Source organism: Natrinema hispanicum, from assembly GCF_004217335.1.
GTDB classification, from domain to species: Archaea; Halobacteriota; Halobacteria; order Halobacteriales; family Natrialbaceae; genus Natrinema; species Natrinema hispanicum.
Genome location: NZ_SHMP01000003.1, coordinates 1,170,764 through 1,224,822, shown reverse-complemented (window position 1 = coordinate 1,224,822; position 54,059 = coordinate 1,170,764). Strand labels below are relative to the sequence as shown.

The following is a 54,059-nucleotide window of genomic DNA, read 5'->3' as shown; positions in this document are numbered from 1 at the left end:
CGACATCGACAAAAAGCGAAGAACGTAGCACACAACCCCGCCATCGGCGTCAGCATGACCGATCCCGACGACCCCTACCGACGCCTCTCGGTGATCGGCGAGGTCGAGGAACGGACGACTGACGGCGCTCGAGCACACATCGACGACCTCGCCCAGCGATACATGGACGTCGACGAGTACCCGAACCCGATCGAATCCGAGCGGGTGATCTTACGGATTCGTCCGGATCGGGTCATGTGAGCGGCCATCCGATCGGCCCTGTTGCCGCCGGTCGGCATCGACTGTGTCTATCCACCGAGAACCGTGTCTCTGATCTGTTTGCTTCGCTCGTCGTCGTGAACTGCGGGAGTAGTATGGGCCGGCGCAGATGTCGAACGACGCCCGAGAACCTGCGCTCCGCGCAGAACCTCGGTCTAATTCGAATCTGCTTGGTTCCATTCCCCCGCATCGCAGACCGTTCGCTGTCGCTCACGGTGTTGCGATGCGGGAAAAGTGGGCCGGCGCAGATTCGAACTGCGGTTACGGCCACCCGAAGGCCGAAGGATACCAAGCTACCCCACCGGCCCGCATTCGAACGGAATGGGGCGGATCCTTTAACGCTTCCGAATGCACACTCGTCGAACCGCCGGCCCGGTGGTCGTCTTTTCGCACAACCCGCTCAAAACCGCTCGTAGCCGTCCGTATCGAGATAGTGGTGGGCGACCGTAATCGCCTGATCGGCGTGGAGCAACTGCGGTCCGAGTCGAAGCCGCTGATCGGCATACTCCTCGAGCACATCGGCTTCGTCCGCGGTGAAATCACGATGATCCGAGAGCACGAACACCGCGTCCGAAAGCCGCTCCGCGCCGACGTCGACGACCGCCTCGCCATCCTCGTGGAGCTGGACGATCGGGCCATCGTCGGCGAGTTCCTCGAGCGTTCCCTCGAACCCGCGTCGGTAGAGTTCGACTCCTGGGCTGGGTTCTGCAGGAAGCGCACCGATGGCTTCGTCGCGGTGCTCGAGGGCGTTCCGAACCAACGCGGCGGTGCTTCGCTCGTCGGGGTTGAGCCGCTGGAGGTCGCTGCCGTCGAAGGTGATGGTGAGTTCGTCCTGGGCGATCAGGTGGACGCGGACATCCTCACGGATGCCGTGGGAGGTGACGAACGCGGCGGTGATCGACCGACAGAGCGCGTCGAGGCGGCCGGCTCCGCCCGCGAGATCGTCGAGTGAGAAGTCAGGCGTCGTCGGCACGTCGTGACCGATGAGTACGAACTGGCGCATATCAAAGCGTTGCTGGCCGTCGGGATAGCCCCCACGATCCGACGATCGAGCAGCGGGCGCGGCCGCCGGCGATCAGGACTCGACGCCGAGTCGGCGCTCGAGCGAGGCCGAGACAAGGCCGAGCCCCGGCATCCCGTCGCGGTACCAGGCGAGGGCGGCGACCGCAAAGAGGCCGAACTGCACCCACTCGTAGGGCCCCATCGTGTAGTAGTGAAGGATCGCATCGAAGATGCCGGCGACGGGATCCTCTGGTGGTTGCTCGAGTACCGGCCAGAGGTGGTAGGCGGCGTATGCAAATTCTCCCGAAAGGACCGCTGGCGGGATGTCCGCCAAGAGGTGCGACCCGTAGCCGACGAGAAAGCCGACGCCGACCGCGCGACCCTCGAGTCGGTCCGCCACGAGCAAGACCGCAGGCACGAGGCAGGCGACGACGAAAAGCGAGTGGGCCAGCGTCCGACCGCCGGGCAGGACGCCGAAATTCCACGCGAGTGGCTTGTCGATCAGATCCGGCGTCTGCGAGCCGACGGCGAGTGCGATCGCCGGCCAGGCACGCGGCGGGCGGCCGAACCGGCGGTGTGTGACGACGGTAAAGAACAGGTAGGCGACGGCGAGGTGTCCCCAGGGCCACATCGAACGGCCGTTCACCGGACGCGGCCATAGCTGCTTCGACTCGTCCTGCCGGTTGGAGGCGAGATACCCACACGCGGGTCGCGGTCGTGCCGAGATTGGCAGCCACCCGACGGTATCAGGGTCCCGTTGAGGCTGCATAGGCATGGCCAACCGTTACCCCGGTCTCCGGTATGCAGTGACTATATGGCGAAATCAGAGTCGTCGCAGTCCGGCGGTACGCAGCAGTTGCTCGCGATTCTCACGGGTCAGTCCTGTCCTGACTGTCCCGACGGCGAACTCGAGCGAGCCAGGTACAAGGACAACCAAGCGGTCGTCTGTGACTGCTGTGGAACGCCGCGAGCGCAGGTCTGGTCGGCCTCGCTCGAGTGAATGGTCCCGTCGAACCGTCTCGAAGGCGAGTGTGGCGGACAAACTGAGAGAGCGATCGCAACCGATTCGTGAGGCGGTCAGCGCGATCGCGATCCCGCATAGTCGTGGCCGACGACGAGAGCGAGTGCGTGTACCGCCAGCAGGGCGATGAGCAGCGAGAGTCGCCCGATCGAATCGATTCCGGCCAGAATAACGGGCACGTAGGCGATCGGCAGCAGGGTGCCGAGCCAGAAGCCGACAGCGGTAACGGAGTGATTCAGGTACATTGTTAGTGCATCGACTCGAGGTCGACGAAGGCACCTTCGTGCGCCGAGATCCAGGCGGTCAGCAGCTCCGTCTCGTTGGCTTCGAGCGGGAAGATTGCACACTCGTCCGGCGCGCCGTCGTTTTCGACCACGACGTGATCGAGTTCGAACGTCGGTTCCGTGCTATCGGTGTCGGAGGTGTCGGCGTCGGTCATGCGACATCAGGTGGGTACTCGCACCGAATGTGATCGCCACAACCATGTACATTGTTATCAAGCCACTACTATAACGGTCCCGATGGTAGCGTTCGGTTCCAGCTCGGTCGATCGCGTGAGAAAGAACGTAACGAGTCCTAATGTGTATGATCGTGCTATAGTCCGAAACGAACGCACAGTAGCGACAGTAACGACTCGTTTCGGTGGGGCACGACCAGCGGAGCGCAATCGGCCGAACGCGACGCATGCAGCGTCGCCAGCCGCCTACACCGATGGCCAGGAATCGAGCGTTAGGTCCCGCGTACGCAGCCGCCCGTTTCGCAGGAGTCGAACCTCGACCGTGTCACCGGGACTGGTCTCGAGCGCGAGATACGTCGAGAGGGCGTGTCGGTCGGGAATCGGCGTGCCGTCGAGTTCGCGGATGACGTCGCCGCCGACTGGGATCCGTTCGCCGCGTCGCTGAACGGCCCGCGTGGCCGGTTGGAGGACGCCATCGGCAGCCGAGCCGTCGATGACGCCGGTGACCATGACGCCGGCCGCCTCCGAAATGTCGTTTTCCTCGGCGACGAGTCGATCGACGGTTCGCAGGCCGATTCCCAGATACGAGTGCTCGTACTCGCCGTTCTCGATGAGCGCCGGCACGACGCGTTTAGTGAGCGCTGCAGAGATGGCGAAGCCGATATTGTCGCCACCGGCAGCGTTGATGACGCCGACGACTTCCCCCTCGAGGTCGACGAGTGGACCACCGCTGTTCCCGGGGTTGACGGCAGCGTCAGTCTGGATGACGTTCGGATACGAGAACCGCTGTTGGGGATGGTCGAGTGTTCGGTTGACGCCGCTTACGATCCCTGTCGACATCGACCCGTTGAGCCCGTATGGGTTCCCGACGGCGACGACCTGCTGGCCGACAACCGGGCGCTCGTCGGCCATCGAAAGCGGCGCGACCCCATCCGGCACGTGATCGACCTCGAGGACGGCCAGATCGCTCTGGACATCGCGACCGACGAGCGTGGTGCTCGTCCAGTCGCCGTTCGTATATTGGAGGTCGGCCGCCTCGCCGTTGGCGATGACGTGGTCGTTGGTGACGACGTGGCGGTCGTCGTAGAGAAAGCCCGATCCCTGCCCGCGTCCCTCGGCACCGGTGGTCGGGTTTTCGACGCCGAAGACGCGAACCTGCGTGACCGATTCGATGACCGCGTTATAGATATCGGTGAACGCCGAGCCGTCGGCGAGATCGCCCCGATCGATGGTGGCTGAGGAGTCTCCCTCGATCGAATTCTCGGCGCGGGGCTCGGCACAGCCGGCGATGGCACCGGCGAGTCCGGCACCCGCAGCTCCAAGAAAGGATCGACGATCCAGTCGGTGATCGCTCATGCGTGGAGGGTAGGACCCGATCCATTTGAATCACCTGGCTGTGACTTGCACGAGCAAGCACGGGCACACCGGCAGCGCGAGTCGAGACGGGCGGTACCTGCTGAAATCGAGTCTCACGCCGTCGCTTCGAAGGGAAAACGTGTTACCCGCGCCGCCCCACTCCCGAAACATGATCACGGACGACGCCCGCGAGTTGCTTTCGACGGGCTCCATCTGCGATTCCTGTCTCGGCCGGCCTTTCGCCGACCGGAGTTTCGGACTGACAAACGCCGAGCGCGGCCGAGCGTTGCGCACGACGGTCGCGCTGGCCGACGACGAGGACTTCGAGCCCACCGATCCCGCGGATTGCTGGGTCTGTGAGGGGTACTGTGGCACCTTCGATGCCATTGCCGAGACGATCGTCGACGAACTCGCGGGCGTCGATTTCGCGACCTACCAGGTCGGCACCCGCGTCCCGCCGCTGGTCGAAGAAAACGAGCGCTTGCTTCGAGAAGACGCCGGCCTCGAGCCAGACGTCGGGGAATCGATGAAGCGCGAAATGAACCGTGAGGTCGGCCGGCGCGTCGGCGCGATGACCGACACTGACGTCGATTTCGACCGGCCTGACGTACTCGCCGTCGTCGACCTCGAGGGGTTCGACCCGCTCGAAGCGCTCGAATCGGACACCGTCACGAGCCACGCGGTCGACGTCCAGATCAATCCCGCGTTCGTCTACGGCCGCTACCGGAAACTCGAGCGCGACATCCCACAGACCGAGTGGCCCTGCCGAGAGTGTGGCGGCAGCGGCGTCCAGCTGGGCGACGACGGCGAGGAGCCCTGTGACTACTGTGGCGGCTCGGGCTACATGTACGACACCAGCGTCGAACAAGTCGTCCGCCCCCACGTCGTCGCGGCGATGGACGGCGATGAGGGCACCTTCCACGGCGCGGGCCGCGAGGACGTCGACGCCCGCATGCTCGAGGACGGGCGGCCCTTCGTCCTCGAGGTGAAACGACCCAGTGTCCGTGACCCCGACGTCGAAGCGCTCGAGCGCGAGATCAACGACGCTGCCGAGGGGGCAGTCGAGGTCGAGGGCCTGCGACTCGCAACCTACGAGATGGTCGAACGCGTCAAGGAACACGACGCGAGCAAACACTACCGGGCCGACGTGGCGTTCGGAGGGCCAGTCGAAGAAGACGCGTTCGACGCCGCACTCACAGAACTCGAGGGGACGACCGTCGACCAGTATACGCCCGAACGGGTCGACCACCGGCGGGCGGGACTGACCCGCGAGCGGACGGTCTACGAAATCGACGGCGACCTGCACTCGCCGACCGAGGCCGAAGTGCGCCTCCACGGGGAAGGCGGACTGTACGTCAAAGAACTCATCAGCAGCGACAACGGCCGCACCGAACCGAGTCTGGCGGGCTTGCTCGAGACTGACGCCGAAGTAACGGCGCTCGACGTCACCGGCGTCGAAGGAGAAGACGAGCCGTTCGAACTCGAGGAGTACTTCAGAGACGAGCCGCGAGCGGCGTCCGACGACGAGCTCGCGGAGACGGCCGACTGATCGACGAGTCATACTGTCGGACAGAAGTCAATACGAAGTCGGTCGCGGATTCGCGGCCGTCTCCACCGGTGACGGCCGCAGCAGAGCGACCGATCTTCACGTCGTTCTGTCCGGCAGTATCATACGGTCTGCTGTCACGAGTTTCCGGTGCGCCCGCAGTGCGGTCGCGGGTGCACCGGAACCCACCGACAGGGGTCCGTATCACAACGACTTTTGTCTCCGCAGTCGACCCTCGTGGTATGCCATTCGGCGTCGACGAGGCTGGCAAGGGCCCTGCGCTCGGATCGATGTTCGCGGCGGCCGTCTATCTCGAGGACCCGGACGGCCTCCCCGACGGCATCAGGGACTCGAAGCGACTCACGCCCGAGCGTCGCGAGGAACTGGCGACGACCTTACGGGACGACGATCGGATCGCGATCGGCGTCGCCGAGATCACGCCGGCGCGGATCGACGACCCCCAAACCGACATGAACTCGCTTGCGGTCACGGCCCACGCAAACGCGATCGAGGACGCCGTCGCGGATCTCGAGCGATCCGGAGATGCAAGCGAGCCAGTTTCGGGACTCTGTGACGCCTGTGACACCGACGCCGAGCGCTTCGCCCGCCGGGTCAGTGATGCCTGCTCGCTCGAGCGACTCACCGTCGACGCCCGCCACGGGGCCGACGACGACTCGCCGCTGGTCGGCGCGGCCAGCATTATCGCCAAGGTCGAACGTGACGCTCACGTCGCTGCGCTGGCCGACGAGTACGGGCCGGTCGGCAGCGGCTATCCGGGCGACTCGACCACCCGTGAGTTTCTCGCGTCCTACACTGACGCACACGGCGAACTCCCACCGTTCGCGCGTGAGTCGTGGTCGACCTGTGAGGACGCGCTCGCCGAGGCCGAACAGACGGGACTCGAGCAGTTTTAACTCGTTGCGTTCTCGGCACTCGTCGGGCTGCCTGGGCTGGTCGCCGGTTCCCTGCTCGCAGCCGTGTTCTCGTGCTTCCGATGGTCATCGACAACTGCCACAGCAAGTGGTTCGGGTAGTGGAACACGTGACCGGCCCGTTTCGGTGACTCGTTGCCGACCAACGCCGCCCCGAATCGGTCAGGTCGCGGTCCAGACGGCGTAGACGTAGCTGCCGACGCCGAGCACTACGAGGACCGACGAGAGCAGATCGACGGCAGCCGACCCCGTGAGAACACTCCCGAACGCGAGGATGCCACCGGCGACGAGGCTCCCCGCAGCCAGCGTTTGCGCCGAGCGCCAGTCCGCAGCGCCATCGTACAGCATCGCCCCGACGGCGATCGCGATGACGCCGAAGCCGACTTCGGCGACGGCGGCCGCCAGCGGATCGTTCGCGATCGTCGCATAGATCAGCACGACGAAATACCCGAGAATCAGGGCACTGATCGCTCGAGAGCGGGCCGTCGACCCGGCGGTCACATCCATACCCTATTCACCCGTTCGCCGGCCTTAGTGTTCGAGGGTCTCGGCCCACTCGAGGCCGAGTCCCTCGTGGACGACGAACTCGAGGGCGTTGATGAGGTAGTGAGCGACGACGACGACAAGCAGGCTCCCGGTGACGATGAAGATAGCCGCGAGGACGAACCCGAGGAGGCCAGTGACGACGACGCCGACCGAACCCTGCATGCCATGGCCGAGGGCGAACGCGATCGAAGAGCCAACCGCGAGCAGCCACGGTGAGAGGCCGAAGCCGGCGGCAGGGACACCGATCAGCGCCGCGCGGAAGAGAAACTCCTCGAAGACGGCGATGATCGGCAAGACGGCCAGTAACAACACGAGCCAGCCGCCGATCGAGTCGGGAGCGAGCATCTCCCGAAGCGTCTCGTCGTGGTCGAAACCGAAGCGAGTCGCCGTCGCCGCGGCGAGTTCGTTCGCGATGTAGACGCCGATCCCCGCGGCTGTCCCCACTACGAGTCCCGTCTCGAGATACGCCGCCGAAACCGCGATACCAAGCGCTTCAGCCGGGATCGCGGTGTAGACTGCCGCGCCGACCAACAGCAATGCAAACGTCCCCTGTGAGAAGGCCACGTTCGCGAGGAGTGCCCCAGTCGACAGCGACGCCGGATCGACCGCTCGGTCGGCGTGATCGGGCTGAGCGGGAGTCGACGCGGCTCCATCGCGTGGTCGGCTCTCGGTATTCGTGGTGGATCGATCGTCGTCGATCGGCTCCGGCACGTTCGGGGACGGGTGCGGTGCTGACGACTCAGCGGGCACTCGAGCGGTCCAGTCGGAATCGTGGTCCGCTGTATCGAATCGGTCATCGACGCCGTCGCTGGCGTTGCCAGTATCGTCGTGAAACGCGGATTGGGTCAGATGCGATAAAACGAGCAGCAAGACGAGGACGACGCCCGTCAGTCCGACGAACGTCGCCCACTGCGGCATTTACTGCGGGCTCGGGTTCGACCCGCTGGCGGAGCCGACGGCACTCTGGTCGAACGCAGCGTCAGTGATCGACTTGAGGCGGTCGACCAGCGAGTCCTTCTTTGGTTCGCCCATCAGGGCGACATCCAGGACTTCGCTGATGTTCGAACAGGGGACGATATCGACCATCTCTTCGTACTCCTCTTCGATCATCACGTCCTGTTCGTTGGCTTTCGGGATGATGACCGTATCACAGCCGGCTTTCGCGGCGGCTTCGATCTTGTGGGTGACCCCACCGACCGGGAGCACGTCGCCCCGCACCGACAGCGAGCCAGTCATCGCGATCGACTGATCGACCGGGATGTTCTCCAAGGCGCTGATGACGGCGGTTGCCACCGTGATGGAGGCCGAATCGCCGTCGACGCCCTGCTGGCCGGCCTGGACGAACTGGATGTGGATGTCCTTCTCCGAGAGGTCGACGTCGGAGAACTTCTTGATGATCGCGGAGACGTTCTGGACCGACTCCTCGGCCATCTCCTGGAGTTTGCCGGTGGCGATCACCTGCCCGCCGCCCTGGGCGGGGGCGATCTCGGCCATCACGGGGAGCATGATACCGGAGTCCTCGCCCATGACAGCAAGGCCGTTGACACGGCCCTGAACGCCGTCTTCGGTGACCTGCAGTTCGTAGTCCTTGCGGCGCTCGATGTAGTCGTCGGCGAGCTGTTGCTCGATCGACCGGGAGCGCTGTTTGGCCTGCAGGACGTCCTCACGGGTCGTGTAGTCGCGGTCCTCGGCGCGGGCGATGTCGCCGGCGACGCGGACCAGTCCGCCGAGGCTACGGAAGTGCAGCGTCAAGTGATTCTTCCGGCCCGAGCGACGCTTGGCCTCGAGGATGAGTTCCTCGACGGCGTCGTCGGTGAAGTGGGGCAGGCGGCCGTCGCGTTCGACCTCCTGGGCGACGAAGCGGGCGTACTTGCGTCGCATCTCGGCGGTGTCCTCGATGGTGTCGTCCATGTAGACCTCGTACCCGTACCCCTTGATCCGGTTGCGGAGCGCGGGGTGCATGTTCTCCATTGCATCGAGGTTCCCTGCAGCGACCATGATGAAGTCACAGGGGACGGGTTCGGTCTGGACCATCGCACCCGAGGAGCGCTCGGACTGGCCCGTGATAGCGAACTCGCCTTCCTGGATGGCCGTCATCAGCTTCTGCTGAGTCCGGATGTCGAGCGTGTTGATCTCGTCGACGAACAGCACGCCCTTGTTCGATTTGTGGATCGCGCCGGGTTCGACGCGGTCGTGGCTTGGCGTCTCCATGCCACCGGACTGGAAGGGGTCGTGGCGGACGTCGCCCAGCAGCGCACCGGCGTGGGCACCGGTCGCGTCCTCGAAGGGAGCGACGCGCTGATCGCCGTTGTTGACGATCATGTTGGGCACCATTGCATCGGACCCGCGGGACGTATACCGGAAGATCAGCCAGATGATCCCTGCCGCGAGGATGCCAAGCAGCGGACTGGTGGTGCTTAAGATCGCATAGCCGATGACGACTGCGATGATGATCCACATGAGGATCGACCGCATCTGGTTGCGCTTGCGGGCTTCCTCCTTGTGGGCATCGATGATCTGTTCGCCCTTCCCGGCGGGGACAGTTCGGACCTTCGGCTCGTTCCCGTCATCAGGGTTGTGATAGACTAAAACGTCCTGAAGGTCCTCTTTCGGCAGCAGTTGGCTCATCGCCTTCGCCAGCATCGACTTGCCGGTCCCCGGCGAGCCGATCATCATGACGTGTCGGCGCTGTTTTGCCGCCTTGATGATGATATCTCGTGCCTCGTCCTGACCAATGACCTGATCGACGAGTCGATCGGGGACTTCGATGTCCTCCGTCGAGTCGATCTTGAGGCCGCCGAGAAGGTCGTCCTCGGCGATCTCCTCGTCGACTTCGACGCCGGGATCGACCTCGACCGTACTGCCGAGGTCTTCGACGGTTTCGATTTCGTCGTCGACGTCGGTACGACGGTCGCCGTCCTCCTCGAGCGGCGACCGCTCTCCCTGACGCTCGGATTGGTCCTGGTCGGGACCAGTCGAAGCGTCTTCAGGAGGGTCGTCAACGTTCGTATCGTTACTCATAGAACTCTGTTCGGTATCTGTGTCGAAGGGATTGGCACTGATATACTTTCTCCATACGGAGGATGGTGTCAGTTGTTGATACCGGGAGGCACAGCGGTCGACGGGGCAAATCAAGCGAAGTCGTCGACGTGTTTAGACAGGTGTAAACTGCTGCGAATATATCGTTTCAGGACCGGTCTGTAGCCGAATGCATCATGCGTGGCAAACACACGTGTGAAAATATGCCTAACATGCTATACTGTGTCACAAGGCGTGATTCGGGGTGACTCGCCACGCTTAAGCGTGCTGCTCGAGCAGTATCCGGCATGACTCGGGGGTTCTACATCGGCCGCTTCCAGCCGTTTCACAACGGTCACTTGAGTATGGTCGAACAGATCGCTGACGACGTCGACGAACTCGTGCTCGGGATCGGGAGCGCCGACGACTCCCATACGACCAGAAACCCGTTTACTGCCGGCGAGCGGATCATGATGATTACGAAGTCATTGGTCGGCTACGACCTCGTGACCTACGCCGTTCCGATCGAAGACCTAGAGCGAAACTCGGTGTGGGTCAGCCACGTCCAGAGCATGAGCCCGGATTTCGACGTCGCCTACTCGAATAACCCGCTGGTCATCCAGCTCTTTCGGGAAGCCGGGATCGAGATCCGCCAGTCACCGATGTTCAATCGCGAGGTCCTCGAGGGATCGGAGGTTCGCGAGCGGATGATCTCCGGCGGCGACTGGGAGTCGCTCGTTCCCGAAGCCGTCGTCGACGTCGTCGAGGAAATGAACGGCATCGAGCGCATTCAGATGGTCAGCGAATCGGACTCGAACACAAACGACAGCTGACGACCGACGTGATACCGCCGGGTGGACTCCGCTCCGGTATACTCACGGCCCGTCGTGCGGCCGTGACGCGAGACAGTTCCAACCGGCATTATGGGCCGGCAGTTCGTAGCGGCAACTATGATCACGCTCGCTTCGGACTTCGGCACGCCGTATCCGGCAGTGATGAAAGGCGTCCTGCGACAGCGAACGGACGCTAGGTTGGTCGACGTCGCCCATGACTTCCCCCGACAGGACGTCCGGACGGCCGCCTTCTGGCTTCGCGAAGTACTCCCCTATTTTCCGCCTGCAACGCATCTCGTGGTCATCGACCCCGGTGTCGGGACCGACCGCGACGCGATCGTCGTCCGTGCTGGCGAGCACACGCTCGTCGGCCCGGACAACGGCGTGTTGCTGCCTGCTGCGCGGCGGCTCGCAGGCGATGCAGGCCGACTCGAGTCCTCCCTGATCGACGAGGACGGTCTCGACCCCGTCGAGCCGACGACTGACCAGTCTGAACCCAACAGCCACAGCCAGCACCCGCCACAGGGCCGAAGCAAGACGTTCCACGGGCGGGACGTCTTCGCACCGGCTGCCGCCGCGGTCCACGACGCCGACATCGCGGATCTCGAGTCACTCGCGTGGCTCGAGCCGACGACAGCCGATGTCGATCTCGAACTCCCGACGGCGACACTCGATGCCGAGCGAGCGATCGGCGAAGTGCTGGCCGTCGACGGCTTCGGGAACGTCATCACGAACGTACCGGGGCCGGCGCTCGAGGACCGAGAACGGGTCCGAGCCAACGGCGAGTCCGTCCCCGTCGGCGAGACGTTCGCGGCCGTCCCCGTCGGCGATCGACTGGCGACCGTCGGCAGCCACGGCTACGTGGAACTCGACGTCAATCAGGGCCGTGGTGACGAGGCATTCGACCTCGAGCCCGGTGATCGGGTCGTCCTCGAGCCCGTACCGGGTGACGACAGCTGACGTGAGTTGCCGCGGACGAGTTACGGCCCCCTTCTCTCAGTTGCCTGTCGGGGCAGCGTGTCGGCGTGCGGGGCCGATCACCAGCCTCCCCGTTGGTGTGGATCGTGACAGTACACTCCGAGAAGGTAACGGAAATCGAGCCGTCGCCAGTCAGTCCCGATCGAATACGACCAACGAAATAAAACAGGAGTCGCGACAGCGACGTTACTCGGCGGCGATGACGTCGTCGATGCGGACGATCATCGTCGCGGCTTCGGTGGCGCTCTCGACGGCCTCGCGCTTGACGTCGGCGGGATCGACGACGCCGTACTCGAAGGGATCGTCGATCGTAACCTCGTCACCATCGGTGATCAGGCCGGCCCGACCCTCGGACTCGTGGGCGGAACGGAGGTCCACGAGCGCGTCGATTGGGTCGCGGCCGGTGTTGGCGGCCAGCGTCCGTGGGACGACATCGAGTGCGTCGGCGAAGGCCGTCACGGCGAGTTGCTTGCGGCCCTCGATACCGGCGGCTTCCTGGCGGATCTTGTCCGCGATGGCGATCTCGGTCGCACCCGCACCGGGGACGACTTCGCCGGACTCGAGCGCCGTCGCGACGACGTCGAGTGCGTCGCCGATAGCACGCTCGAGTTCGTCGACGACGTGTTCGGTACCGCCGCGGACGAAGACAGTGACCGTCTCTGCGGCCACACCGCCTTCGACGAACGCGAGGTCGTCACCGCCGAAGGTTTCGGTGTGGATCCGGTCAGCGGAGCCGAAGTCCGATTCCTCGAGGTCGTCGAGTGCGCCGACACGGCGTGCGCCGGTCGCGGAGGCGACCTGCCGGGCGTCGCTGTCGCCGAGACTCTCGAAGACGAGAATCCCCTCGTTGGCGAGCGCAGTGGCGACGCGGTCGTTGACGTCCTCGGTTGTGAAGACGACGTCAGCCCCGCTGTCGGCGATGGTTTCAGCGTAGCCCTCGAGTTCGCCTTCCTCGGCGTCGATGGCGGCATTGAGCTGGTCGATCGAGTCGATGGCATACTCCGCGTCGACGTCGCCGGTCCGGACGTCGAGTTCGACGTCCAGAACGGCGATCGACGCGTCCTCGACCGTGCTCGGCATGCCGTCGTGGGCGGGTTCCTCGTCGACGATGATTCCGGGGACGAGTTCGGTGGCGTTCGAGGAGGCACCGATCTGGGTATGGACGGTGACGTCGTCGCGTGCGACGCCCGCGTCGGTGTCGACGTGGCTGATCGCCTCGACGACCGTCTCGGCCAGGGAGGCGGCGGTGAGTCCGCCGGTACCCTTGCCAGTCATGCTCGACTCGGCGACCTGCTTGAGCACCTCGTCGTCGACGTCGGCCTCGCCGACCTCTTCGGCGATCGCCTCGAGGGCGATCTCGGCGGCCTCGTGATAGCCCTCGACGATTGTCGTCGCGTGGACGTCCTGCTCGATCAAGTCCTCGGCCTCGCCGAGCAGGTTGCCGGCGAGGACGGCCGCGGTCGTCGTGCCGTCACCGACTTCCTCTTCCTGGGAGTCGGCGACTTCGACGATCATCTGGGCCGCGGGATGTTCGATGTCCATCTCGTTCAAAATGGTCGCGCCGTCGTTGGTGATGACGACGTCCCCGCCGGAGTCGACGAGCATCTTGTCCATGCCACGGGGCCCGAGTGTGGTGCGTACCGACTCGGCAACGGCCTTGCCGGCCATGATGTTCGACGATTGGGCGTCGCGGCCCTGGGTTCGCTGACTGTCCTCGCTCATAATGAACATAGGCTGTCCGCCCATGCGTCGCTGTTGTGCCATCGTTGATCCTCACTAACCATGTCGTCAGCACTTCTATATAATTCTTTCCCTCGAACCACCGCTCCGTCTTGCGATTCTCCGTGTCCCTGAGCCACACAACCGGACGACACCGGCCGGTAGCACAATATATGTCGACTCGGAACAGTCTGGTGGGAATGCTGGAGTTGGAACACGGGTTTCGCGTGGTGGACCTTTCGACGCGATTGCCGTCACCTGGTGGCGGGGGAGCCCCACAGGGACACACGATTACGGCAGATCGACTCGAGCGGGAGCTGCACCAAGCCGGAATCACGAAAGCGGTCGTCTTCCCGCCGTCGGCACCGGAGACGAGCTACGTCGCGCCGAACAACAGCGTCGCCAGACGCAGCGTCGACCGGCCGCTCACCGCCTTCGCGCGCATCAATGGCACCCAGACGCCGGGACAGAAAACGACCTCCCGACTCCGCAACGCCGTCAGCCGCCGCGATGACCACCACACGACTCCAAGCGATATCGAGAAATACGCCTACGACGACCGCTTCCACGGCTTCGTCCTCGATCCAACCGTCGACGACTATCCCGACGACGACGTCCTCACGGCGCTCGAGGACGTCGACCTCCCCGTGATCGTTCGCGGCGGCACTAATTCACCGCCAGAAACGCTTGCCGAAACCCTCCTCGAGCGCTCGTTTCCCGTTATCGTCGGCCACTTCGGCGGCCACCCGCTGAATCGGTCACTGATGACCGAGATGATCGACCTCTTGACGGAATACGACGACTGCTACCTCGAGACCAGTTTCGTCCGCTATCGCGACCACCTCGAGCGCGCGCTGCTCGAGCATCCGGATCGCGTCTTCTTCGGCAGCGGTGCGCCCGCCTGTCATCCCAACGTCGCGGTCATGGAGATCCTCACGCTCGACGTCTCCGAAGACCTGCTGCACCGGGCGTTCTCGAAAAACGCCTGTCGCGTGATCGACGCGCTCGGGCCGAGCGTGGAGCCGTAACAGTAGTTGGGAATACAGTTTCGTATTCAGAGTGGCTCGTGAAACTCGCGTTCAGTACAGGTGTTACAGTAACCGAGAGTGCTTGTTTCTTCAAATAATCTTTAAAATACCCCACCGAATATGAGAAGAATACGGTATTCGCTTGCCCAAGAAATTCTGTGCATGTTCTGTCAAGATAGTTTCAGTAGTAAATCGTGAAATGTATAAATTATCATACTTGACCTATAAGTGAATGTCGCCTCCAAAACCGTTCTTGTCTCCATCAGGAGAGCTCAATACGGATCAGATCCTCGATGAAGCACTCCCCCTTGCAAAACTTATCGGGGCTGTTGTTGTAGCCGCTTTTCTCCCAATCTTGGCCCTTCGATTAACTGAATTTGTTGTAGACTTCTCCGTATTGAGGTTCATATTCATGCTCGCAGCACAATTTATCCTTGCAGTTGGTAGTGGGATTGTGCTTCTGTACATCATTATCCGTGCGAACCAACTTCTCGACAATATAAATTAAAATAATATACTATATCCTGGAAAGTGCGAAGAACATGTACTGAATATCTGATCTGTATGTAGTACGCCCCCACACATACTATTACTCTGATAGGAACCGCTATCGGTCAATACGCACGTGTAGTGACCGAACTGCCCGGTTCAGTTTCAGGCAGGATTCGGCATAAAGGAATTGTGCTACTATCTACTGGTAAGTCACAGCCTTGCGATCGCAGCGGGCTAGGACTGCTCGACGACCAGTATCCGCAGGTCGTTTAGATTCGTTCCCGTCTGCCCCGTCCGAATCAGCGCGTGTCGCGCCTCGAGGAACGGGGAGACATCGTTTTCGGCGAGTGCCGCGCGTGCGCTCTCTGGATCTTCGACGGTGGTCCCGTCGACGAGCGCGCCGGCCGCGTCGGTCACGCCGTCGATGCCGTCGGTGTCGATCGCGGCGACCGTGATTTTGTTGCGGTCATCGTCCCGGCCGCTACCTGCACGTTCGTCCGCCAGCTCGAGCGCTGCGCTCGTCGCGAACTCCTGATTCGGGCCGCCCGTCCCGTCACCGCGGATCGTCACCGTCGTTTCGCCACCCGAGAGGAGGACAGCCGGCGGTGAAACGGGGGTCCCCGTAGCGCGGACCTCTTCGGCGATCGCAACGTGAGTCGTGGCCGCCTCGCGGGCCTCCCCGCGAATCCGCGCGGAGAGGACGAGCGGTTCGTAGCCGCGCTCGGCTGCCGCCTCGCGGGCCGCCTCGAGGACGGTCATCCCGTCGGCAACGATGTGATTCGAGACATGCTCGAAGACAGCATCACCGGGATCCGGCGTCTCGGCGATCTCGCCGGCCACACCGCGCTCGAGGTGGTCGACAACAGTCTCGGGCGCGTCGATTCCGGAGCGCTCGAGCACCGCAAGCGCGTCGTCGAACGTCGTCTCGTCGGGCGCGAGAGGCCCGCTCGCGATGACGCTTGGATCGTTCCCGACGACGTCACTGAAAAGCAGCGAGACGACCGTCGCTGGGGCAACGCGGCGGGCCAGCCGGCCGCCTTTCAGCGCCGAGAGGTGCTTGCGGACCGCGTTGATCTCGCCGATATCGGCCCCGCTTGCGAGCAGCGCGTCGGTGGTCGCTTGCAGGTCCGCAAGCGAGATCTCACCGGCGGGTGCGGGCATGAGCGCGCTGCCGCCGCCGGTGATCGCCATCACGACGAGTGTCTCGTCGGTTGCCGCGTCCGCCGCCTCGAGCAGGGCACGCGTCCCCGCGACGCCGCGCTCGCTCGGCACGGGATGATCGCCCTCGCGAACCTCGACACGATCCGTGTCGACTGGATCGTCCGTAACGACCACACCGCCGTCGATCCGATCGCCCAGTATCCCCTCGAGCGCCGCAGCGACGTGGGCCGCAGCGTTGCCCCCACCGAGGACGACGAGGTCGTCGTACGCCTCGAGGTCGGACGTCGCGTCGGCGACACGGAGGGTTTCGTCCTCGAGTGCGACGGCATCACGGATGACCGTCCGCGGATGGCCGGCCTCGACGCCTGCCTCGAGACAGTCGAGAGCGACGTCGCGGGCCGCGGTCGACGCGAGGGCATCCCGATCCTCGATCACGCCGGATCACCCATGCCCGTCACCGATGGTTTCAGATCAGTGGAACCACGTTTCATAGGCCACCTGTCGATCGGCAGCCGCTAAAGTCCAGTGTCGTGAGCCGGCGCTGTAAACGATACTGCAAGCGGTGTGGATGACGGTTCGAGTGACGGGCCACCCGCCGACAGTCCGCCCATGCTCGAGAACGATCGAGGCCGAGCCCACCCCGGTCGAAAACCCGACGCTCGAGGGGCTGCAAACTGACCGCGAGGAAATCGTCGGCGACCTGCAGGAGCCGATTCTGGGCGATCTCGTCGAGACGGAACTGGGACGGGGTCGAACGTCTCGAGCTCACAAACTCGAGACGCTGCTGGCACTGGCCGATCGGATCGGCCTGCCCGACGAGATCACCCCCTCCCCCCTCGAGCAGACCAGACAAGAGGCAGAGAACGGCCTCGAGCGGGCACAGGAGGAGACAGCGATCTAATCGCGAGCGCACACGGCGGCGCAGACCCGCGGTTCGTCGACCCTACTCCGTCCCGTTCGTGATCGTCGTGTGGGCTCCGATGAGCGCCCCGGCGAGGTCGAGATCCTCGATCCGAGTGCCCTCATCGATGATCGATCGGCGGATATCGCCGTTCTTGACCGTCGCGTCCGGGAAGATGACGGTGTGCTCGAGGTTGGTGCCCTCGAGCGTGACGTCGTCCATGACGTGGACGTTCTCGCCGATCGTGGCGTCTTCGAGCGTTGCCGAATCGGCGACCAGCGAGTCGCCATCGAGGTGCCAGGCGACGGCGTCGAGGTAGCTTTCGGGAGTGCCGATATCGAACCACGCTCCCTCGAACGTGTAGGCGTAGGTCGCCTCGCGGTTCTGGAGCCACTGGACGAACCAGCCCGGCTCGTCGGGGTTGTTGCCGTCCTCGAGATAGGTCGGCAACAGATCCAGCGATTCCTGCGGGAACGCATAGCAGGCGATCGAGACGAGCGTACTCTTTGGGTCGTCGGGTTTCTCCTGGAAGTCGACGACGCGGTCACCCTCGAGCTCGACTAACCCGTAGGATTTGGCCTTCTCGCGGGAGCCAACGTCGTAGGCGGCGAGCGTGGGCGCGTCGTGGGCCTCAAAATAGTCGAGGAAGTCCGAAACGGCGAAACTGATCAGGTTGTCGCCGGCGATGACCAGCAGGTCGTCGTCGACGTTCTCGCGGTCGATGAGCTGGGCGAGCGCGCCGACGACGCCGAACTTGTCGTCTTCTTCGGTTGTCTCCTCGACTGAGAGCCGGGGCTTGTCGAACTCGCTGTCAGCGAGGTGGGCCTCGAAGTCGGGTGCGAACCGCTCGTTGGTGCTGACGTAGACCTCCTCGATCCGGTCGTCGGTCTCGAGTTCCGTGAAGATGCGGTCGATGACGGTCGACTCGCCGATCGGGAGGAACATCTTGGGCCGGTGTTTGGTAATCGGCCACATTCGCGTCGCGTATCCGCCTGCAAGGACGACTGCCTTCATACGCCGGTGTTCACCTGCGGGGTCCAAGTCACTTGTCCTTTCTCGAGTGAGAGGGTCTAACACGCCCGAAACCCCACAGCAGGAGGAAAAACTGGTATCGACGACGGAGACGAACGACCTGCGCTGTGACTGCTGTCCAACAGTATAAAAATACACACCGCCTGAGAGGACGTATGCGCGAGGCCGACGAAACGACGCGACAGAAACTCGCCGATGCGCTCCGTGCCGAACCGGCGACGCCGAGCGAGCTGGCCACCCAGCTCGATCTGACGCCACACGCGGTTGTCCGCCACGTCGAACACGTCTCCCGGTCGGTCGACGGCACTGACGAGCAACTGCTCGTTGCACCGCCGACGTGTCGGGACTGCGGGTTCGACGACTACGACGACCTGCTGAACCTCCCCTCGCGGTGTCCCGAGTGCAAAAGCGAGTCCATCGACGAGCCGACGTTCACGATCGAGTGACTGATACGGACTCCTGTCAGTCAGTTCCGGCGTACCCGCGACTTGTCCTGCGGTTGCACCGGTACATCGGTACAGCAGACCGTCTGAACCAGACGTTCATCGACGATCAACTGTCACTTCACCATGGGAGTTGTCAACTGGATCCGATACTAATATTTGTGGTGCAGGCGAGAACCCGATACGAACTCTCGAGCGAGTGGCGGCGTCACGGCCCGTCGAAGCGGCGTTCGGCTCGGTTCAGTCGCACCTGCTCGAGAACGACGGACCACACATGACTTCCAGATCGCATTCGGAGCGTGACTGCGTCGAGATCGTACGGACGGTACTCGACTGGCTCGATGAGGCCGACAGGCCGGACCCGGCGGCCAAAACGCTCGACGACGTGTTCTCCCTGCTTGCCGACCAGCGTCGCCGACTGCTGCTGTCGGTGATGCGCAGCTACGGCGAGGAGGTGACGCTGCCGGACGCAGCCGAGGAAGTCGCGGCCCGCGAAACGGGCCACACCGTGCGAAACATCTCGGCCGAACGCGTCAAAGAGGTCTATCTGTCCCTCTACCACGACCATCTGCCGCGGCTGGTCGACGCCGGCCTGCTCGAGTACGATCAGGAGCGGGACCTGGTCGCGCCAGCCACCATCTAGAACTCGACGTTCGAATTCGAGGCGCGATCACAGTCGTCAGTCTCGACCGGGCCAAGCCCGACGAACGCGTAGTCGTCGTCAGTCAGATAGACGTCGCCATCCTCGACGGTCACCTCGAGGCCGGTGAGATAGGCATCTTCACAGGGACCGAACGTACAGCGACCGGAGTCGGCCGCGAAGTACGCGCCGTGATTTGCACAGACGACTTCGCCGTCTCGCATCGGCGCGCCTGACCCCTTGTCGAGTTTGATGTGTGTAAGATGCTGGCAGTAGTTCAACCAGCAGGTAACACCGTCTTCAGAGACCGGGTCGCCGCCGTCGGTCGCGACCGGGTCGGTCCTGACGAGAATCGCCTCCTGTGTCTCGCCCGACTCGTCGGTCACGTGGAAACAAACCGTCGAATCGGTGGGCACGTCCGACAGCGCCGTGATCCGTTCAGCGTCCATCACCGCGTCCGTTGGAAGTCAGCGGTCCTGAACGTTATGCCATCGAGTGAACACGCGTCTGACGGAATTTTAAATCGCTCTCCGACGAACGCGACCTATGGACTCCCTTCTCATCTACGGCTCCTACGGTTACACGGGCCGACTGATCGCCCGCGAGGCCGTCGCACGAGGGGGATCGCCCGTCGTCGCCGGCCGGGACGGCCGCGCAATCGCACGCCAGGCCGACGCCCTCGGCGTCGACGGTCGCGTCATCGATCTCGAGTCGGCAGACCTCGCGTCCCATCTCGAGGGCTTCGATGCCGTGGTGAACTGTGCGGGGCCGTTCGTCGACACCGCCGAGCCGTTGGTCGCGGCCTGTCTCGAGGCGGGCACGGACTATCTGGACATCACCGGCGAGTTCCCGGTCTTCGAGCGTCTCCGCCAGCGCGATGACACAGCCCACGAAGCGGGAGTTACGCTCCTGCCCGGGGTCGGCTTCGACGTCGTGCCGTCGGACTGTCTGGCGGCTTTCCTCGCCGACCAACTCCCCGCTGCCGACACGCTTCGCTTGGGGATCAAAAGCGGCGGCGGGCTCTCGCGGGGCACCGCCCGAACGCTCGTCGAACACCTCGGCAGCGGCGGTGTCGTCCGCCGGAACGGCCGACTCATTCAGGTGCCGGCCGGCTACCGAACACGCGAGATCGACTTCGGCGACGGCCCCGAACACGCCGTCACGATCCCGTGGGGCGACGTCGTCACCGCCGCTCACAGCACTGGCATCGAATCCATCGAAGTCTACGCCGCCGCGCCGCCGTGGGCGGCGAGCGGACTGGCGGCCGTCGATTCGCTGGGGTGGCTGCTCGAGCGCGGGCCGGTCGAGCGCCTGCTGAAGCGGGTCATCGACGCCCGTCTCGACGATCCGGACGGAGCACAACTGGCGACCGGCAGCGCGGTCGTCTGGGGCGAGGTCGTCGACGACGCCACTGGCCAGCAGGCGCGGGCCCGGCTGCGGACGCCCAACCCCTACGCGCTGACCGCCGAAGCGGCGGTGGTAGCCGCCCAACGGATGCTCGAGGACAGCGCCCGTGTTCCGGATGGATTCCAGACACCCGCGAGCGCGTTCGGCAGCGAGTTCGTCCTCGAGCTCTCGGGGACGGAACGGGAACTGATCGAGACGCCCGACGATGACTCGAGCGAGTCAGTGCGGGTGCTCGTCGAATCCGAGTAACTCACTCCTTCGAAGACGAATCGTGACGGCTACTCGTAACACGTCCGTTCGACCCGCTCGTCGTAGCGCCGTGCGAGTCGTTCCGTAACGGGTCCGCCACCGATCTCGTGGCCGTCAAGCGTCGCGATCGGGCGCAGCTCCCAGGTCCGATTGGTCAGAAACGCCTCGGCAGCGCCGTGAACGTCGGCTGGCTCGTACGAGCCCTCGTGGACTGCGATGCCAGCGTCCCGAGCGAGCTCGAGCACGATTTGCCGGGTGATCCCCGGCAGCACCGGCCCATCGGTCGTCGGCGTGTAGAGGTCACCGTCACGGACGAACCAGAGGTTGCTCGTCGCCCCTTCCGCGATATGGCCCTCGAGATCGCACATGAGCGCTTCGTCCGCGTCGGCCTCGAGTTCTGCGCGCGCGAGAATCCCGTTCAGGTAGTTGTGTGTCTTGGCTGCCGTCGGAATCGCTTCGTCGGGGATTCGCCGGGTTGCGACCGTCTCGACTGTCGCTGGGGCGTCCCAGACTGACTCGCCCGCGAGCCCACCTCGCGGAAGCGGTTTCACGTATATCACCACCGTCGGATCAACTGCTGGCTGCGGTGTGAGTTTCCCCGACTGGACGCCGCGCGTGATCGAGAGGCGGACGTAGGCGTCCGCGAGGTCGTTCGCCACGAGCGTCTCGTCGATTCGGCCCCGGAGATCAGCCGCCGTCAGCCCGTGCTCGAGCGACAGGGCCTCGCAGGTGCGCTCGAGACGATCGCGGTGGGCGTCCCACGCGAAGATCGTCCCGCCGTAGGCCCGTAGCGTCTCGAAGGCGGCGTCGCCGTAGCGAAACCCCCGATCGTCAACGCTGACAGCGGCCTCGCTGGCGGGAACGAGATCGCCGTCGACATGATAGCGCAGTTCATCATTCATCGTGAGCCTCCGTGTCCCTGTCGGCCCTCGCGGCGAACCGACAGAAGTTTTCGATCAGTTGCTTTCCGAGCGCAAGCGATATTTCCTCGCCGGTGCCGTCGTCCGTCCCGGTCACCGTATCCGGCTGTCCTCGCGTGAGGATGCTTTCGGGGTGAAACTGCACGCCGATGTGGGGTTTCTCGCGGTGGCGTACCGCCATCAGGACGCCGCGCTCGTCTGCCGTCTGGGCAGTTTCCTCGAGCGAGGCCGGTAATTCATCGCGCTCGACCGCAAGTGAGTGATAGCGCCCGACCTGGAACGTCGACGGAAGTCCCGCGAAGATCCCAGTCCCGTCGTGGCTGATCGTCGACGGCTTTCCGTGGACGACTTCGGGGGCGTGGACGACCGGCGCGCCTTCGGCTGCACACAGCGCCTGATGGCCGAGACAGACCCCGAGAATGGGGTAGTCGGTCTCGGCGAACAGCGGGACCGAGATGCCGGCCTCCTGTGGAGTGCCCGGTCCCGGCGAGACGACGATTCCCGTCGGCTCGAGATCGCGAACGCCTGCGAGGTCGATTTCATCGTTACGCCGGACGACGACCTCATCTGCGAGTTCACCGACGTACTGGACGAGGTTGTACGCGAACGAATCGTAGTTGTCAACAACGAGGATTCGTGTTTCAGCTACGGCTTCGGGATTACTCACGCGGCTCACCTCCCGCCGAGCGCTCAGACGAAGCGCCGCCTTGCGCCTCGAGCCCCAGTTCAGCCCGTTCGCCCAGCGCCTCGTCGACCGCCGTGATGAGTGCGCGGGCCTTGGCGAGCGTTTCGTCGTACTCGCTGGTCGGATCTGAGTCGTGGACGATGCCCGCACCGACCCGCAGGTGGTACTCGTCGGCGTGGTGGACCAGCGTCCGGATGACGATATTCAGCGTGGCCCGGCCGTCGAAGCCGAAGATGCCGACGCTGCCGGTGTAGGGACCGCGCCGGGTCGCCTCGAGTTCGTCGATGATCGCCATCGTCCGTGGTTTCGGTGCACCGGTGATCGTCCCGCCGGGGAAGACCGCCGCGATGGCGTCGGACAGTGTCGCCTCCGGGCGCAATTGGCCCGTGACGTTCGAGACGAGGTGCATCACCTCGGAGTAGCGGTCGATCCGGCGATACTCCGCGACGTCGACGGAGCCGTACGCACAGACCTTCCCGAGGTCGTTGCGCTCTAGGTCGACCAACATCGCGTGCTCGGCGCGTTCCTTCTCATCAGCTAATAGGTCTTCCTCGAGCGCGTCGTCTTCATCCGGTGTCTCGCCGCGCGGTCGCGTCCCCGCGATCGGCTCGGTCCTGACGAACTCGCTGTCGCGCTCAAGCAACAGTTCCGGACTCGCGCTCACAAGATCGGCTGCCCGGAACTCGAGTAGACAGGAGTAGGGTGCCGGATTGACCCGTCGCAGGGCGTCGTAGGCGGCGACGGGGTGGACCGCGGCGGGTGCGACCAGCCGCTGGGAGATGTTTGCCTGAAAGGTGTCGCCATCGTGGACGTACTTCTTGACCTGTCGCACGCGGTCGGCAAAGGCCTCGCGACCACAATCGCTCTCGAAGGTCGCATCGGAACGTGAGACCGGCGGCTCGCCGATCTCGGGATCACCGTCGCGAACGGCGTCAGCGAGTTCGAGCGCGCGCTCGCGGCCACGCTCGTAGGCTGTCTCGAGGACAGCGTCCTCGGGCTCAGTCACGTCGCCGCCGACCCGCGGGCAGGCCGTGATCCGCAGCGTCACCGCTCCCTGGGTCGGCTCCTCCCAGGCTGCGAGGCGGTCGTAGACCGCAGCCTCGAGCCGAGGCAGACCTCGGTCGTCGACGGCCGACTCGGGGAGGGACTCGAGTTCGCGGGCCACATCGTAGGAGAGCCAGCCGATGGCTCCGCAGGGATAGGGAACGTCACACTCGCCGCGGGCGAGTCGGTCGTCCGCGAGCAGCCCCTCGAGTGCGGCCAGCGTCGGCGATCGATCGTCCTGTGCTCGTAAAACGGCGTCGGGGCCGACCGTGAGCCGCTCGACGGGATCGACGCCGAAATAGCCCCAGCCGGGCTGGCCGCCGGTCGTCTCGAGGAACGCGCCACCGTCGCCGTCGCGGGCGCGGCGATAGGCGAGAAACGGATCGCTGACGGGCACGCGGACTTCGACAGGAACGCGGCGGCCGCTCGGAGCCGACGATGCGGCCCGGTCCGCAGCCGCCCCACCACGGCTGGATGCGGCAGCGCGAAACGAGTCGAGCGTCGTGACGACGCGCGGATCGCTCATGTCGAGCGGGACGGAGTCGGTGGGTAATCCTCTTGCGATTTCGGGGCTGTTGTGGGTGACAGCGCAGAAAACAAGCAGGCAGTGATGGGGACAGTGAAACGATGACGTGAGGGCGGATTCGACGGGTGTCTGGTCGATTCGTTACCGGACTTCGGCGCGGTCGATCCAGCCCTGAATGCGTTTCTCGGAGATGTCTGTCTGGTCGGCGAGTTCGGCGGCGTCCGACGCGGCGAGTTCGGCGACGGTTTCGACGCCCGCTCCGGCGAGGCGGTCGGCATAGGCCGGGCCGATACCTTTGATCTCGGTGACTGGCTCCGCTTTCACTTCCGGTTCTGGCTCCACGTCCGGCTCGGACTCGGGTTCGACAGCCGGTTCTGGTTCGGGTTCCGGTTCCGTCTCGTCGTCCAACTCCGGTTCGACCTGTTCGGATTCGGCGTCCACCTCGAGATCGGTATCAGTATCGTCGGCCGACTCGGCTTCAGCCGCCGTCTCGGAATCGACAGCTGGTTCCGTGGCTGTGTCGACGTCGGTCGGCTGCTCAGGTGCGTCGTCCGCCGTCCCCGCAGTAGCCGACTGTGGCGGTTCGGCACGCACGTCCTCCGTCCGGTCTTGAGCCGTGGCGGTCTCAGGTCCGTCGTCCGCCGCTTCTCGTTCGACCGTTACGCCGACCTCTCGAGAGCGCCCACGCTCCGAGTCCGCCCCGTCGAACCCCAACAGGGACTTCAGCTTCTGGAGGAGTGCCATTATATCGACGTAGTCGGTTCCCACACTTAAATTCGCCTGATACTGTCAGTGTTTCGACCGTGCCCGCCAGCAGCCTACAGACGCGAGCGAAGCGCGTTGTTCATCGCGTCGACAGGTGCGTCCCGGCCGGTCCAGATCTCGAACGCCTCGACGCCCTGATAGAGCAACATCCATGCGCCGTCGACAGTCGTCGCGCCAGCGTCGGCCGCATCGCGCAGCAGTCGCGTCTCGAGCGGGCTGTAAACCGCATCGAGGACGGCCAGCTCCTCGTGGAGTGCGTCGGCGGGAACCGGCGTCGCGTCCGATTCCATGCCCACGCTCGTGGCGTTGACCACCACGTCGGCGTTAGCGACCAGTCGCTCGAGGTCTCCGAGTCCGTGGCCAGTCGCGCGGGGCACCTCCTCGGCGAGGGTGTGTGCTTTCGACTCGGTTCGGTTCGCGATCGCAACTGTCGCACCGGCGTCGGCGAGCCCGAACGCGATCGCCCGGCCGGCACCGCCAGCACCCACGACGACCGCCCGCGCGTCCTGAATCGTGACGTCGTGGTCGCGCAGCGCACGTAACGCGCCGACAGCGTCGGTGTTGTAGCCCGTCGGCGGCCCCGAGCCCGAGAAGTCGATCGTGTTGACTGCGCCGATTCGAGCTGCCAAGTCCTCGGGGGCGACGATCTCGAGGGCGTCCTGTTTGAACGGGATCGTCACGTTCAGCCCGGCAATCCCGAGGGCGTCGGCTCCGGCGATCGCGTCTTCGATATCGTCTTCGTCGGGCTCGAAGGTCACGTAGCGGGCCTCGAGTCCGAGTTCGTCGTAGGCGGCCTCGTGCATCGGCGGCGACAGCGAGTGGCCGACCGGATTGCCGAGTAAGCCATACACGTCCATAGCCATCTCTCGGTTTGTCAGTCGGGGTGGTGGGACTATAATCGGTCTGGCTTTCCGGCGGTGTTGCTGGTTTCAATCTCGTGTGGCTGCGACCCGCTCACGCAACGCCCCACGCGAGCCGTTCTGCGACCGGTGGCCGTTTCGCGTGGCTTTTAGCCCCATCACGAGTAGCCGCCGCCATGCTCTCCGGAACTCCCCTCGACCTCCTCTTGTTGGCGGGTGGGATCGTCGCACTCTATGGCGGTGCCGAATTGCTGGTCGCGGGTGCGGGACGGCTGGCACTCGGCATCGGGCTCCATGCGGCGACCGTCGGCGTGACGGTGATTGCCTTCGCGACGACCGCGCCCGAACTGTTCGTCTCGGCGATCGGTGCCTTACGTGTCTCGAGTGACATCGGACTCGGGACGATCGTCGGCTCGAACATCGCGAACATCGGGCTGGTACTCGGCGTCGCCACGCTCATCAAGCCGTTGCAGATCAGCGATCAGGTGATCCGTCGCCACGTCCCCGTCATGGTACTTGCCGCGCTCTTGCTGGTCGCACTCGGCGCGAACGGACGGCTCGGTCGGCTCGAGGGAATCCTCTTGCTGGTCGTGCTCGCGGGATTTACGGCGATGATCCTCCATTACGCGAACGCGGAGTCCGCCCCGATGGTCGACGAACCCGACGCGGCAGCGGCGTCGGGAGTAGCGGCCCGGGATGGAGCGCTCGTCATTGGCGGGCTAATCGTGCTCGTGATCGGCTCGCGATGGCTCGTCGCCGGTGGGACGGGACTGCTATCGGCCCTTGGGGTCTCGGATCTCGTTATCGGACTGACGGTGCTCGCACTCGGGACGTCGCTGCCGGAGCTTGCGGCTTCGGTCGTCGGCGCGATCCGGGGCCACGAGTCGTTCGCTGTCGGGAACGTCGTCGGGTCGAACATCTACAACATCCTCGCGGTGCTTGGCATCGTGGCCCTGATCACGCCGATCGAGATCGAGCCCGCGACGCTCCGGTTTGAGCTGCCGATTATGGTCGCCTTCACCGTCCTGCTGGTCGGACTGATGGGCTATCGGCGACAGCTTACGCGACTCGACGGCATGATCCTCGTCGGCAGCTACGTTGGCTTTATCGCTCTTCTCGTTCCGTGATCGACGGGGTATTCCGGACCTGATCCGATCGCGATGACGATCGGTCAGCAGGCGGTCGTGCTAGCGTCCAGAGCAGCCGATCGTCGGTCGTCGCCGACGATCCCGTCGTCGATGCGGCCGCTGTCTCCGTTGGCGTGACGTCTGTGGTTGGCTCGGCCGATGGCGTCGCGTCAGCCGTCGTTCGATCCGAATCGTGCGCCGCAGTAGCCACACCGCCCTGCTCGGCACGGTGGCGTACGAACTCGGCAACGGCTGCAAGCGGCCCGTCGGTCGCCCAGTCGGCTTGCCACAGGGGTGCGTCGATCGCAAGCGCGGCCGTTCGTGCCGCCGCGTCGTACTCGACGAGGTCCGCCGCCGACAGTGCTGGCAGATGCTCGTGGACGAGTGACGTCTCGACGGCAGTACGTGCCGACTCTGTGACGTCGACTTTCCCCGCCCCGTTGTCGGCCTCTCGCGTGACGACCGTCGCGGCGAGATCGGAAACGGGGACGGCCTCGTGCTGCGTTGCGAGGGCGGTACAGACGGTTCGACGACGCGGGCTGCGAAGCGCCTCGAGCGTTCGGTTCAGCGTCGTCTCGTCGGCCGGAAACGCCTCGCCGGTCGGGTCGGCGAGGATCGACCGAACCCACTCGGCCTCGAGCAGTGGGTGGTCGGTAAGAGCGACTGTTGTCGCGTTGCCGTCAGTATGTGTCACCACTAACCCGGCGTCGACCAGCCGCGGGAGATGGGCGTGGACCAGCGTCAGTCGGACGCGACCGGACTGCTCGTCAGTGACGGTCGCGGAGCCGTGTTCCATCGTCGCGACCGCGGTTGCAAGCGCGTCGATCGACATCCCTTCCGATGCCGGCGGGGCGTCCGGTTCGGATGCGTCCGCGTGCTCGCGCAGCGTCGCAAGGAGATATCGGCGTCGCGGCTCTACGAGCACGTCCAGCGCGGTTGTCAGCTCGGTGGACGGTGGCGGGCTCATTGCCGGATAGAGACACCGGGCGGGGGAAAGGTATGTACCAGCATGCTCTGGTATCGGCGAATGCGGGATGACACCAGTGGTTCCGGGATGCCGGTGTAATTGCGACACCTTACACCGGATCTGCAAACGACGGCCAGCCGGCGGTCTTATACGGTCTGCTGTCAGTCAGTTCCGGTGCACCCGCGACCCGTCCTGCGGATGCACCAGTAAATCGTGACAGCAGACCGTCTCAGTCAGCGTCTCCGAAATACGCCGAGAGCAGCTTCGCCTGTGCGACTCTGAGGTGCTGGTGGAAGGTTTGCCGAGCGATCCCGAGTCGATCGGCGATCTCTTCTGCGTTGCTGTGCCGAGATGGCCACTCGAAGTAGCCGCCGTGATACGCCGACTCGAGTGCCATGCGCTGTTTGTCGGTCAGCATCGATTCGACGGTGCGCCGAAAGTCGCCGCGCGTCTCGACCGGTCGCTCGACGGTTCGTTTCGAGCGGAGCCTACTGTCTGGATAGGCAGACGTAATCGTGTCGACGAATTCGTGGAGCGCTACATCGGAACTGACCTGAACCGTTAGTTTCGCGACGCCGTCGCGGACGGTCTTCGACCGCAGCCGTGCGCCGTAACCGGTGACGGTTTCGGCGATCGTCGCGCTGCGAACGACACATTCCCAGTAGCTCTCATCGTGGTTAGCGTCGATGAGCCGGTGGTCCGTAATCGCCTCGTCGTCGCGAGCGAGTTCGCGTACACGATCGGGATCGACGTTGGATGCGGTCAGATAATAGATGAACACCTCACCGGTCAGCGGGAGGACGTGGTCGACCGACACCTCGCAGCCAAGTTCGTCGGAGAGCCGAATACAGGCGTCGCCCCGATCGGTCGACTCGAACTCGAGTTCGACGACGGTATCCTGATAGAGCAGCCGACGGACTGCCATCACGTTGATCGCGTGTCCGATCGTGCCGCCGAACTCCTGTAGCACTTCCCGTTCTCGATCGGGAAACGCCGACGGCTCGGCTGCGCCGATCACGAGTGCGCCGAGTGGCGTGCTGCTCGCAGAAATGGGGACGACAGCAATCGAGCCGTAGTCGTGCTCGCGTGCGTGGTGTCGCCACTGCTCGATCGAACTATCGCGGAGCGCTCGATACCGCTGGACGGTTCGCGTATCGAGTGCCGACTCGCCGTCGGCGTCGACCGGTGGATCGACGAACGACGAGCAACCGTCCGCGCCAGCCGCGTCGATTCCGGCCCAAGCAGTCGGCTCCCACGAGTGTCCCTCACCCGTCGCGACGCCTCGAGCCCGACCGATGACACCGAATCGGTAGGCGTTGTCGGCGGCGAACGTGTCGACGATCGCAGCTTCGATCTCGTCGCGGGTGTCTGCCGTGACCATCGTGTCGTCGATCGTCCGAATCACCGCGTTGAGTCGCTCGAGGCGCTCGAGTTCACGTTCGCGAGCCTTGCGGTCGCTGATGTCGCGGCCGACACCGGTAAAGCCGAGGACGTCACCGTCGTCGACGATTCTGGCGCTGTTGAACTCGTAGGGGATTCGGTCGTCGTCGGTCGCGAGAACCCGACCTTCAGCAGTGAGACGCTCGCCGTGTTCGAGGATGCGCTCGATCGCGTCGCCGATGTGGTCGCGGTCTTCGGGTGCGATGAACGTCAGCGGATCGACGTCACTGGATGGTGCCGGGTCGTAGCCGGTTACGCGCTCGAACTGCTCGTTCCACTGGATCAGATTCCCGTCAGTGTCGTAGGCATAGAGGATGTCCGGCTGTGCGCGAAGCACGCTCTCTGTGAACGCCTTCTCCTTGCGGAGTTCGCGTGCTCGCTCGTGATCAGCTGTTCGGTCGCGGACGAACCAGAGATACCCATCTAAGTCGGCTGCGGACGCGACCGGAACGCCGACGTCGCCATCCGCACGGATCGTGGCGATGACCTCACAGACCCATACCCGACTGTCGCCGTCCCCGAGTCGCCAGCCGTCGTCTTCGGCGGTCCCCTCGGCACGTGTTCGCTCGAGCAACCGGTCCGGGCGGCCGTCCTCGCGAGCATCTGTCGGAAAGAGAGACCGGTAGTGGTCGCCAACGATCGTCTCCGCGTCGTATCCCGTGAGGTGGCGCGCGCCCGCATTCCACGCGATGATGAACCCGTCGGCATCGAACAGCGCGATGGCACAATCGCTGACGAGTGCGCTCAACTCGCTGATCTCGAGGTCGAACTCGAACGACTGCCCCCCGGACGTGACAGTTCGATCCGACGAGTTATCGGTCATTGGTCAGTCATCCTATATTACGTGTATGTTATCCACACACATGAAACGTTGCGGGTCACCGTCACCAGCAGATGGAAACCGGCGACGTTAACGCCGACAACCCACGAGCACGGATATGACCACGCTCGCGATCGTCGAAAGCCACGCCGACCGCGCCTCGGAGCACATCTGTGATCGGCTCCGCGAGCGCGCCGACTGGACCCAGCGAACCGACGACAGCCGGCCGGTAGCCGACGGCGGCGGCACCTACTACCGGACCGACGGAGCTGTCCTGCGGTCGTTCGACGCGTTGCATATCGATCTCGAGCGTCCTGCCGACGCCTTCGACTGCGACCCCGACTTGCTCGTCTTTGCCTCGCGACATTCGGGGGATACTGGCCCGCTGCTGACCGGCCATTTCACGGGCAACTTCGGCCCGGCCGAGTTCGGCGGCGAGACCGATGCGCTGGCCGACGCCGCGCCGAACGCCTTGGCCGAATTGCTCGCAGCCTTCGAGGAGTACGCACCCACCGAGTACGACGTGGGTATGGAATGTACCCACCACGGCCCCTCCGAGGTGGGCTGTCCGTCGCTCTTTGCCGAACTCGGCAGCGGCGACGAACAGTGGGACGATCCCGCCGGTGCCGACGCCGTCGCCCGCGCCATCCTCGAGTTGCGAAACATTGTGCCACATCGTGACAGACAGCTCGTCGGCTTCGGCGGCAACCACTACGCCCCCCGGTTCGGACGGGTCGTCCGCGAGACTTCGTGGGCGGTCGGCCACGTCGCGGCCGACTGGGCGCTCGAGGCGATGGGCCATCCGACGGCCCACCGCGACGTGCTCGAGCGCGCGTTCGAGGCGAGCGATGCCGGGGTCGCGCTGCTCGATGGCGAGTGGCCGGTGCTCGAGGAAACGCTCGAGGAGTTGGACTGCCGGCTCGTCAGCGAGACGTGGCTCCGCGAGGTCGACGACCGGCCGCTCGAGGTCGTCGACGCAGTCGAAACCGAGCTCGGTGCCGTCGACGATGGAATCCGCTTTGGGGAGCGGCTCGCCGAGTCGTTTACTGTCGTCGAGCTTCCGGCCAATCTCCTCAGCGTCGCACAGGGGATCGATCCCGACCGCGTCCGTGAAACCGTCGCGGCGAACACGGTGGCATTCGCCACCGAAAACGGAGGAAGCCGCGTCGGCTCGCAGGTGGCTGTTCCCGATACTGACGACATCGCCACCGAAGACTCGAGCGGACCCAGAGCGAAGATAATTCAGGATCTGGCTGCCGTCCTCGCGGAGAAGTACGACACCGTGTGGGTCGACGACGACGCCATCGTTGCCGAGGAGACGGCCTTCGATCCACAACTGGCACGCGAGGCCGGCGTTCCAGAAGGGCCGAAGTTCGGTGCACTCGCCGACGGCGAGTCAGTGACCGTCGACGGGGAAACGGTCAGTCCCGAGAGAGTTCGAACCGAGCGAACGCGCCGGTTCCAGATCTGACTAAACGGGAAACCGACAGTAAGAGCGTATTACTCGAGTGCTGCTCGTGGATTCGACGTTCACGCAATGAGATCCGTACGATCGTCCGAACGTGTCAGACAGGCGGCTGACGTGTAGGGGAAAGGTAATTATGCTCCATTGTTTAGACAGGAGCAAGAATGGACTCTCTCATCGACGACGCAATCGACGAGGCCGAAGACGGGGCGGCCACGGCTCCCGACGACGCGCCCCAGGACGGGCAGTCGTCCGGCGGCGGGTCGTCGGACGGCCGACAGACCGGGACGATGACCGACGACGAACTGGAAGACGTTCTCCAGGACCTCCAGACCGACATCACGGTCGTCGGCTGTGGCGGTGCCGGCGGGAACACTGTCAACCGTATGCACGAGGAGGGGATCCACGGCGCGAAACTCGTCGCCGCCAACACCGACGTCCAGCACTTGGTCGAGATCGAAGCCGACACCAAGATCCTGATGGGCGAGGAGAAAACCGGCGGCCGCGGGGCTGGCTCCCTGCCCCAGGTCGGCGAAGAAGCCGCCCTCGAGAGCCAGCAGGACATCTACGATGCCATCGACGGCTCCGATATGGTCTTCGTCACGGCCGGGCTCGGTGGTGGCACCGGCACCGGCTCTGCGCCCGTCGTCGCCAAAGCCGCCCGCGAGGCTGGCGCACTCACGATTTCGATCGTCACGACGCCCTTTACCGCCGAGGGAGAGGTCCGCCGAACCAACGCGGAGGCCGGCCTCGAGCGCCTGCGCGATGTCTCCGACACCGTCATCGTCGTCCCCAACGACCGCCTGCTCGATTCAGTGGGCAAACTGCCCGTCCGCCAGGCGTTCAAGGTCTCCGACGAGGTCCTGATGCGGAGCGTCAAGGGCATCACGGAACTCATCACGAAACCCGGACTTGTCAACCTAGACTTCGCCGACGTGCGTACTGTCATGGAACGAGGTGGCGTCGCCATGATCGGCCTCGGTGAAGCCGACTCCGAAGCCAAAGCCGAAGATTCGGTCAAAACCGCGCTTCGCTCGCCGTTGCTAGACGTCGATATCTCCAGTGCGAGTTCCGCACTCGTCAACGTTACCGGCGGCAACGACATGGCCATCGAGGAAGCCGAAGGCGTCGTCGAGGAAATCTACGACCGGATCGACCCCGACGCCCGCATCATCTGGGGGACCTCGATCGACGAGAGTCTCGAGGGCAGCATGCGGACGATGATCGTCGTCACGGGCGTCGAGTCGCCCCAGATTTACGGTCGTCAGGACGGCGAAGCCGTCCAGCCCGCGGGAGCAGGCGGTGACGACATCGACTTCGTCGAGTAATCGCGCCTTGAGCGCGCCGCGTCGGCGATTCGAGTCCCAGCCTCCGCGTTTCTCTCGCGCTCTCTTCGGTCGCCCAGTCGCCACGCTTCGAGATGAACCGCTGTCAGTGCCGGCACACCCGCTATCCGTCGTGTGAACCGCCGAGAACGTGGTCCAACCGACGGGTCTCAGACGGACTCCTGTCAGTCATTGCCGGTGCAACCGCGACCACCCTGCGGTTGCACCGGTAAATCGGTACAGCAAACCGTATCAGTCGTCGGCGACTGCACCGTCGCGTCCGCTATCGGCCTCGAGATCGTCCTCGATGCTCGGCGGATATTTGCCACGGTCGAGTTTCAGATCTGACTGTGGGCGCGCCATGCAGGTCAGCGCGTAGTTTTCGGCTTCTGCTTCGGTCAGGCCGCGGGCGGCGGGTTGGGTGACCTCACCTTCGACTATTTCGGCAGAACAGGCCAGGCACATCCCCACTCGGCAGGAGTACTCCTGAGCGATCCCCTCCTCGAGACACCGGCTGAGGATCGTCTCCTTGTCGGTACAGGTAATCGTCTCACCCGTCCCGACGAACTCGACCGTATACTCAGTCATACGGTTCGGTACGGCGGACCTCACTAAAACTCTTTATTTCACTCCAGCGGAGCGAACCGGCCGCTTCCAACACGCAGATTCGCCACCGAAGCAGCCCCAGATCGCGGCCAGCCGCTTGATAAAACGTTTTCTTACCGCGGCGTCCACAGTGTTGATATGAGTACGCAGGAGCAGTCGGCCGCCACGACGCCGAAGACGAAGTCGCCGGACGTGGTCGTCGTCGGTGCCGGAACGGCAGGGTGCTACGCCGCAGCGACCATCGCACGGGAAGGGTACGACGTTGTCATCCTCGAGCGAAAGCCCGAATCCGAAGCGGGCCACATCGCCTGCGGCGACGCGTTGAAGGGTGCCGACAGCTTCCCCGAGGCGATCCCGAAGTCGAAACTCGAGCCCGCCTTTACGAATACGGGCGTCGATCACGGTCGCTTCGAGATCCCACAGGAGGATACCGTCCTTGAGATTCCGATCCCCGGCGAACTGGCCGTCATCGACCGCTGGGAGTACGGCCGCCGGATCATCGACGGGGCCGGCGACGTCGGCGTCGACTTCCAGTATGACACCGTCGTCAAAAACGTCATTCAGGATGACGACGGTCGCGTCACCGGTGTCGAAGCGATCCGAAACGGCGAGCCGCTCACCTACGAGGCCGACATCGTCATCGACGCCGCGGGCTCGCTGTCCGTCCTCCAGGATCACGTCGACTTCTCGGCCTCCGCGTTCGATACGAACGTTAACTATACGCACTTCTGTTCTGCCTACCGCGAGATCGTCCACGTCGACGAGCCCGTCGAGTGGGACGACGCGCTCGTTTTCAAGCCGACCGAACGGGCCGCAGGCTATCTCTGGTACTTCCCCCGCACGGAGACAGAGATCAACGCCGGCCTGGGCTTCCAGATGACCGAAGAGCCGATGAAACTCGTCGACGACCTCAAACGCGACCTCGAGACCCGCCCCGAGTTCCGGAATGCCGAGGTCGAGGACAAACTCGGCGCAGCTCTCCCCACCAGACGGCCCTACGATTCGGCCGTCCATCCGGGCTACATGGCTATCGGTGACGCCGCCGGTCACGTCAACCCCACGACCGGCGGCGGGATCGCCGGGGCCGCCTACGGCGGCAAGTACGCCGGCGAGGCCGCGATCGAGGCGATCGAGACCGGCGACGTCAGCGAGAAGGCCCTCTGGGAATACAACGAGCGCGTCATGGACCACTTCGGCGCACGCTACGCCGCGCTGGACGTCTACAACATCCTCTCGACGGCCGTCGACGTCGACGACCTGATGGGACTGCTCGCCGCGATACCCGGCGAGAAACTCGCCGAGGCGCTGTACTCGGGGAGTACGAGTCTCGGCCCGAAACTCGCCATCGAAAGCCTGCTCAACAGCCGCGGCCACTGGGGGACGATCTGGACGCTCTTCCAGACCAAACGCCGGGCCGACGACCTACTCGAGCTCTACGAAGGGTATCCCCACCACCCCGCCGCACTCGAGCACTGGCAACAACGCCGTGACGACATCATGGAACAGGTCTACGAGACGACTGGAGCAGAGCCCAAATACTAGAACCGACCTTTTTTACCCGGGTCCTCGCGCGGCCATCGGCCGCGCTCGAACCCGGGCAAAAAATCTCGACCAAAAACACCGGAAGAGCTGCGCTCTTCCGACCCCTCGTTCACTGCGTTCACGAGGAAGGCCGCTCACTCACCCTTCGGGTTCGCTCGCGGTTTCTGAATGGGTAGCTACCTGCCCTCCCCCGAGTCAGCCGGCTCTCGCGTTGCTCGAGCCGTCCTCCCGGCCACTGGTCACTCGAGACGGCTACGTCAGAGTAATTTAGTATTACTGGTCGGTGAGTTATAAATTCCTGTGGAAATACCCCTACTCCGTTAGGGAATTTCGCTTTTCCGATGCATCAAGTACCAGGTTGCATGGCACAGAGCCACACACGAAGACGGGCACTGACACTGATCGGAACTGCGGGCGGGATCGCGCTCGCCGGCTGTATGGGTGGGAGTGACAACGGCGGCGAGATGGGCGGTAACGGGTCGGGAGAAGAGATGAGTGACGACGAGATGAACGAGAGCGGAAGCGACGAGACAATGGCGAACGTCCGCGTCGCGCACCTCTCGCCGGATGCGCCGAACGTCGACGTAGACGTCGACGGCGACACGATCCTCGAGGATGTGCCCTACCGGGACGTCAGCGACTACCTCGAGCTCGCGCCAGGAACCTACACGGTGATGATCACGGCTGCAGGTGACCCTGATACGGTCGTGTTCGAGGATGACCTCGAGATCACGGACGGGGCGTTCACCATTGCGGCGCTTGGCGAACTGAGCGAGACGAACCAGCCGTTTGCACCGACAGTTCTTGAAGACGACATCAGCGATCCGGGTGACAACGCACGCGTCCGCCTCGTGCATGCCTCGCCGGACGCACCCGCTGTCGATGTCACGGTTGGTGACGGCGAGACGGTCTTGTTCGACGACGTGGCCTTCGGCGAGGCGGCGACGACCGAAGTGCCAGGCGGCGACTACACACTCGAGGTCCGACCAGCGACTGAAACCAACGACGGCGACGTGGTCGCGACCTTCGACGTGGCACCCGAAGCCGGTAGCGTCTACACCGCCTTCGCGGTCGGCTACCTCGAGCCCAAATCGGCCCCCGCCGACGCGCCGTTCGATCTCGAGGTCGTGATGGACGCCTGATGAGGGTCGGTCGTGACCCGGTATCGAGACCGTTCAGTCACGCCCGTCGACGGCAGTTCTGAGCCGGTCGATCCGTGTTTCGGTGTCGGGGTGTGTCCCGAAGATTCCCCGAGCGATGACCCGCCGGGTCCGGTCGAAAAAGCGGTGCTCCTCCCACGGCGGCGGGACGATCGAGAACGCCGCGGTAGACCGGTGGTCGCGCAGATCCGTCGCAGGCCGCCGTTCGAGTTCGGCGTCGAGCGTCTCGAGCGCACTCGCGAGGGCGGCCGGATCGCCAGTGATCGCGACGGCACCGTCGTCAGCGACGTACTCCCGATAGCTCGAGACGAGGGCGACACACCACCGGCTCACCGCGTACGTGACGGCTGCAGGAATCGCGAGGACCGGATTCGCGACGTGGCGATCGACCGTTGCGCTCGCGTTCGCCGCGGGAAGGGCGAGAAAGGTCATCACGGCCGCATCCCGGTGTACGACGTGTGCGAGTTCGTGTGCGAGCACCGCTTCGAGTTCCCGGTCATCGAGGGTCTCGAGCAGCCCACGGGAGACCACGACCGTCGACGTCGCGGGTCGGTAGCCGACCGTGATGGCCCGCGGGGTGGCACTCGAGCCAATGCGAACCGTCGGCGTGGGAACGTCGGCCTGGGCCGCGAGCCGGCCGACCGTCGCCTGAAGGGTCGCCAGATCGTGGTCATCCGCCCTGGTCGTGGCCGTGGCTCGCGACTCGCGTCGCTCACCCCGCTCGAGATCGCGAAGCACTGCGCTCTCGCCGGCGTATTCGGACCGAATCGTGGTACCGATGTGTAGCCCGACGATACAGAGGCTGCCGACTGCCGCCAGTCCCGGGAGGTGATAGACCGTCGGAACGACCGTCGCGGCAGCGAAACAGAGACCGAGGACGACGACGCCTGCGAGCGTGACACCAAAATAGCCGGACGCCGGTCGATCCGTCAGCTCGCCGATCCCCTCGAGCACGCTGCGCATTTCGGTCGTGATCCCGACGGGCTCGTCGGCCGCCACGGTCGTGGGCTCATGCACCGAATACCCGGAGCGCTCCGTCTCGTCCGCGTTCGACCAGTCGACCGCCGCGTAGAGGAGCCAGCTAACGACGACAGCAGCGACGAGGACCCCACAGACGAGTATCGCCGCTCTGAGCGAACCCCCTAGGACCGAGACGAGCAGATACCCGGTCGCGACTATCGACGACAGCATCACCAGCAGATACGTTACTGCGGCGACTTCGATCGCCGTCTCCGTGGGAGCTGGTTCACTCTGGACCACGCGAACGGCACAGCCCGCCGCGAGTGCCAGCCCGCCATAGACGACGCCGGTGGGAACGACGGCGAGTGACGAACTCCCGAGTGCGAGCGTAAAAACGAGGTAAGGAAGGGATATCGCCACTCCAGACGCGAGACCGATCGACACGACCTCGATGGCGACGAGAAGTCCCATCGCGAGCACGAGGAACCCCACCGAGACCGCCATGCGCCCCCAGAGGGCGGCCCGCACGCGGGTTCTCTTCACGACCGGCTCACCTCGAGCAGTCGATGATGGCCCCGCCAGTGCGTGTCGACGGAGTCGTCGCCCCTTGATCGACCGACCATCGTGTCACGTGGTTCGGTTCGATGATGAAGACTGTTCGGATTGTCGATATCAGTTCGCCCGCCGGCTCAGCCGCTCGATCGTCCCGGCCAACACGTCGACGCCGTGACCGATGCTCGCCTCGTCGACGTCGAACGTGGCAGTGTGGTGGCCGCCGGGGTGATCAGTACCGACACCGACGTAGCAGGCGCTGCCGCCGCGTTCCTGGACCGCTCGCATCAGATAGGTCGCGTCCTCGCTGCCGCCGAGTTCGTCGCGCTCGAGGACGCGCTCGACGCCCGCCGTCTCGCCGGCCACGTCAGCCACGATCGAAACGAGTTCGTCGTCGCTGCTCGCGCTGGGTGCTTCGGCACCGGTCTCGATCGACACCTCGCAGTCGTGCATTTCGGCGGCACTCCGGAGTACCTGCTCGGCGCGGTGTTTCATATACTCCATCAGATCGGTCGTCTCGCCGCGCACTTCGGCGACGATGCGGGCCTCGTCAGGGATGACGTTGGCGGCGCTGCCACCCTCGACGACGCCCGCGTTGACCCGCGTCTTCCCATCGTTGTGCCGTGGGATGCCGTAGAGGTTCTGGACGGCCGTTGCCATCGCCTGCACGGCGTTACGGCCCTGTTCCGGATGGCCGCCAGCATGGGCCGATTCGCCCGTGAACTCGGCCTCGAGATGCGAAACCGCCAGAAAGCCATCGATCCCCGCGACGACCTCGCCGGTCGGGTGGTCGAGGCCAATGTGCATCGCGAGCAGGGAGTCGATGTCTCTGATATGCTCGCTTTCGGCCATCGACTTGCCACCGCCGACGACCTCCTCGGCGGGCTGGAAGAACACCTTCAGGGTGCCCGCAAAATCGCTGTCTGCAATTCGCTCGAGGACGCCGATTCCGATCGTCGCGTGGGCGTCGTGGCCGCAGGCGTGCATCGCGCCGTCGTGTTCGGAGCGAAAGTCGGCTGCGGCGGGCTTGTGGGACAGTTCCTCGGATTCGGGTCGTGGGAGGCCGTCGATGTCGACGCGCAGGCCGACGGTTGGCCCCTCGCCGCGTTCGATGACGGCGACGGCACCCGTGTAGCCGCCTTCGAGTCGCTCGAGCGTGGCAGTATCGACATCCGTCTCGTGGGCCTGCTCGTACCAGGGGGTCAGCTCCGCGTCGTCGGGCACTGCCAGCCGGTGGTCGCCCGCGATCGCCTCTGGTCCGACGTGGAGGGCATCGAGGTCGTCGCCGAGGCGCGACTCGAGTTCGTCGACGATCCGTGCAGTCGTATAGAATTCGCGCCAGGCAGGCTCGGGTCGCTGATGCAGGTCTCGCCGGAGGGTTACGAGGTCGTCCGCGGTCATGGTACACTCTCCGCGAGACTAATAAAAAGCTCTGGCGGCGACTCGTCACGACTCAAAAACTGTGATCAGTTCCCGCGGCCAGCGCCGTGGATCTGTTCGACTTCGGCCTCGATATGGACCGAATCGGGGAAGTTCTGCGATGCGATATTGCGTGCGAGATTGTCGTGACCGTGGATCTCGAGTTCACGAGTGAAGACGGTGTAGTCCCACGAGGAGAACCGCCGATCGTCGTCGGCGTGGAGTCGGCAGCGCTGGGGAACCGAGAGTCGCTCCGGCGGATGCGAGTGGGGGCCTTTGAGTGCTGCGCCCTTTCGCTCGGCGGTGGTTTTGATGTCCTCGACGATACCATCGAGTGCGGCGCGATCGCCGCTCTGGAGCGTCAGACGGGTGACGAAGGTCATGGCTGGTGCTGTCGAATAGATCGACGGTGGGCGCGTAAAAAGTTGCTGAGATCGGTCGATACTGATCAGGCCCGGTGAACGACTGCGGTCGATCGGCCGGTGATGGCGTGAAAATCACGCCCACAATCAGCATACGCTGGACGAACAGTCCGATATTCTCTTAACGTCGCATCTGTTAGCCTACTTAATGGCAGTCGAAGCTACGAGCGCAGGCGCGATCCTCTTCCGCGATACGCGGGGCCGGCGCGAGTATCTTCTACTCAAGAGCCGCCCAGGCGATTGGGAGTTTCCCAAGGGCGGTGTCGAAGGAGATGAAGAGCTACAGCAGACGGCGATCCGCGAAGTAAAGGAAGAGGCAGGTATCGAACAGTTCCGGCTCCTCGACGGCTTTCGCAAGGACTACGACTACGTCTTCGAGGCGAACGGCAAGACGATTCACAAGACCGTTCACCTCTTTATTGCGAAATCGTTCGAGGCCAGCGCGGAACTCTCAAACGAACACCGCGACCTCCAGTGGCGCGACTACGAACAGGCGATCAACACCGTCACGCAGGACGGACCACGAGAGATCTTGGAGGACGCCCACGAGTTCTTAGACGAACTCGAGGACGAGGAAGAGTAGGGTGACGACGGCTCATACCGCGACGCCGACATCGGACAAGTTGGTGTCCTGATCGTCGCTGTCGTCCGCAGTTGCAACCTCATTGGACCACCGATAGTAGCGCTGCTGATTAGCCACGTCACTACTCAGCACGGAACTCGCTACCGCTCCGTACTCTCCTCTCATCGAAAGTGTTTCTTATCGCCAATGAGTCCACTGGTTGTGAACGAGACATGTTAGAAGATGGACTCTCATATCCGGTTCGGGGCGACTGGGTCGGACGGATATTGATCGGTGGCGGACTCGTACTCCTCTCAGTGTTGCTGTTTCCTGCGATTCTCTTGACCGGCTACTGGATCCAGGTGCTCGAGAAGACGGTTGCCGGCGACGAGAACCCACCGAAGTTCACTGAGTGGGGCGACCTCTTCGTGAAGGGCCTGGCCGGGACGGTCATCGGACTGGCGTATGCGATCGTGCCGACGACCATCTATTCGGTGGTCGTATTCGGCTTGATCGGCGTTGGGTTAGGGCTTGGCGGTGATGGTGGTGGACTGATCGCCGGTATCGGGTTCATGACAGTCTTTGCAAGCATTCCACTGATGCTGATCATCTACTACATCGTTCCCGCGGGGCTGACCAACTATGCTCGCGAAGGGTCGATCAGCGCAGCGTTCGACATGAGCGCGATCAAGCCCGTCCTGCTGAGCACCGACTATCTGTTGGCGGCGCTCTTTCCGATGGCCGTGGCCGTCGTGCTCATGATCGTCAACTCTACTCTGGTATTTACCGTCGTCGGCGCGTTACTCGTGCCGTTCATTGGGTTCTATGCGAACGTCGCGATTTTCCGCATGTTCGGCCATGCGTTCGCGACAGCCACCACGAGCGGAACGTCGCGGTCGACTTCGACACCCACCACGTTCTGAGGCCGGATCGACTTCGGTCGAATGCCGCTTTCGGTTTCGTTGGTGGCTCGATCCCGACAGCGACGCGTCGAAGCCGAAATGAACACACCGTAGTACACATGTCGGTCCCGACCCTATCGTGAACAGTGCAGCGCGACCCCGGACACGAATTCGGATTCGAGTTACGGGCCTGCCGATGGGCCGAACTGGCGTGGCCGCCAGCAACCGCTGCCGGCGACGACACCGCGACCGTCGTTGCCCGTCAGCTCGGCACCAAGCGCCGCCGCTGGGACACCATCGTTCTCGAGTGCGATCCAGATGCCCTCCGTCGCCGCGCCCGATTCGGTCCCGACCGACTCGACAGCGATCTCCTCCACATCGTCCGAAACGCCCCCACCGAGTGGACCTATTACCGCGACGCGCTCCCCCATCCCGGCTACCCGTGGCGGTACGTCCGCGAGGCGATCCACCGCGCCGACGACCGCGGGATTATAGAGACGCGAAAGTCGGGCAACCGTATCGAGATCCGCCGCAAGTGGGTCTATCCCGACTGGCTCGAGCGGATCGTCGCGATCGAGAACAAACCGGCCCTCGATGCCAGCGCCGCCCGCGCGCTCGGCTCACAACTCGAGTACGACGTCACCATGGGGCTGGCCGACGAGGTCTGGGTCGCGACCCGACAGACGGACAAGACCGTCGAACCCGCACTCTTCGAGGATCTGCCGGTCGAAGCGGGCATTCTTACGCTCGAGCCCGAGAGCCTGACCGCCGACGTCGCCTGGTATCCCCGAACGCTGGCGGTCGACGAACCGGGAACGAGAATTCTCGAGCGCCCCGACGGCAGCGCTCGCGACGCATCGGCGGCCCGGTTCGAGTACGTCGATTCCGAGACGAAAGCCGACACACGGCTCGCGATCGCCGAACGCGCCTACGAACGCGGCTGGCGCTCCTTCGTCGAGACGATGCGTCCCGACTGCCGGCACTTCCAGTTGTGCGCTCGAGACGGCCAGCAGGCGCTGTCCTACTGTGCTGCCACCGGTCGGTGCCAGACGGCAAGGGAATGTGCCGGCTCTTGTCCTCACTTTGAACCCGAGCCGCCGGTCTGGCGCACTCGTGGCTGGCCGATCGAAGGAGGTCCTGGGAAACGGCTCCAACAACTGCTCGCCGAGCGTCGCCGTCGTCGACGGCCGGATCTGTAACGCAGCCGGCAGCCACAATCGGAGGTGACGAACTTACTCGGCGACGGCGACCTCGAGGTCGTCGCGCTCGACGGCCAGCCGGAAGGTAGGAACAGTGCGGTACTCGACCTCGACGACGCCCTTGCGGCGCAGACTCTGGAGGCCCGAGCGGACGTCCTCGGCGTCGGGGTCGACGTCGTATTCGTCCCGAAGGTTGTGAAGCACCGAGACGACGCTCTCGGATCGCTCGCCGGGGGCAGCCAACACCGCGACGATCTGGGCTTGCAACTTGGGGACGCGGATTTTGGAGGGGATTCCGTCGGCGTCAGGATCGCTCTCGATGCCCGGTTCGACGTCGACCAGGTCAGCCGCTTCGGCGGTCGCCCGAATCAGGCTGTTGTCGTCCCGAAAGTAGTAGTCACCGAGTTCGTTCTCCAAGTACTGATGGACCTCGCTGCCACTGTCCATATCCCAGCGCTCCTGCAGCTCGGCGTTCTTCGTCGGCTGTAGCTCCACTACGTCCGCCAACCGGTCTGTGGCCTCCTCCGAGAGCGTCATCGTGAAAGCGTATGTGTATCCGCTACTTTTGCGTTGCGTCCCGTCGTGTTCCGATCACTCACTGCCGAAAACCGGCACTGGGGCCGTCGTCTCGAGCGTCTCCTCGACCTGAGTGTAGACCAGGATCGCCCCGAAGACGGCGAGAACGGACCCGAAGACGAACGGCACTCTGAAGCCGAACCCGACTAGCGCACCCGACGAGAGCGGGCCAGCAGCGATCCCGTAGCCGAAGGCCATCGTGAGCACTGAGAGCTTCGACCCCGATTCCCCTTTCCCGGCGAGATCGCCCGCCAGCGCCAGCGACGGGGCAAAGACCATCGCGGCCGCAACACCCTGAAACAGCCGCGCAACGAACATGAGCATCGACGAGAGAATGAATCCCTGAACGAGCGTCGTCGGGATCAACAACACCATCCCACCGACGATAAAGGGCCGGCGGCCGTACCGATCGCAGGCTCGCCCGATCGGCGTCTGGAGGGCGACCTGCGCGAGGATAAACGCCGCAAACTGCAGGCCGAACCAGGTCGCACCCTGCTCGAGCCGAGCGTTGACCTCGGGTTGAATGGTCGCAAAGAGCGCGATCCCCGTGGCCATGAAAAACGACGCAAGGCCGAGTGTGAAGATCGGATCGAGCAGGTTCGGCCCCGTCCGATCGCGGATCGGGATCGAGAGGTCCGCACCCGCGTTCGCCGCCGTCGACTTGGGATCGGAGACAAGCACCGTCACCAGCACGTAGCTGATCGTCGCCGTGACCGTGGCGATGTAGAAGGCAGCGTCGAACCCATTGACCGTCACTCCACCGGGAAGCGTGTACGGGCCGAGATTGACGACGGCACCGGCGACCGCAGGGCCGGCACCAAAGCCGACCAACCGGAAGGTGTTGTAGACACCCATGTTCCCGCCGCGGTCGCCACTCGAGGCGAGTTCGTTGACAAGCGCCACCGACGCGGGAATGATGAAAGCGACGCTGACCCCCTGCAGCCCGCGGATGACTAACAGGGAGACGTACGTCTCCGCGAAAACGTAGGCGATGTTCGTCAGCGCAAGCCCGGCAAGGCCGACCAAAATAAAGGGCTTGCGCCGGCCAAACCGGTCCGACAGTCGGCCTGTAACCGGCTGAAAACTACTGTTGAGAAAGCCGAACAACGAGAGGATCAGCCCGATTATCAGCGACTCCCCGAGGCCGAAGGCCGTCCCGCCGACGATGCCGCTCGTGACATACAGCGGAATAACGATGATCAGAAACGAGTTGCCGATCCCGTCTGCCATCCGGGCACCCGCCAGCGCGAGCACCCGTCGATCCACGGCAAACGGCGCAATAACCCGCTCGAGGACACTCCGCATGGATCATAGCTGTGTGGCCCCACCCGATTACAGTTTCGACGAATCGGCGCGGTCCCGGTGACAGTACGGACAATCGTCGCAGAAGTACATGCTACCGGACGGCGTCTCGTTACCCATGCCAGCAGTCAAACTCAGCCGCATCGAGACCACCCTCGCGGACCTCGAGTACCCGATCACGACCGACCGCGCGGCCGCCGCCCTCGAGGATACCACGCTCCTCCTGGCCGACGGCGAGCGAAACCTGGGAGCGCTCATCGAACGCAGTGGGAGCGACCGCTTCGAGTCAGTCGAGGACCTCTGGACGGAACTCAACAACGTCCTCCCGCGGGAAGCCGTCGGAGAGCCGTATCAGTCGGAAGGCGACGCCTGATACGGGCTGCTGTCAGGCAGTGCCGGTACAATGGCGACCCGTCCGACGCTTGCACCGGTAAACCGGGACAGCAGACCGTATGAAGGCCTTCCGAAGCGAGAGGGCGCACAGCGACCTAAACGGGTGCCTTAAGTCGCTCGACGCCCGTAGCCCGGACAACGATGGAATTCTGCGACGAATGCGGTTCGATGATGAAAGCCGACGACGGCATCTGGAAATGCAACAGCTGTGGCTTTACCAAGCCGAAAGGTGACGCCGCCCAGTACACGCTCACCGAAGACCAGGAAGCCACCGAGATCATCGAATCCTCCGAGGAGACCTCGCTGCCCGAAACCGACGCCATCTGCCCCGAATGTGGCAACGACCGTGCCTACTGGTACATGCAACAGATCCGCTCGGCCGACGAGTCCGAGACGCGCTTCTTTATCTGTACCGAATGCGAGCACAAGTGGCGCGAGGACGACAACTAACGAAATTTTGCGCTGCGGTCTGTCGCGCTGACGGCAGTTGAACTGCCGCACAGCGCGACGTGCCTCGGCAAAATTTCGATTAAAAGCACTCCTCCCTCCCCGATGGGTCGGTCGTCGGCCCGCTCGCTTCCGATGGTCGCTCGCGGCGAACGGCTGTAAAGCGCCTGCCCTTCCCCGAGTCGCGGGCTCCGCGCGTTACTTGGAGCCCGCTCCCGGCCACCGCTCAGTGATTCTGCTACTGAAACGGTACCGCGATCGGTTGGTGGAAATCCCAGTACGGACCAGAACTCGAGCGAAGAGAAACCGCGAGAGACTACGTTACTCGTTGCGCGCGATCGTCAGGTAGCCGGTGTGGCCGACGGGTGCGGTCGACGGCCGCGAGCCACGGTCGTCGAACTGCATCTCGCGTTGGATCGTCTCACGCGTGGTCACGTCCGCGAGCCCGACCTCGTGGGCTGTCTCGACGACGTCACGAGTCGACTCGATGAACGGACTGTAGACCGCGACGAAGCCGCCGTCAACGAGCAGCTCGGGTGCGTGTTCGACCATCGTCGCCGCATCGCCCGTATCGAGCGTCATAACGTCGAACGACGCGGGCTCGAGGTCCTCAAGCTGCTCAGTTACATCGCCGGTTCGGACATCGACAGCATCGGAAACGCCACCCAGCGACATGTTCTCGCGGGCGACATCAGCGAAGTCGGCATCTCGCTCGTAGGTCACCACCGATGCGCCGGCGCGAGCCATCATCGCCGCGAGCACGCCCGTGCCGGTGCCGGCGTCGAGGACCCGGTCGCCGCCTGCGATCCCCGTCTCGCCGATCACCAGCCCGATGTCGCGGGGGACCATCGGCGCACCGGTCCGCTCGAAGTGATGGAAGAGATCCGGGCCGCGCAGTCGACGCACCTGGAACTCGTCGCCCAGATGCGTCTCGACAATGTCGCCCGACTCGACGTCGTCGGGAACCTCGAGCACGCCGAGGTCGGTCCCCATCTCGTCGCCGGGTTCGACGAGAAACTCGCGGTCGCCGCGGACGAGCAAGACCGGCATGCGGTCGCTCTCAGCGTCGCTGGCACCGCTCACGCGAGTCACTCGAGGGACTCGACCGCTGCGGCGAGATCGCCGTCGGTCGCTTCGAGGGCCTCGCGGGCCTCGTCCTCGCTGACATCGGCTCGCATCGCAACGAGTTCGACGTCGTCGTCGGGGATCGACGAGCCAGCGTCGTCGTCAGCCCCAGTGCCACCGGCAGAGCCGGCTTCGACTTTCTCGGGCGAGCCGATGACCTGATAGGTCTCCTGCCCGCGGGCGTCCATCTTGGTGACTTCGGCGTCGCTGAACACGAGGTCGTGCTCTGCAGTGCGGATGATGACCTCTTCGGCGTCGATGTCCTCGACGTCGATTCCCATCTGTTTCATCATCTGTTCCATTTTGCGCGGATTGAGTCCGCCGCCTCCTCCTCCAAACATACTCGCCACGTCGCCGTGAGCGACCTTTTACTTTGTCGTTCGAGGATCGCTGCCCGGGTCGCCGAACCGATCCATCGGGCTCGAAACGGGGTCGGTGACCGACGGGTTCAACCGGCGCTAGTGCGTGCCATCTGGCCATGGCCGACGAATTCGACGCCCTGCTCGAGGCGCTCGAACTGAAAGACGAGTCGCGAACAGGGTGGGTCCTCCGCAGGATCGACACGCCGGAATCGGTGGCTGCACACACGTGGGGGATGGCGACGCTATGCCTGCTCTATGCAGAGCAGGCTGGCGACGCCGTCGACCGTGATCGGGCGGTCTCGATGGCACTGGTCCACGATCTCGCGGAAGCGCGCACGGGAGATATCGCGACTCGCGCGGATGACGAGCACCAGCGGGTATCAGACGAGGAGAAAACGGCCCGCGAGCGGGCGGCGATCGCTGAGCTGCTCGAGCCGTTCGACACCGATGGCGAGTTTCGCTCGCTCTGGGAAGAGTACGAGACTCGCGAGACGCCGACCGCACAGTTCGTCAAGGACATGGATCTGATCGACAACTGCCTGCAGGCACTCAAGTACGAACGCGAAAACCGATACGACGACGCCGAGGAGAACGCCGCCTTCTCGCAGTACGAGAACTTAGACGAGTTCTTCGCCACGGCCGCACCGCGACTCCACACTGAGATTGGTGAGACGCTGTTCGCGGAAACCAAGACACGATACGAACGGGAGATCGGAAGAGAGTGCCAATTGTAGCCGGCTGTGGTCGCCGCCCGTCTGATTACGACTCAGCAGGCGCGCCTTCGCGCACGTTCACTGCCATTCCCGTCTCGAAGTCCCGGATCGCCCCGGCATCGAGTTGTGCCGTGCCGACCGCGAGCAACTCGCCGCGTTCGTGGACGACCAGCACCTCGTCACCCGGCCGGATCTCGTCGCCGGCCTTGAGAACGAACTTCGTGAAGACGTTCTTCTCGTCGCGGACGAACGGCTCACTTTCGTCGTCGACGACGACGCGATAGGCGGGGTATGGGAGGGCGGCGTCGAGCCGGCGACCGCCCTCGAGACCCAGCGTAAACCGGCCGTCGGTGCCAAAGGAGACGATCCGTCCCGACTCGGCGTGAACCTGCTGTGGCCGTCCCGACGTGGTGCGTTTGATCGTCAGCGATTCGTCGGGCGGGAACAGCGCCGCGCCCGCACCTGCACCGAACTGATAGTCAGCGATGGTCCGAAGCTGGGAGAGGCCGGCACTCCCGTCTGCTGGCTCGCTCATTACCCGACGGTTGGTCTGCCGGATCGAAAGCCCTTCGACCTGCCGGCGTGGTGAGCGTGGCCCGATAGATGAAAGTGATACTTATAAGGGTTCGCTCGAGTGCTCTCGGCAGGACATGGACGTTACGCAAATCGGCCTCGGAGCCACCCTACTCGTCATCGGGACTCTGACGCTGATCGGGCCCGCCACGCTCGCTACCGGACCGCTTACGTATCTCGTGACCGGGTCGACGTTGTTCGTGACGGTCGCTGCGCTGTTGTTCGGACTGTGGCAACGCCAGCAGCCGACGTAGTCCTGCCTCGAGTGGGGCAGACGCGTTAGAGCAAGAAGGTCTCGTGGCGCTCTTCTAAGTCGAGGAACGAATCGGCCGCATCGATGAGTTCCTCGGCTGTCGAGGACTCGAAAGCCATCACTTCGACGCGGACGCCCTCGTGGCGTAGGTGCGAGCAGAGCCGCGAGAAGTCGCCGTCGCCCGTACAGAGGACCATCGTGTCGACGTGGTTGGCCAGCGTCACCGCGTCAAGGCTCATGCCGACGTCCCAGTCGGCCTTCTTGGTGCCGTCGGCGAACGTCTTGATGTCCTTGATCTTTGGTTCGAAGCCGATGTCGATCAGCGCCTCGAAGAAACTCTCCTCCTCGGGGGCCTCGGCGCGGATAACGTAGGCGATCGCGCGCGTGAGCTGGCGGTCCTGCACGGCTTTCTCGAGCAAGGCCGAGTAGTCGATATTACGGCTGTGGAGACTCTGTGCGGTATGATAGAGGTTCTGGGCGTCGACGAGCACGGCGACGCGCTGCCCGGGATGAATTTCCGTCACGTATCTGCATATCGCGCGCCAGTGTAAAAAGTCGCGTCGGTCGCTCGTGACCGGCGACGACGGCACTCCAGTTAGCGGCGGAGTTTCTCGATGCGTTTTTCGGTCGGCGGGTGGGTCGCGAACACCTTCTGGAGGAGCGAGCGATCGGCGTTGAAGATACACAGCGCGCTCACGCTGTCGTCGAGCTGTGACTCACGACCCTGCGATCCCTTCGAGATCTTCTCTAAGGCGCGAGCGAGCGGGTCGCCGCTGCCGATATACTGGCGGGCGTCGTCGTCGGCGACGTACTCGCGATAGCGCGAGATGGCCAGCACGAAGACCATCACGAGCATCTGGGCGAGGTTCGAGATGAGCATCCCGACGAAGATGCTGCCGATGTTGCGATCGTCGCCCATCATGTAGACCATGTAGGCGACCCAGCCGACCATCATCCCGACCGACTGACCGAGCACCATCGTGATGACGTCACGGTTCTTGATGTGGGCGAGTTCGTGGGCGATCACACCCTCGAGTTCGTCGCGCTGGAGCAGCCGGATGAGTTCTGTCGAGACAACGACGACGCCGTTGCCCTTTCGACCGGTCGCGAAGGCGTTGGGGACGCCCATCTCCATGACCATCAGCGTCGGCTTGTCGATGCCCATGTCCTGGGACAGCGACTCGGTCATCCGATGGATGTCCTGATACTGACCGTCTTCGGGCATCTCTTGGGCCCGTCTGGTTGCCGACCACGTCCCGATCTTGTACTGGATGGCCGGCAAGACGAGCAGGCCGAGTGCGACCAGCGGCCACATACTGAGGCCGAACATCGCCAGGCCGAAGGCACCGACCAGCATATAGAATGCAAACAGGATCGATCCAACGATCGCCATTCGCACTTTCAATCCAAAGTCCGTCATAGCAACCAGTACGTAGTGAGGCGGGATAAATTACGTGAAGACGGTCGTCACTCCCTAACACGGTTCAATCAGCTGTCGAGCAAAGACAGAAAAAATAAGGCAGATTAGCGCAACGGAACGGATATGCGCCACGTCGCTCATCCGACCGTCAGTCCCGTCGTGAGCGACGTCCCTCCTCGTTCTAAACGTAAACGTGCGTGAATGTGCTCGCGGCGGGCGTGGCATCCCCGTCCCGGGTACGATTCGACCGCGCACGACCGACTGCTGACCACCCACCGACCGGAACCGATACACCCTACCGGTTGGGGGCCGAGACACGACCCAACGACATCCCATGACAACACTCGACCTTTCGGGCGTCTACCCCGCAATGTGTACGCCCTTCGACGAAGACGGACGGATCGACTACGAAACGCTGCAGCAAGACGCACAACGGCTCGAGGAAGCAGGCGTCGACGGGCTCGTCCCCGTCGGCTCGACCGGCGAATCGGCGACGCTGACCCACGACGAACACGTCCGCGTCGTCGAGGCGGTCATCGAGGCCGTCGACGACGTCCCCGTCATCGCGGGCACGGGCTCGAACAACACGCGTGAGGCACTCGAGCTCTCCGAACGCGCTGCCGATGCCGGCGCGGACGGCCTCCTGCTGATTTCGCCGTACTACAACAAGCCCGAACAGCGCGGACTGATCGACCACTACCGGACGATCGCGGACGCGGTCGACCTCCCACAGATCGTCTACAACGTCCCCTCGCGGACGGGCCGCAACATCGAACCCGATACAGCTGTCGAACTCGCGAGCCACGAGAACATCGCGGGCTTCAAGGCCGCAAGCGGCGATCTGGGCCAGATCGGCGAGATCGCCGAGCGCACGACCGACGAGGACTTCGCGGTTCTCTCGGGCGACGACGCACTCACCCTGCCGACGATCTCCGTCGGTGGCACCGGAACGATCAGCGTCGCGGCGAACATCGAACCCGAGCGCACGTGTGCGATGGTCGGCGCGGCACTCGACGGCGACTACGAACGCGCCCAGCAGCTCCACCACGAACTCGGCCCGCTGTTCCGCGAACTCTTCGTCGAGACCAACCCGATCCCGGTCAAGGAAGCCATGCAGATCCGCGGCTACGGCCCCGCTCGCATGCGCTCGCCGCTGACCCGGCTGGCAGAGGAGTACCGCGAGGGGCTCGAGGCCGTCCTCGCCGACTTAGAGCGCGAGCCGACCGAGATCACGGACGTAGACGCGGCGGAGGGTGATCGATGACGGTTCGGCTCGGTGTCACCGGCGCGACGGGCCGGATGGGCCGTGAAGTACTCGCCGCCGCGACGGGCCGCGAGGACTGCGAGGTCGTCTTCGCCGTCAATCGCGACCCGGACGGCGAAACAGTCGACGGCGTGGAGATCGAGCCCGCATCGGAGTTCGACTCCCTGGTCGCCGATCGCGAGCCCACCGCCGTCATCGACTTCACCGGCCCCGAGTCGGCCGTCGAGTACGCCGAGGTCTGTGCCGATGCGGGCGTCGCCTACGTCACCGGTACGACCGGCTTCGACGACGACGGCCTCGAGGCGCTCGAGGCTGCAAGCGAGGACGTGCCCGTCCTCCACGCGCCGAACTTCGCGCGCGGCGTGCAGGCGCTGGTCAACGTCGTCGGTGAGGCGGTCCAGAACCTGCCGGGCTACGACGTCGAACTCGTCGAGACCCATCACAACGGCAAGCGCGACGCCCCGAGTGGGACCGCAAACCGCCTGCTCGAGGAGATCGAAGCCAATGGCGAGTTCACCGAGCGCGCGCACGGCCGTGAAGGTGATGCACCGCGCGAGGCCGGCGAGATCGGCGTTCACGCACTGCGTGCGGGCGATATCACCGGTGAACACGAGATCATCCTCGCGGGCAACCACGAGGAGGTTCGGCTGACCCACCGCGCCGAGGATCGTGGCGTCTTCGCCGCTGGCGCGGTCGACGCGGCGGTCTGGATCGCTGGACAGAAGGCAGGCAGCTACGACTTTGCGGACGTGATCGCAGAATGAGCGCACTCGAGACCGACATCGACGAGCTGTGGGAGCGCAAGCAGAACGACGAGATCGACGCCGACACCGCCGGCGAAGACGCATACGCAACGCTGGATGCCTTCCTCGACGCGCTCGAGGCCGGCGAGATCCGCGCCGCCGAGAAATCGGGTGGCGAGTGGGAGGCAAACGAGTGGGTCAAGCAGGGCATCCTGCTCAACTTCGGCCTGCGTGCGACCGAGCCCCGCGAGTACGGCGGTGTGACGTACAACGACGTCCTCCCGCTTGCGGACTCGAGCGAGTACGGCGACCGCGGCAGCCGCAACACGCCCGACGGCACCGTCGTCCGCCGTGGCGCGAACATCGGCTCCGACTGCATCCTGATGAGCCCCGCGTTCGTCAATATCGGCGCGCGCGTCGGCGATGGCACCCTCGTCGACTCCTGTGACACCGTCGGCTCCTGTGCGCAGATCGGCGACAACGTCAAACTCGGCGCGAACACCCTCATCGGGGGCGTGCTCGAACCGGTCGAGGACGCACCGGTCATCGTCGAGGACAACGTCTCGCTCGGCGCTGGCTGTCGCGTCACCAGCGGCTTCGTCGTCGGCGAGAACAGCGTCGTCGGCGAGAACACGCTGTTGACGCCGCGCATCCCGGTCTACGACCTCGTCGAAGAAGAGGTGCTGTACGGCGAACTGCCCGCCGATCGGCGCGCCTTTACCCGCTTCGTCGAGTCCTCGGTCAGCGACCACGACCTCTTCGACGGCGGCGCGTACAAGCCCGCCGTCGTCGCGACCGACCTCGAGACGGAGACGCTCGAGGCGACCGAACGCGAAGACGCGCTGCGCGAATAGACGGTCCCGTCCGATATCGCTATCAGCTTTTTATGAGGTTAGCTCTCAAGTCTCGATCTCGCTGGTAGAACCCTCGAGAGCAGGAGTCCGAGATATCGATCACTCTCCAACTGCGATCGAGAACCCAAACCCTTGAATCCTCGCGGTTACTTGAACGTGGTAATGACTGACGCTGGGGCTTCACCGTCCGTCCGCCGCCTCTCCGCGTGGGACGCGGCCGAACTACAGACGCTCGTCGACGACTACGGCTCGCCACTGTACGTTCTCGACCTCGAGCGTGTCCGCCAGAACTACCGGCGGCTCGCAGCCGCGTTTCCCGAGGCCGACATCCTGTATGCGGTGAAAGCGAACGCGCTCGGTGCTGTGCTCTCAGCACTGCGCGAGGAAGGGGCCGGCCTCGAGTGTGCCTCCGCCGGCGAGGTCCAGCGAGCGCTCGCGGCGGGCGCATCCGGCTCCGAAGTGCATTACACGGCGGTCAACCCGCCGGCTCGCGACCTCGACTGGATCGTCGATACGTGGGCCGACCACCCCGAACTGACGGTCACGGCCGGTTCCGAGGACACGATCGACCGGCTCGCCGACCGTGGGTACGACGGCCGACTCTGCCTTCGGGTCAACCCCGGTATTGGCGCTGGCCACCACGAGAAGGTGCAGACCGGCGCAGCCGCGAAGTTCGGCGTCCCCGCAGAGCGTGCCGTCGACGTACTCGAAGATGCCGCCGATCGCGGCTTCGACGTCGTCGGCATCCACTCACATGTCGGCTCCGGCGTTTCAAACGACCAGCTCGACGCTCACCGAGAGTTCGTCGCACGGATGGGTGATCTCGCTCGAGAGGTGAGCGAGGAAGTGGGCGACCTCGAGTTCGTCGACGTCGGCGGCGGCTTCGGCGTCCCCTACCACGAGGACGAAGCACCGCTGGATCTCGAATCGGTCGCGGAGGCGACGCGAGAGGCGCTTGGCGAGGTCGACGCGCGGTTGGCGATCGAACCCGGCCGCTACTTCGTCGCGGACGCGGGCGTGTTGCTGACCGACGTGAACACCGTCAAGGCGGCCCGCGACACGACCGTCGTCGGCGTCGACGCGGGGATGACGACGCTGATTCGACCGGCGATGTACGACGCGTATCATCCGATCCGGAACCTGACGGGCGATTTAGACGCCGACGAGCGCGAGATCGTCCCGCAGACCGTCGCCGGCCCGATCTGCGAGAGCGGCGACGTTTTCTGTGCTGACCGCGAACTGCCGGCAACCGAACGCGGCGACACCCTCGCGATCGGCAACGCGGGGGCCTACGGCTACGAGATGGCAAACCAGTACAACTCCCGACCCCGGCCCGCATCCGTCGTCTGCGAGGACGGCGACATACGGCTCGCTCGCCGTCGCGAGACGGTCGACTACGTGACGCGTCCGGAACGTGAGGCACACAATGGCTCGGAGACGGATCGAAAGACCGACGACCACCCAGCGGTGAGCGACACCGACAACCAACGAGTACGATAGCACGATGACTGTTCCATTCCAGAAGTACCACGGCACCGGCAACGACTTTTTGATCATCCACGCGAACGAACACGTTCCCAATCGGGGCGCACTCGCCAAACGCGAGTGCGACCGAACCGACGGCGTCGGTGCCGACGGAGTGCTCTTCCTCGCGCTCGAGGAAGACTTCAACCCGCCACGTGTCGTTATGACGTTGTTCCAGCCCGACGGCAAGACGGCCGAGATGTGTGGCAACGGCGCGCGCTGTG

Annotated in this window: 59 protein-coding genes and 1 tRNA gene (2 of these 60 running past the window's edge); 29 read left to right on the top strand and 31 right to left on the bottom strand. The window is 64.4% G+C overall.

The annotated features are described in order from the left end of the window. On the top strand, window positions 1–240 hold the 3' portion of the coding sequence (locus BDK88_RS06955) for a pyridoxamine 5'-phosphate oxidase family protein (protein ID WP_130499746.1). It extends 150 nt beyond the left edge of the window; only the last 240 of its 390 coding nucleotides appear in the window; its start codon lies beyond the left edge, outside the window; its stop codon occupies window positions 238–240. A 253-nt stretch (window positions 241–493) separates the two neighbouring features. Here BDK88_RS06955 and BDK88_RS06950 read toward each other — a convergent pair. The 3 genes from BDK88_RS06950 to BDK88_RS06940 form a co-directional block, all read right to left on the bottom strand. Then, window positions 494–566, bottom strand: a tRNA-Pro gene (locus tag BDK88_RS06950). Window positions 567–658: 92 nt separating this feature from the next. Then, window positions 659–1,261 (bottom strand): tRNA (pseudouridine(54)-N(1))-methyltransferase TrmY, encoded by a 603-nt coding sequence (gene trmY, locus BDK88_RS06945; RefSeq protein WP_130499745.1) that lies wholly within the window; start codon window positions 1,259–1,261, stop codon window positions 659–661. A 72-nt stretch (window positions 1,262–1,333) separates the two neighbouring features. Beyond that, window positions 1,334–1,891 carry a metal-dependent hydrolase gene (locus BDK88_RS06940; protein WP_130499744.1) on the bottom strand — a complete coding sequence of 186 codons (558 nt, stop codon included), beginning with the start codon at window positions 1,889–1,891 and terminating at the stop codon, window positions 1,334–1,336. A gap of 183 nt (window positions 1,892–2,074) precedes the next feature. Between BDK88_RS06940 and BDK88_RS06935 the strand changes: the two genes are divergently transcribed. Further along, entirely contained in the window at window positions 2,075–2,260 is a 186-nt protein-coding gene (locus tag BDK88_RS06935) for an HVO_A0556 family zinc finger protein (protein ID WP_130499743.1), read from the top strand. Between the two features lie 77 nt (window positions 2,261–2,337). On the opposite strand, the gene BDK88_RS06930 is transcribed toward BDK88_RS06935, so the two are convergent. The 3 genes from BDK88_RS06930 to BDK88_RS06920 all read right to left on the bottom strand — a co-directional run bounded on the left by BDK88_RS06930 (window position 2,338) and on the right by BDK88_RS06920 (window position 4,094). Then, window positions 2,338–2,526, bottom strand: coding sequence for a hypothetical protein (locus tag BDK88_RS06930; protein WP_008009286.1), 189 nt, complete (start codon window positions 2,524–2,526; stop codon window positions 2,338–2,340). Window positions 2,527–2,528: 2 nt separating this feature from the next. Then, entirely contained in the window at window positions 2,529–2,720 is a 192-nt protein-coding gene (locus tag BDK88_RS06925) for a DUF7511 domain-containing protein (RefSeq protein ID WP_130499742.1), read from the bottom strand. Window positions 2,721–2,984: 264 nt separating this feature from the next. Further along, a complete protein-coding gene (locus BDK88_RS06920) occupies window positions 2,985–4,094 on the bottom strand; it encodes a S1C family serine protease (RefSeq protein WP_130499741.1) in 1,110 nt (369 codons plus the stop codon). A 169-nt stretch (window positions 4,095–4,263) separates the two neighbouring features. Here BDK88_RS06920 and BDK88_RS06915 point away from each other — a divergent pair, with 169 nt between their 5' ends. Together BDK88_RS06915 and rnhB are read left to right on the top strand one after the other, a co-directional pair. After that, window positions 4,264–5,643, top strand: coding sequence for a tRNA pseudouridine(54/55) synthase Pus10 (locus tag BDK88_RS06915; protein WP_130499740.1), 1,380 nt, complete (start codon window positions 4,264–4,266; stop codon window positions 5,641–5,643). Window positions 5,644–5,882: 239 nt separating this feature from the next. Then, window positions 5,883–6,554: a ribonuclease HII gene (rnhB, locus tag BDK88_RS06910; RefSeq protein WP_130499739.1), complete on the top strand. Its 672-nt coding sequence runs from the start codon at window positions 5,883–5,885 to the stop codon at window positions 6,552–6,554. 179 nt (window positions 6,555–6,733) lie between these two features. Here rnhB and BDK88_RS06905 read toward each other — a convergent pair whose 3' ends face one another. The 3 genes from BDK88_RS06905 to lonB are packed head-to-tail and all read right to left on the bottom strand — an operon-like array spanning window position 6,734 to window position 10,138. Beyond that, complete coding sequence (locus BDK88_RS06905; RefSeq protein ID WP_130499738.1) at window positions 6,734–7,078, bottom strand: hypothetical protein; 345 nt, start codon at window positions 7,076–7,078, stop codon at window positions 6,734–6,736. Between the two features lie 24 nt (window positions 7,079–7,102). Then, complete coding sequence (locus tag BDK88_RS06900) at window positions 7,103–8,035, bottom strand: CPBP family intramembrane glutamic endopeptidase (protein ID WP_130499737.1); 933 nt, start codon at window positions 8,033–8,035, stop codon at window positions 7,103–7,105. Next, window positions 8,036–10,138: an ATP-dependent protease LonB gene (gene lonB, locus BDK88_RS06895; protein ID WP_130499736.1), complete on the bottom strand. Its 2,103-nt coding sequence runs from the start codon at window positions 10,136–10,138 to the stop codon at window positions 8,036–8,038. It abuts the gene before it with no gap. A 305-nt stretch (window positions 10,139–10,443) separates the two neighbouring features. On the opposite strand from lonB, the gene BDK88_RS06890 reads away from it, so the two are divergent. Next, on the top strand, window positions 10,444–10,968 hold the full coding sequence (locus BDK88_RS06890) for a nicotinamide-nucleotide adenylyltransferase (RefSeq protein WP_130499735.1): 525 nt from the start codon (window positions 10,444–10,446) through the stop codon (window positions 10,966–10,968). 117 nt (window positions 10,969–11,085) lie between these two features. Further along, window positions 11,086–11,928, top strand: a complete 843-nt coding sequence (locus tag BDK88_RS06885) for an SAM hydrolase/SAM-dependent halogenase family protein (RefSeq protein ID WP_130499734.1) — start codon at window positions 11,086–11,088, stop codon at window positions 11,926–11,928. Between the two features lie 204 nt (window positions 11,929–12,132). Here the strand turns inward: BDK88_RS06885 and thsA are convergent, their stop codons facing one another. Then, window positions 12,133–13,677, bottom strand: a complete 1,545-nt coding sequence (gene thsA, locus BDK88_RS06880) for a thermosome subunit alpha (RefSeq protein ID WP_130499818.1) — start codon at window positions 13,675–13,677, stop codon at window positions 12,133–12,135. A 188-nt stretch (window positions 13,678–13,865) separates the two neighbouring features. Here thsA and BDK88_RS06875 point away from each other — a divergent pair, with 188 nt between their 5' ends. After that, window positions 13,866–14,693 (top strand): amidohydrolase family protein, encoded by an 828-nt coding sequence (locus BDK88_RS06875; RefSeq protein WP_130499733.1) that lies wholly within the window; start codon window positions 13,866–13,868, stop codon window positions 14,691–14,693. Window positions 14,694–14,925: 232 nt separating this feature from the next. Beyond that, the gene (locus BDK88_RS06870; protein WP_130499732.1) at window positions 14,926–15,201 is read left to right on the top strand and encodes a hypothetical protein; all 276 of its coding nucleotides are present in this window, start codon (window positions 14,926–14,928) and stop codon (window positions 15,199–15,201) included. 218 nt (window positions 15,202–15,419) lie between these two features. Here the strand turns inward: BDK88_RS06870 and BDK88_RS06865 are convergent, their stop codons facing one another. After that, a complete protein-coding gene (locus BDK88_RS06865; RefSeq protein ID WP_130499731.1) occupies window positions 15,420–16,781 on the bottom strand; it encodes a glycerate kinase type-2 family protein in 1,362 nt (453 codons plus the stop codon). A 133-nt stretch (window positions 16,782–16,914) separates the two neighbouring features. Here BDK88_RS06865 and BDK88_RS21700 point away from each other — a divergent pair, with 133 nt between their 5' ends. Continuing rightward, the gene (locus BDK88_RS21700; RefSeq protein ID WP_242611614.1) at window positions 16,915–17,247 is read left to right on the top strand and encodes a hypothetical protein; all 333 of its coding nucleotides are present in this window, start codon (window positions 16,915–16,917) and stop codon (window positions 17,245–17,247) included. A 42-nt stretch (window positions 17,248–17,289) separates the two neighbouring features. On the opposite strand, the gene BDK88_RS06855 is transcribed toward BDK88_RS21700, so the two are convergent. Continuing rightward, window positions 17,290–18,261: a sugar phosphate nucleotidyltransferase gene (locus tag BDK88_RS06855; RefSeq protein ID WP_130499730.1), complete on the bottom strand. Its 972-nt coding sequence runs from the start codon at window positions 18,259–18,261 to the stop codon at window positions 17,290–17,292. 173 nt (window positions 18,262–18,434) lie between these two features. On the opposite strand from BDK88_RS06855, the gene BDK88_RS06850 reads away from it, so the two are divergent. Then, window positions 18,435–18,725, top strand: a complete 291-nt coding sequence (locus BDK88_RS06850; protein ID WP_008009258.1) for a transcriptional regulator — start codon at window positions 18,435–18,437, stop codon at window positions 18,723–18,725. Between the two features lie 271 nt (window positions 18,726–18,996). Beyond that, window positions 18,997–19,365 (top strand): DUF7344 domain-containing protein, encoded by a 369-nt coding sequence (locus tag BDK88_RS06845; RefSeq protein ID WP_049911558.1) that lies wholly within the window; start codon window positions 18,997–18,999, stop codon window positions 19,363–19,365. Here the strand turns inward: BDK88_RS06845 and BDK88_RS06840 are convergent. Continuing rightward, the gene (locus BDK88_RS06840) at window positions 19,362–19,811 is read right to left on the bottom strand and encodes a Rieske (2Fe-2S) protein (protein WP_130499729.1); all 450 of its coding nucleotides are present in this window, start codon (window positions 19,809–19,811) and stop codon (window positions 19,362–19,364) included. The two genes, BDK88_RS06845 and BDK88_RS06840, sit on opposite strands and share 4 nt — an antisense overlap. Window positions 19,812–19,908: 97 nt before the next feature. Here BDK88_RS06840 and BDK88_RS06835 point away from each other — a divergent pair, with 97 nt between their 5' ends. Continuing rightward, window positions 19,909–21,018: a saccharopine dehydrogenase family protein gene (locus BDK88_RS06835; RefSeq protein WP_130499728.1), complete on the top strand. Its 1,110-nt coding sequence runs from the start codon at window positions 19,909–19,911 to the stop codon at window positions 21,016–21,018. A gap of 29 nt (window positions 21,019–21,047) precedes the next feature. Here BDK88_RS06835 and BDK88_RS06830 read toward each other — a convergent pair whose 3' ends face one another. The 5 genes from BDK88_RS06830 to BDK88_RS06810 form a co-directional block, all read right to left on the bottom strand. Further along, window positions 21,048–21,920, bottom strand: a complete 873-nt coding sequence (locus BDK88_RS06830; protein ID WP_130499727.1) for an aminotransferase class IV — start codon at window positions 21,918–21,920, stop codon at window positions 21,048–21,050. After that, a complete protein-coding gene (locus BDK88_RS06825) occupies window positions 21,913–22,614 on the bottom strand; it encodes an anthranilate synthase component II (protein WP_130499726.1) in 702 nt (233 codons plus the stop codon). Before BDK88_RS06825 ends, BDK88_RS06830 begins: the two co-directional genes overlap by 8 nt. Further along, window positions 22,598–24,193, bottom strand: coding sequence for an aminodeoxychorismate synthase, component I (pabB, locus tag BDK88_RS06820; protein ID WP_130499725.1), 1,596 nt, complete (start codon window positions 24,191–24,193; stop codon window positions 22,598–22,600). Before pabB ends, BDK88_RS06825 begins: the two co-directional genes overlap by 17 nt. Before the next feature lie 141 nt (window positions 24,194–24,334). Next, window positions 24,335–24,937, bottom strand: coding sequence for a DUF4332 domain-containing protein (locus tag BDK88_RS06815; protein ID WP_130499724.1), 603 nt, complete (start codon window positions 24,935–24,937; stop codon window positions 24,335–24,337). 74 nt (window positions 24,938–25,011) lie between these two features. Continuing rightward, window positions 25,012–25,815 (bottom strand): shikimate dehydrogenase, encoded by an 804-nt coding sequence (locus tag BDK88_RS06810; protein WP_130499723.1) that lies wholly within the window; start codon window positions 25,813–25,815, stop codon window positions 25,012–25,014. 179 nt (window positions 25,816–25,994) lie between these two features. Here BDK88_RS06810 and BDK88_RS06805 point away from each other — a divergent pair, with 179 nt between their 5' ends. Then, a complete protein-coding gene (locus tag BDK88_RS06805) occupies window positions 25,995–26,945 on the top strand; it encodes a calcium/sodium antiporter (protein WP_130499722.1) in 951 nt (316 codons plus the stop codon). On the opposite strand, the gene BDK88_RS06800 is transcribed toward BDK88_RS06805, so the two are convergent. Further along, a complete protein-coding gene (locus BDK88_RS06800; protein ID WP_130499721.1) occupies window positions 26,923–27,912 on the bottom strand; it encodes a DUF7344 domain-containing protein in 990 nt (329 codons plus the stop codon). The two genes, BDK88_RS06805 and BDK88_RS06800, sit on opposite strands and share 23 nt — an antisense overlap. Window positions 27,913–28,141: 229 nt before the next feature. Next, a complete protein-coding gene (locus tag BDK88_RS06795; protein WP_130499720.1) occupies window positions 28,142–30,175 on the bottom strand; it encodes a bacterio-opsin activator domain-containing protein in 2,034 nt (677 codons plus the stop codon). Between the two features lie 115 nt (window positions 30,176–30,290). On the opposite strand from BDK88_RS06795, the gene BDK88_RS06790 reads away from it, so the two are divergent. Continuing rightward, window positions 30,291–31,643 (top strand): D-aminoacyl-tRNA deacylase, encoded by a 1,353-nt coding sequence (locus BDK88_RS06790; RefSeq protein ID WP_130499719.1) that lies wholly within the window; start codon window positions 30,291–30,293, stop codon window positions 31,641–31,643. Between the two features lie 158 nt (window positions 31,644–31,801). Beyond that, window positions 31,802–32,965: a cell division protein FtsZ gene (ftsZ, locus tag BDK88_RS06785; protein WP_008009220.1), complete on the top strand. Its 1,164-nt coding sequence runs from the start codon at window positions 31,802–31,804 to the stop codon at window positions 32,963–32,965. A gap of 249 nt (window positions 32,966–33,214) precedes the next feature. On the opposite strand, the gene BDK88_RS06780 is transcribed toward ftsZ, so the two are convergent. Further along, window positions 33,215–33,550 (bottom strand): 2Fe-2S iron-sulfur cluster-binding protein, encoded by a 336-nt coding sequence (locus BDK88_RS06780; protein ID WP_008009217.1) that lies wholly within the window; start codon window positions 33,548–33,550, stop codon window positions 33,215–33,217. Window positions 33,551–33,706: 156 nt separating this feature from the next. Here BDK88_RS06780 and BDK88_RS06775 point away from each other — a divergent pair, with 156 nt between their 5' ends. Continuing rightward, entirely contained in the window at window positions 33,707–35,110 is a 1,404-nt protein-coding gene (locus BDK88_RS06775) for a geranylgeranyl reductase family protein (RefSeq protein WP_130499718.1), read from the top strand. Between the two features lie 362 nt (window positions 35,111–35,472). Next, complete coding sequence (locus BDK88_RS06770) at window positions 35,473–36,252, top strand: DUF4397 domain-containing protein (protein WP_130499717.1); 780 nt, start codon at window positions 35,473–35,475, stop codon at window positions 36,250–36,252. Window positions 36,253–36,285: 33 nt separating this feature from the next. On the opposite strand, the gene BDK88_RS06765 is transcribed toward BDK88_RS06770, so the two are convergent. The 3 genes from BDK88_RS06765 to BDK88_RS06755 all read right to left on the bottom strand — a co-directional run bounded on the left by BDK88_RS06765 (window position 36,286) and on the right by BDK88_RS06755 (window position 39,584). Then, entirely contained in the window at window positions 36,286–37,773 is a 1,488-nt protein-coding gene (locus BDK88_RS06765; RefSeq protein WP_242611613.1) for a M48 family metallopeptidase, read from the bottom strand. A gap of 129 nt (window positions 37,774–37,902) precedes the next feature. Then, the gene (locus tag BDK88_RS06760) at window positions 37,903–39,183 is read right to left on the bottom strand and encodes an amidohydrolase (protein ID WP_130499716.1); all 1,281 of its coding nucleotides are present in this window, start codon (window positions 39,181–39,183) and stop codon (window positions 37,903–37,905) included. A gap of 65 nt (window positions 39,184–39,248) precedes the next feature. Further along, window positions 39,249–39,584 (bottom strand): uS10/mL48 family ribosomal protein, encoded by a 336-nt coding sequence (locus BDK88_RS06755; RefSeq protein ID WP_130499715.1) that lies wholly within the window; start codon window positions 39,582–39,584, stop codon window positions 39,249–39,251. A 187-nt stretch (window positions 39,585–39,771) separates the two neighbouring features. Between BDK88_RS06755 and BDK88_RS06750 the strand changes: the two genes are divergently transcribed. The 3 genes from BDK88_RS06750 to BDK88_RS06740 all read left to right on the top strand — a co-directional run bounded on the left by BDK88_RS06750 (window position 39,772) and on the right by BDK88_RS06740 (window position 42,286). Further along, window positions 39,772–40,206 carry a bis(5'-nucleosyl)-tetraphosphatase gene (locus tag BDK88_RS06750; RefSeq protein ID WP_008009207.1) on the top strand — a complete coding sequence of 145 codons (435 nt, stop codon included), beginning with the start codon at window positions 39,772–39,774 and terminating at the stop codon, window positions 40,204–40,206. Between the two features lie 212 nt (window positions 40,207–40,418). Then, window positions 40,419–41,108, top strand: a complete 690-nt coding sequence (locus tag BDK88_RS06745; protein ID WP_130499714.1) for a DUF4013 domain-containing protein — start codon at window positions 40,419–40,421, stop codon at window positions 41,106–41,108. Between the two features lie 125 nt (window positions 41,109–41,233). Next, window positions 41,234–42,286, top strand: a complete 1,053-nt coding sequence (locus tag BDK88_RS06740; RefSeq protein WP_130499713.1) for a DUF5787 family protein — start codon at window positions 41,234–41,236, stop codon at window positions 42,284–42,286. 33 nt (window positions 42,287–42,319) lie between these two features. On the opposite strand, the gene BDK88_RS06735 is transcribed toward BDK88_RS06740, so the two are convergent. Together BDK88_RS06735 and BDK88_RS06730 are read right to left on the bottom strand one after the other, a co-directional pair. Then, window positions 42,320–42,823, bottom strand: coding sequence for a DUF5797 family protein (locus tag BDK88_RS06735; protein ID WP_130499712.1), 504 nt, complete (start codon window positions 42,821–42,823; stop codon window positions 42,320–42,322). Between the two features lie 54 nt (window positions 42,824–42,877). After that, entirely contained in the window at window positions 42,878–44,167 is a 1,290-nt protein-coding gene (locus tag BDK88_RS06730; protein WP_130499711.1) for an MFS transporter, read from the bottom strand. A 115-nt stretch (window positions 44,168–44,282) separates the two neighbouring features. Here BDK88_RS06730 and BDK88_RS06725 point away from each other — a divergent pair, with 115 nt between their 5' ends. Both BDK88_RS06725 and BDK88_RS06720 read left to right on the top strand, forming a co-directional pair. Further along, window positions 44,283–44,537 (top strand): DUF5789 family protein, encoded by a 255-nt coding sequence (locus tag BDK88_RS06725; RefSeq protein WP_130499710.1) that lies wholly within the window; start codon window positions 44,283–44,285, stop codon window positions 44,535–44,537. Window positions 44,538–44,698: 161 nt separating this feature from the next. Next, complete coding sequence (locus BDK88_RS06720; protein ID WP_130499709.1) at window positions 44,699–45,007, top strand: transcription factor S; 309 nt, start codon at window positions 44,699–44,701, stop codon at window positions 45,005–45,007. A gap of 318 nt (window positions 45,008–45,325) precedes the next feature. Here BDK88_RS06720 and BDK88_RS06715 read toward each other — a convergent pair whose 3' ends face one another. Together BDK88_RS06715 and BDK88_RS06710 are read right to left on the bottom strand one after the other, a co-directional pair. After that, on the bottom strand, window positions 45,326–46,054 hold the full coding sequence (locus BDK88_RS06715; RefSeq protein WP_130499815.1) for a methyltransferase domain-containing protein: 729 nt from the start codon (window positions 46,052–46,054) through the stop codon (window positions 45,326–45,328). A gap of 38 nt (window positions 46,055–46,092) precedes the next feature. Continuing rightward, window positions 46,093–46,470 (bottom strand): nascent polypeptide-associated complex protein, encoded by a 378-nt coding sequence (locus BDK88_RS06710; RefSeq protein ID WP_049911535.1) that lies wholly within the window; start codon window positions 46,468–46,470, stop codon window positions 46,093–46,095. Between the two features lie 137 nt (window positions 46,471–46,607). Between BDK88_RS06710 and BDK88_RS06705 the strand changes: the two genes are divergently transcribed. After that, the gene (locus tag BDK88_RS06705; protein ID WP_130499708.1) at window positions 46,608–47,225 is read left to right on the top strand and encodes an HD domain-containing protein; all 618 of its coding nucleotides are present in this window, start codon (window positions 46,608–46,610) and stop codon (window positions 47,223–47,225) included. Between the two features lie 25 nt (window positions 47,226–47,250). On the opposite strand, the gene BDK88_RS06700 is transcribed toward BDK88_RS06705, so the two are convergent. Continuing rightward, complete coding sequence (locus BDK88_RS06700) at window positions 47,251–47,739, bottom strand: PUA domain-containing protein (protein ID WP_130499707.1); 489 nt, start codon at window positions 47,737–47,739, stop codon at window positions 47,251–47,253. A gap of 115 nt (window positions 47,740–47,854) precedes the next feature. Here BDK88_RS06700 and BDK88_RS21095 point away from each other — a divergent pair, with 115 nt between their 5' ends. Next, the gene (locus BDK88_RS21095) at window positions 47,855–48,031 is read left to right on the top strand and encodes a hypothetical protein (RefSeq protein ID WP_165396916.1); all 177 of its coding nucleotides are present in this window, start codon (window positions 47,855–47,857) and stop codon (window positions 48,029–48,031) included. Between the two features lie 25 nt (window positions 48,032–48,056). Here the strand turns inward: BDK88_RS21095 and BDK88_RS06695 are convergent, their stop codons facing one another. Together BDK88_RS06695 and BDK88_RS06690 are read right to left on the bottom strand one after the other, a co-directional pair. Beyond that, entirely contained in the window at window positions 48,057–48,554 is a 498-nt protein-coding gene (locus BDK88_RS06695; protein WP_130499706.1) for a LabA-like NYN domain-containing protein, read from the bottom strand. 71 nt (window positions 48,555–48,625) lie between these two features. Further along, window positions 48,626–49,450 carry a M48 family metallopeptidase gene (locus BDK88_RS06690; RefSeq protein ID WP_130499705.1) on the bottom strand — a complete coding sequence of 275 codons (825 nt, stop codon included), beginning with the start codon at window positions 49,448–49,450 and terminating at the stop codon, window positions 48,626–48,628. A gap of 334 nt (window positions 49,451–49,784) precedes the next feature. Between BDK88_RS06690 and dapA the strand changes: the two genes are divergently transcribed. The 5 genes from dapA to dapF form a co-directional block, all read left to right on the top strand. Beyond that, complete coding sequence (gene dapA, locus BDK88_RS06685) at window positions 49,785–50,714, top strand: 4-hydroxy-tetrahydrodipicolinate synthase (protein ID WP_130499704.1); 930 nt, start codon at window positions 49,785–49,787, stop codon at window positions 50,712–50,714. Next, on the top strand, window positions 50,711–51,478 hold the full coding sequence (gene dapB, locus BDK88_RS06680; RefSeq protein ID WP_130499703.1) for a 4-hydroxy-tetrahydrodipicolinate reductase: 768 nt from the start codon (window positions 50,711–50,713) through the stop codon (window positions 51,476–51,478). The genes dapA and dapB overlap by 4 nt, the downstream gene beginning before the upstream one ends. Beyond that, complete coding sequence (locus tag BDK88_RS06675; RefSeq protein ID WP_130499702.1) at window positions 51,475–52,311, top strand: 2,3,4,5-tetrahydropyridine-2,6-dicarboxylate N-succinyltransferase; 837 nt, start codon at window positions 51,475–51,477, stop codon at window positions 52,309–52,311. Before dapB ends, BDK88_RS06675 begins: the two co-directional genes overlap by 4 nt. A 162-nt stretch (window positions 52,312–52,473) precedes the next feature. Continuing rightward, entirely contained in the window at window positions 52,474–53,811 is a 1,338-nt protein-coding gene (gene lysA / locus BDK88_RS06670; protein WP_130499701.1) for a diaminopimelate decarboxylase, read from the top strand. A 4-nt stretch (window positions 53,812–53,815) separates the two neighbouring features. Next, a protein-coding gene (dapF, locus tag BDK88_RS06665) for a diaminopimelate epimerase (protein ID WP_130499700.1) crosses the window boundary here: on the top strand, window positions 53,816–54,059 show its 5' portion. 587 nt of this gene lie beyond the right edge of the window; the window shows 244 of its 831 coding nt (coding positions 1–244); the start codon lies at window positions 53,816–53,818; its stop codon lies off the right edge, out of view.

Bases quoted from the DNA above. Each gene is read 5' to 3' on its own strand.
- BDK88_RS06730 (WP_130499711.1), bottom strand. From the start codon at position 44,167: ATGCGGAGTGTCCTCGAGCGGGTTATTGCGCCGTTTGCCGTGGATCGA.
- BDK88_RS06870 (WP_130499732.1), top strand. From the start codon at position 14,926: ATGTCGCCTCCAAAACCGTTCTTGTCTCCATCAGGAGAGCTCAATACG.
- BDK88_RS06915 (WP_130499740.1), top strand. From the start codon at position 4,264: ATGATCACGGACGACGCCCGCGAGTTGCTTTCGACGGGCTCCATCTGC.
- BDK88_RS06735 (WP_130499712.1), bottom strand. From the start codon at position 42,823: ATGACGCTCTCGGAGGAGGCCACAGACCGGTTGGCGGACGTAGTGGAG.
- BDK88_RS06715 (WP_130499815.1), bottom strand. From the start codon at position 46,054: ATGCCGGTCTTGCTCGTCCGCGGCGACCGCGAGTTTCTCGTCGAACCC.
- BDK88_RS06725 (WP_130499710.1), top strand. From the start codon at position 44,283: ATGCCAGCAGTCAAACTCAGCCGCATCGAGACCACCCTCGCGGACCTC.
- BDK88_RS06925 (WP_130499742.1), bottom strand. From the start codon at position 2,720: ATGACCGACGCCGACACCTCCGACACCGATAGCACGGAACCGACGTTC.
- dapA (WP_130499704.1), top strand. From the start codon at position 49,785: ATGACAACACTCGACCTTTCGGGCGTCTACCCCGCAATGTGTACGCCC.
- BDK88_RS06700 (WP_130499707.1), bottom strand. From the start codon at position 47,739: ATGAGCGAGCCAGCAGACGGGAGTGCCGGCCTCTCCCAGCTTCGGACC.
- trmY (WP_130499745.1), bottom strand. From the start codon at position 1,261: ATGCGCCAGTTCGTACTCATCGGTCACGACGTGCCGACGACGCCTGAC.
- BDK88_RS06720 (WP_130499709.1), top strand. From the start codon at position 44,699: ATGGAATTCTGCGACGAATGCGGTTCGATGATGAAAGCCGACGACGGC.
- lysA (WP_130499701.1), top strand. From the start codon at position 52,474: ATGACTGACGCTGGGGCTTCACCGTCCGTCCGCCGCCTCTCCGCGTGG.
- BDK88_RS06775 (WP_130499718.1), top strand. From the start codon at position 33,707: ATGAGTACGCAGGAGCAGTCGGCCGCCACGACGCCGAAGACGAAGTCG.
- BDK88_RS06690 (WP_130499705.1), bottom strand. From the start codon at position 49,450: ATGACGGACTTTGGATTGAAAGTGCGAATGGCGATCGTTGGATCGATC.
- thsA (WP_130499818.1), bottom strand. From the start codon at position 13,677: ATGTTCATTATGAGCGAGGACAGTCAGCGAACCCAGGGCCGCGACGCC.
- BDK88_RS06840 (WP_130499729.1), bottom strand. From the start codon at position 19,811: ATGGACGCTGAACGGATCACGGCGCTGTCGGACGTGCCCACCGATTCG.
- dapB (WP_130499703.1), top strand. From the start codon at position 50,711: ATGACGGTTCGGCTCGGTGTCACCGGCGCGACGGGCCGGATGGGCCGT.
- BDK88_RS06920 (WP_130499741.1), bottom strand. From the start codon at position 4,094: ATGAGCGATCACCGACTGGATCGTCGATCCTTTCTTGGAGCTGCGGGT.
- lonB (WP_130499736.1), bottom strand. From the start codon at position 10,138: ATGAGTAACGATACGAACGTTGACGACCCTCCTGAAGACGCTTCGACT.
- BDK88_RS06745 (WP_130499714.1), top strand. From the start codon at position 40,419: ATGTTAGAAGATGGACTCTCATATCCGGTTCGGGGCGACTGGGTCGGA.
- BDK88_RS21095 (WP_165396916.1), top strand. From the start codon at position 47,855: ATGGACGTTACGCAAATCGGCCTCGGAGCCACCCTACTCGTCATCGGG.
- BDK88_RS21700 (WP_242611614.1), top strand. From the start codon at position 16,915: ATGACGGTTCGAGTGACGGGCCACCCGCCGACAGTCCGCCCATGCTCG.
- BDK88_RS06885 (WP_130499734.1), top strand. From the start codon at position 11,086: ATGATCACGCTCGCTTCGGACTTCGGCACGCCGTATCCGGCAGTGATG.
- BDK88_RS06790 (WP_130499719.1), top strand. From the start codon at position 30,291: ATGACCACGCTCGCGATCGTCGAAAGCCACGCCGACCGCGCCTCGGAG.
- BDK88_RS06940 (WP_130499744.1), bottom strand. From the start codon at position 1,891: ATGTGGCCCTGGGGACACCTCGCCGTCGCCTACCTGTTCTTTACCGTC.
- rnhB (WP_130499739.1), top strand. From the start codon at position 5,883: ATGCCATTCGGCGTCGACGAGGCTGGCAAGGGCCCTGCGCTCGGATCG.
- BDK88_RS06900 (WP_130499737.1), bottom strand. From the start codon at position 8,035: ATGCCGCAGTGGGCGACGTTCGTCGGACTGACGGGCGTCGTCCTCGTC.
- BDK88_RS06935 (WP_130499743.1), top strand. From the start codon at position 2,075: ATGGCGAAATCAGAGTCGTCGCAGTCCGGCGGTACGCAGCAGTTGCTC.
- BDK88_RS06780 (WP_008009217.1), bottom strand. From the start codon at position 33,550: ATGACTGAGTATACGGTCGAGTTCGTCGGGACGGGTGAGACGATTACC.
- BDK88_RS06905 (WP_130499738.1), bottom strand. From the start codon at position 7,078: ATGGATGTGACCGCCGGGTCGACGGCCCGCTCTCGAGCGATCAGTGCC.
- BDK88_RS06710 (WP_049911535.1), bottom strand. From the start codon at position 46,470: ATGTTTGGAGGAGGAGGCGGCGGACTCAATCCGCGCAAAATGGAACAG.
- BDK88_RS06755 (WP_130499715.1), bottom strand. From the start codon at position 39,584: ATGACCTTCGTCACCCGTCTGACGCTCCAGAGCGGCGATCGCGCCGCA.
- BDK88_RS06750 (WP_008009207.1), top strand. From the start codon at position 39,772: ATGGCAGTCGAAGCTACGAGCGCAGGCGCGATCCTCTTCCGCGATACG.
- BDK88_RS06930 (WP_008009286.1), bottom strand. From the start codon at position 2,526: ATGTACCTGAATCACTCCGTTACCGCTGTCGGCTTCTGGCTCGGCACC.
- BDK88_RS06830 (WP_130499727.1), bottom strand. From the start codon at position 21,920: ATGAATGATGAACTGCGCTATCATGTCGACGGCGATCTCGTTCCCGCC.
- BDK88_RS06810 (WP_130499723.1), bottom strand. From the start codon at position 25,815: ATGGACGTGTATGGCTTACTCGGCAATCCGGTCGGCCACTCGCTGTCG.
- BDK88_RS06795 (WP_130499720.1), bottom strand. From the start codon at position 30,175: ATGACCGATAACTCGTCGGATCGAACTGTCACGTCCGGGGGGCAGTCG.
- BDK88_RS06850 (WP_008009258.1), top strand. From the start codon at position 18,435: ATGCGCGAGGCCGACGAAACGACGCGACAGAAACTCGCCGATGCGCTC.
- BDK88_RS06760 (WP_130499716.1), bottom strand. From the start codon at position 39,183: ATGACCGCGGACGACCTCGTAACCCTCCGGCGAGACCTGCATCAGCGA.
- BDK88_RS06875 (WP_130499733.1), top strand. From the start codon at position 13,866: ATGCTGGAGTTGGAACACGGGTTTCGCGTGGTGGACCTTTCGACGCGA.
- pabB (WP_130499725.1), bottom strand. From the start codon at position 24,193: ATGAGCGATCCGCGCGTCGTCACGACGCTCGACTCGTTTCGCGCTGCC.
- BDK88_RS06835 (WP_130499728.1), top strand. From the start codon at position 19,909: ATGGACTCCCTTCTCATCTACGGCTCCTACGGTTACACGGGCCGACTG.
- BDK88_RS06845 (WP_049911558.1), top strand. From the start codon at position 18,997: ATGACTTCCAGATCGCATTCGGAGCGTGACTGCGTCGAGATCGTACGG.
- BDK88_RS06890 (WP_130499735.1), top strand. From the start codon at position 10,444: ATGACTCGGGGGTTCTACATCGGCCGCTTCCAGCCGTTTCACAACGGT.
- ftsZ (WP_008009220.1), top strand. From the start codon at position 31,802: ATGGACTCTCTCATCGACGACGCAATCGACGAGGCCGAAGACGGGGCG.
- BDK88_RS06675 (WP_130499702.1), top strand. From the start codon at position 51,475: ATGAGCGCACTCGAGACCGACATCGACGAGCTGTGGGAGCGCAAGCAG.
- BDK88_RS06855 (WP_130499730.1), bottom strand. From the start codon at position 18,261: ATGAAGGCAGTCGTCCTTGCAGGCGGATACGCGACGCGAATGTGGCCG.
- BDK88_RS06800 (WP_130499721.1), bottom strand. From the start codon at position 27,912: ATGAGCCCGCCACCGTCCACCGAGCTGACAACCGCGCTGGACGTGCTC.
- BDK88_RS06770 (WP_130499717.1), top strand. From the start codon at position 35,473: ATGGCACAGAGCCACACACGAAGACGGGCACTGACACTGATCGGAACT.
- BDK88_RS06805 (WP_130499722.1), top strand. From the start codon at position 25,995: ATGCTCTCCGGAACTCCCCTCGACCTCCTCTTGTTGGCGGGTGGGATC.
- BDK88_RS06815 (WP_130499724.1), bottom strand. From the start codon at position 24,937: ATGGCACTCCTCCAGAAGCTGAAGTCCCTGTTGGGGTTCGACGGGGCG.
- BDK88_RS06705 (WP_130499708.1), top strand. From the start codon at position 46,608: ATGGCCGACGAATTCGACGCCCTGCTCGAGGCGCTCGAACTGAAAGAC.